General features: G+C 49.9%; 38 protein-coding genes (1 of these 38 running past the window's edge). 13 read left to right on the top strand and 25 right to left on the bottom strand.

Annotation, left to right across the window (positions count from 1 at the left end; genetic code table 11):
* Positions 1-83: 83 nt before the first annotated feature.
* The 6 genes from ACX9GU_RS04120 (at position 84) to ACX9GU_RS04095 (ending at position 4,835) form a co-directional block, all read left to right on the top strand.
* A complete protein-coding gene (locus ACX9GU_RS04120; RefSeq protein ID WP_473193931.1) occupies positions 84-1,007 on the top strand; it encodes a hypothetical protein in 924 nt (307 codons plus the stop codon).
* Positions 1,008-1,115: 108 nt separating this feature from the next.
* On the top strand, positions 1,116-1,625 hold the full coding sequence (locus ACX9GU_RS04115; protein ID WP_473193930.1) for a winged helix-turn-helix domain-containing protein: 510 nt from the start codon (positions 1,116-1,118) through the stop codon (positions 1,623-1,625).
* 101 nt (positions 1,626-1,726) lie between these two features.
* Positions 1,727-1,942, top strand: a complete 216-nt coding sequence (locus tag ACX9GU_RS04110) for an ANR family transcriptional regulator (protein ID WP_473193929.1) — start codon at positions 1,727-1,729, stop codon at positions 1,940-1,942.
* 315 nt (positions 1,943-2,257) lie between these two features.
* Positions 2,258-3,217: a winged helix-turn-helix domain-containing protein gene (locus tag ACX9GU_RS04105; protein ID WP_473193928.1), complete on the top strand. Its 960-nt coding sequence runs from the start codon at positions 2,258-2,260 to the stop codon at positions 3,215-3,217.
* 2 nt (positions 3,218-3,219) lie between these two features.
* Positions 3,220-3,693: a FidL-like protein gene (locus tag ACX9GU_RS04100; protein WP_473193927.1), complete on the top strand. Its 474-nt coding sequence runs from the start codon at positions 3,220-3,222 to the stop codon at positions 3,691-3,693.
* 218 nt (positions 3,694-3,911) lie between these two features.
* Entirely contained in the window at positions 3,912-4,835 is a 924-nt protein-coding gene (locus ACX9GU_RS04095; RefSeq protein ID WP_473193926.1) for a hypothetical protein, read from the top strand.
* A 54-nt stretch (positions 4,836-4,889) separates the two neighbouring features.
* Here ACX9GU_RS04095 and ACX9GU_RS04090 read toward each other — a convergent pair whose 3' ends face one another.
* The 3 genes from ACX9GU_RS04090 to ACX9GU_RS04080 all read right to left on the bottom strand — a co-directional run bounded on the left by ACX9GU_RS04090 (position 4,890) and on the right by ACX9GU_RS04080 (position 8,693).
* Positions 4,890-5,324, bottom strand: a complete 435-nt coding sequence (locus ACX9GU_RS04090) for a hypothetical protein (protein WP_218520303.1) — start codon at positions 5,322-5,324, stop codon at positions 4,890-4,892.
* A 156-nt stretch (positions 5,325-5,480) separates the two neighbouring features.
* Positions 5,481-7,904 (bottom strand): fimbria/pilus outer membrane usher protein, encoded by a 2,424-nt coding sequence (locus ACX9GU_RS04085; protein ID WP_473193925.1) that lies wholly within the window; start codon positions 7,902-7,904, stop codon positions 5,481-5,483.
* Between the two features lie 48 nt (positions 7,905-7,952).
* Entirely contained in the window at positions 7,953-8,693 is a 741-nt protein-coding gene (locus tag ACX9GU_RS04080) for a fimbria/pilus periplasmic chaperone (RefSeq protein ID WP_218520301.1), read from the bottom strand.
* Between the two features lie 495 nt (positions 8,694-9,188).
* Between ACX9GU_RS04080 and ACX9GU_RS04075 the strand changes: the two genes are divergently transcribed.
* The 4 genes from ACX9GU_RS04075 (at position 9,189) to ACX9GU_RS04060 (ending at position 13,995) form a co-directional block, all read left to right on the top strand.
* Complete coding sequence (locus ACX9GU_RS04075; RefSeq protein WP_473193924.1) at positions 9,189-9,704, top strand: fimbrial protein; 516 nt, start codon at positions 9,189-9,191, stop codon at positions 9,702-9,704.
* Positions 9,705-9,810: 106 nt separating this feature from the next.
* Positions 9,811-10,494, top strand: coding sequence for a fimbrial biogenesis chaperone (locus ACX9GU_RS04070; RefSeq protein ID WP_473193923.1), 684 nt, complete (start codon positions 9,811-9,813; stop codon positions 10,492-10,494).
* Between the two features lie 2 nt (positions 10,495-10,496).
* Positions 10,497-13,025, top strand: a complete 2,529-nt coding sequence (locus ACX9GU_RS04065; protein WP_473193922.1) for a fimbria/pilus outer membrane usher protein — start codon at positions 10,497-10,499, stop codon at positions 13,023-13,025.
* A 25-nt stretch (positions 13,026-13,050) separates the two neighbouring features.
* Complete coding sequence (locus tag ACX9GU_RS04060; protein WP_473193921.1) at positions 13,051-13,995, top strand: fimbrial protein; 945 nt, start codon at positions 13,051-13,053, stop codon at positions 13,993-13,995.
* 177 nt (positions 13,996-14,172) lie between these two features.
* Here ACX9GU_RS04060 and ACX9GU_RS04055 read toward each other — a convergent pair whose 3' ends face one another.
* From ACX9GU_RS04055 to ACX9GU_RS04025, 7 genes are all read right to left on the bottom strand, one after another.
* Positions 14,173-15,117, bottom strand: a complete 945-nt coding sequence (locus tag ACX9GU_RS04055) for a fimbrial protein (RefSeq protein WP_473193920.1) — start codon at positions 15,115-15,117, stop codon at positions 14,173-14,175.
* A 14-nt stretch (positions 15,118-15,131) separates the two neighbouring features.
* Positions 15,132-15,689 carry a fimbrial protein gene (locus ACX9GU_RS04050; RefSeq protein WP_438691425.1) on the bottom strand — a complete coding sequence of 186 codons (558 nt, stop codon included), beginning with the start codon at positions 15,687-15,689 and terminating at the stop codon, positions 15,132-15,134.
* 41 nt (positions 15,690-15,730) lie between these two features.
* On the bottom strand, positions 15,731-16,261 hold the full coding sequence (locus ACX9GU_RS04045) for a fimbrial protein (RefSeq protein WP_473193919.1): 531 nt from the start codon (positions 16,259-16,261) through the stop codon (positions 15,731-15,733).
* A 216-nt stretch (positions 16,262-16,477) separates the two neighbouring features.
* Complete coding sequence (locus tag ACX9GU_RS04040) at positions 16,478-17,188, bottom strand: fimbria/pilus periplasmic chaperone (protein ID WP_438691569.1); 711 nt, start codon at positions 17,186-17,188, stop codon at positions 16,478-16,480.
* A 130-nt stretch (positions 17,189-17,318) separates the two neighbouring features.
* Entirely contained in the window at positions 17,319-19,850 is a 2,532-nt protein-coding gene (locus ACX9GU_RS04035; RefSeq protein WP_473193918.1) for an outer membrane usher protein, read from the bottom strand.
* A gap of 49 nt (positions 19,851-19,899) precedes the next feature.
* Positions 19,900-20,481: a fimbrial protein gene (locus tag ACX9GU_RS04030; RefSeq protein WP_438691428.1), complete on the bottom strand. Its 582-nt coding sequence runs from the start codon at positions 20,479-20,481 to the stop codon at positions 19,900-19,902.
* Positions 20,482-20,526: 45 nt separating this feature from the next.
* Complete coding sequence (locus ACX9GU_RS04025; RefSeq protein WP_473193917.1) at positions 20,527-21,048, bottom strand: fimbrial protein; 522 nt, start codon at positions 21,046-21,048, stop codon at positions 20,527-20,529.
* 663 nt (positions 21,049-21,711) lie between these two features.
* Here ACX9GU_RS04025 and ACX9GU_RS04020 point away from each other — a divergent pair.
* Positions 21,712-23,103 carry a M24 family metallopeptidase gene (locus ACX9GU_RS04020; protein WP_473193916.1) on the top strand — a complete coding sequence of 464 codons (1,392 nt, stop codon included), beginning with the start codon at positions 21,712-21,714 and terminating at the stop codon, positions 23,101-23,103.
* 50 nt (positions 23,104-23,153) lie between these two features.
* Here the strand turns inward: ACX9GU_RS04020 and ACX9GU_RS04015 are convergent, their stop codons facing one another.
* From ACX9GU_RS04015 to ACX9GU_RS03960, 12 genes are all read right to left on the bottom strand, one after another.
* On the bottom strand, positions 23,154-23,813 hold the full coding sequence (locus ACX9GU_RS04015; RefSeq protein WP_473193915.1) for a 4'-phosphopantetheinyl transferase family protein: 660 nt from the start codon (positions 23,811-23,813) through the stop codon (positions 23,154-23,156).
* Positions 23,814-23,882: 69 nt separating this feature from the next.
* The gene (locus ACX9GU_RS04010; RefSeq protein ID WP_473193914.1) at positions 23,883-43,247 is read right to left on the bottom strand and encodes an amino acid adenylation domain-containing protein; all 19,365 of its coding nucleotides are present in this window, start codon (positions 43,245-43,247) and stop codon (positions 23,883-23,885) included.
* A 169-nt stretch (positions 43,248-43,416) separates the two neighbouring features.
* Positions 43,417-45,363, bottom strand: coding sequence for a macrolide ABC transporter ATP-binding protein/permease MacB (gene macB, locus ACX9GU_RS04005; RefSeq protein ID WP_473193913.1), 1,947 nt, complete (start codon positions 45,361-45,363; stop codon positions 43,417-43,419).
* Entirely contained in the window at positions 45,363-46,418 is a 1,056-nt protein-coding gene (macA, locus tag ACX9GU_RS04000) for a macrolide transporter subunit MacA (protein WP_473195105.1), read from the bottom strand. Before macA ends, macB begins: the two co-directional genes overlap by 1 nt.
* Positions 46,419-47,273: 855 nt before the next feature.
* Positions 47,274-48,101 carry an MrpH family fimbial adhesin gene (locus tag ACX9GU_RS03995; RefSeq protein ID WP_473193912.1) on the bottom strand — a complete coding sequence of 276 codons (828 nt, stop codon included), beginning with the start codon at positions 48,099-48,101 and terminating at the stop codon, positions 47,274-47,276.
* 79 nt (positions 48,102-48,180) lie between these two features.
* A complete protein-coding gene (locus tag ACX9GU_RS03990; protein ID WP_166733358.1) occupies positions 48,181-48,711 on the bottom strand; it encodes a fimbrial protein in 531 nt (176 codons plus the stop codon).
* 15 nt (positions 48,712-48,726) lie between these two features.
* On the bottom strand, positions 48,727-49,215 hold the full coding sequence (locus ACX9GU_RS03985) for a fimbrial protein (RefSeq protein WP_473193911.1): 489 nt from the start codon (positions 49,213-49,215) through the stop codon (positions 48,727-48,729).
* 13 nt (positions 49,216-49,228) lie between these two features.
* Entirely contained in the window at positions 49,229-49,765 is a 537-nt protein-coding gene (locus ACX9GU_RS03980; RefSeq protein ID WP_473193910.1) for a fimbrial protein, read from the bottom strand.
* A gap of 64 nt (positions 49,766-49,829) precedes the next feature.
* Positions 49,830-50,579 carry a fimbria/pilus periplasmic chaperone gene (locus ACX9GU_RS03975; protein ID WP_473193909.1) on the bottom strand — a complete coding sequence of 250 codons (750 nt, stop codon included), beginning with the start codon at positions 50,577-50,579 and terminating at the stop codon, positions 49,830-49,832.
* An 8-nt stretch (positions 50,580-50,587) separates the two neighbouring features.
* Positions 50,588-53,164: an outer membrane usher protein gene (locus tag ACX9GU_RS03970; protein ID WP_473193908.1), complete on the bottom strand. Its 2,577-nt coding sequence runs from the start codon at positions 53,162-53,164 to the stop codon at positions 50,588-50,590.
* Positions 53,165-53,286: 122 nt separating this feature from the next.
* Positions 53,287-53,820 (bottom strand): fimbrial protein, encoded by a 534-nt coding sequence (locus ACX9GU_RS03965; RefSeq protein WP_473193907.1) that lies wholly within the window; start codon positions 53,818-53,820, stop codon positions 53,287-53,289.
* Positions 53,821-53,889: 69 nt separating this feature from the next.
* Complete coding sequence (locus ACX9GU_RS03960; RefSeq protein WP_473193906.1) at positions 53,890-54,426, bottom strand: fimbrial protein; 537 nt, start codon at positions 54,424-54,426, stop codon at positions 53,890-53,892.
* 759 nt (positions 54,427-55,185) lie between these two features.
* Here ACX9GU_RS03960 and ACX9GU_RS03955 point away from each other — a divergent pair.
* Both ACX9GU_RS03955 and ACX9GU_RS03950 read left to right on the top strand, forming a co-directional pair.
* Positions 55,186-55,506 carry a FaeA/PapI family transcriptional regulator gene (locus tag ACX9GU_RS03955; protein WP_473193905.1) on the top strand — a complete coding sequence of 107 codons (321 nt, stop codon included), beginning with the start codon at positions 55,186-55,188 and terminating at the stop codon, positions 55,504-55,506.
* 116 nt (positions 55,507-55,622) lie between these two features.
* Positions 55,623-56,402: a LuxR C-terminal-related transcriptional regulator gene (locus ACX9GU_RS03950; RefSeq protein WP_473193904.1), complete on the top strand. Its 780-nt coding sequence runs from the start codon at positions 55,623-55,625 to the stop codon at positions 56,400-56,402.
* A 31-nt stretch (positions 56,403-56,433) separates the two neighbouring features.
* Here ACX9GU_RS03950 and ACX9GU_RS03945 read toward each other — a convergent pair whose 3' ends face one another.
* The 3 genes from ACX9GU_RS03945 to ACX9GU_RS03935 form a co-directional block, all read right to left on the bottom strand.
* On the bottom strand, positions 56,434-57,006 hold the full coding sequence (locus ACX9GU_RS03945) for a type 1 glutamine amidotransferase family protein (protein WP_473193903.1): 573 nt from the start codon (positions 57,004-57,006) through the stop codon (positions 56,434-56,436).
* A 130-nt stretch (positions 57,007-57,136) separates the two neighbouring features.
* Complete coding sequence (locus ACX9GU_RS03940; protein WP_473193902.1) at positions 57,137-57,562, bottom strand: RbsD/FucU domain-containing protein; 426 nt, start codon at positions 57,560-57,562, stop codon at positions 57,137-57,139.
* 88 nt (positions 57,563-57,650) lie between these two features.
* A protein-coding gene (locus ACX9GU_RS03935) for an SDR family NAD(P)-dependent oxidoreductase (RefSeq protein WP_473193901.1) crosses the window boundary here: on the bottom strand, positions 57,651-57,671 show its end. Its footprint extends 744 nt past the window's final position; only the last 21 of its 765 coding nucleotides appear in the window; the start codon falls outside the window, past its right edge; it ends in the stop codon at positions 57,651-57,653.

Below are 57,671 nucleotides of genomic sequence, written 5' to 3'. Positions count from 1 at the left end.
ATTACAAACCGATAATAAATATCACCTTTTATTGTTAAAGCTTATTTAACAACCTGCCGCCTTTATATGAAACGAGAATAATCATGGATATAAAAATCAACACAAGAAAATTATCAATTATAGGTATTAATTTATCTATAACTCTACTAATCATCATCATTATCTGCGGACTACCTTTTGCTATAAAATCAATCTATAACGAAGTAGTGAGTAATGCTTCAGACTCTGATAGATTTACATTGATTGAACCAAATAAATTCGATGATTTCACTCAACTGGAAATATTGACAAAAGAACTAGACCCGATAAACCAGACGATTAAAATTACAGTATCAGGGTATCATAACTGCCAAACACGATGTAACAAAAAGTCGCTGAGATTACATATATCAAGCTATTACCTGAAAAATGCCAATGAAAAACGCGTCCCGGAAAGTTTTGTTATAGACATCCCCAAAGGAGGTACTGAATTTGAAAAAGAGATCGTCTTACCGGTAAGTGGCGATATTCATGAATACCCTTATGATAGTTACTCCGTACAAACTGCAATAGCACTAGAAAGTATTGTGAATGGCATATCAACCTTTAGTAATAAAGAGAGCAATGCAATTGCTATTATACTCGACGAGCAAACATCGCGCCTACAAGATATCAAACATACTCAGGTATCTGATTTGAAGACAGTGATAACTGAGCACCCTCCCATAGTCGCATTTAGCAGCGATTATGAACGCCCATTTTATGTCAAGTATATAGTCACTCTTCTCGTTATCCTGTTATTGATTACCACGGCTGCAACCATTTTCTTATCTGATTTTTCCAAACTGATTACTGGTTCTGCTGGGATTATTATTGGTGTTTGGGGAACTCGATCTTTGCTGCTTGGCAGCCTCCCTGCAGATGTGACTATCATTGATATTATATTGACACTGATCGTCATTGGAACGCTTATCTGCGTAGCGATTAAATCTGCGTTACATACAAGGAAAAACATTAAGAGGGACTGATGGGGAAATATAATTTCGGCATAAGTTATCTTCCTCCATAAAATAAATGCATATTATCGCATTCTCAGGATGAGGGGCATAATGAAATTCCCAATAGTGAAATTGAACATGAAAGTCATTATAAATAACAACGTCTTATTTGAGCCGAAGTATAGCATCATCTATCGTACTGATGACCATACTTTACATTATCTTTTGCCAAGTTCAGCAACCCGGTTGCTAAGCGAATTCATAAACAAAAATGGCATATTGTTATCCAGAAGACATTTATTGGATCACGTATGGAGAAGGAAAGGGTACACAGCGTCAGAAGCAAATTTAAACAACGCCATCAGCACGCTTAGAAAGGGATTTTCTGAATTAAAAACTGACAGAACAATAATAATTACCATTCCAAAGAAAGGGTTCCAATTCAAAGCAAACATAACGATTCAGCAAGACAACGATAAGCCACCCTTGGTGAGTAACGCTCATGCGCTTTCACGAGTAAAGAAAAAAAACATCAGTACGAACAAAGAGGGGTTTAACAATAGAAAAGAGCACACATTTATTTTACTCGTTATTGCAGCAATATTATCCGCCTTAATCATTACCGCAGTCATTGAGAGCAAAATCTGACTTATAATAGATATAACATTAGTGACTACTTTCATTGAAAAATAATACCTTGAATTCAACTTGTTTAAAAAACATTAAAACTCTCTTGGAGAAATAAGAAAATGGCACTCACTTCATACTATTTTCACACTGCTACGATGGCAGCTCACGCTGAAAGAATGTGCTTTTGGCTTGATGCAATACAACTTTGGGAACAATCATCACTCAAAGCAATCAACCCAGAGAACTATTATTGGGCAAAAAGACGGGCTGAACATTGTCGGGCAAAAATGAATGCGAGTCATCTCCATACGGTCGAACAAAAAACAGCCATTTAGCTTCCCCAAGATAGCAGAAAACCAGTTTAAGCAATACTTGCTATCAATCGCTATACGAAGAACTTGATCTTATCTGCACGCTGCAGAAACATGGTTTGTGAGACTCTGGTTTCAAGCTGTTCTTAGCGCTTCGATAAAATGGCCTCTTAGGAGATTCAATAAATACTCCCCACCAAATGTCAACAAGACAGGTTGTTACACGAATTCCCGGTATTTCCGCCAGGTAAAAATTCACTACTTGATTTAAAAAATAGTCTATAATTATAAGGTTATAACGGGTTAAACTATGTTTAAGTCCACACAAAGTGAAAGACAATGAAATATATAATAAATAACTCTGTAGTATTTGATGTTAATAGTAGGACCCTGTCGATTCAAGGCGACTCTGAGAGGTCTATTGATTTGCCTGCTCCCTCAGGGCGATTACTCAGCGAATTTATCCGGGTTAAAGGACAACTTGTCACGCGAGATCACTTACTAAAGCATGTTTGGGAGGATTATGGTTTTGTGGTTTCATCTGCAAATTTAAATAACCATATCAGTGTGTTAAGACGCTCATTTATCTCTTTAGATCAAACTGGTGCTATCATTAACACCATCCCCAAATTGGGGTTTCAGTTCGACGCAGAGGTCCAAGCCATTTTATCAGAGAAATCTCTTGAAGACCAAACAATAGAGAACGATACCGACACCCGCATGCAAACAGTATTGGTAAACCATACCACGCTCCCTACTGAACATAGCGATAAAATTGAACCCGTTGCTTTACCAGACACAATGTCCGATACAGTTCTAGCCACTGAACATGAAGAAGATATTAAGCCAGATATTTTATCTGGCATTTCCTCCAGATCTAATAGCATCAATAAAAATCAGAGCACTCTATTGCTAAACAAAACAATTCCAAAAAGCATTGTTTTTCTATCATTAACTTTACTTATTGTTTCCTTATGCATAGTGGGTATTACCTATACCAATATGAATAACATTGCCATGGGAAGATTTAGTCCTGAATTACTTTACACTGAAGGCAAATGCAATATTTACTCGCTAGATTCACATATTAGTTCGAGTAATAAAGCCTTTATCAATGAAGCCAGGGATTTGTTAAAGCCCCAGGTTACAGACTGCTCTGGAGAGGCATTTGATCTATTTTTCCAAAACGACGAAGGAAATGATGTTCGTGGCCAAGTCTACCTTGTTTCGAAATGCAAGAGAGAAAGCAACTCATCATATAGCCACTGCGCAAACTTCAGATTTCTTGAGGGGGTATAAAAATGAAGGTGAAATACTTTCTAACATCCATAGTTATTATACTTCTTCTAGGATACGCTTGTATCATCACATTTTTCAACAAGAAAAGTATTTTGTGTGACTCAGAACAAATTATCACCGTCAGTAACAGCAAAGAAGAGGCAAAATTGGATGCCCTTTACTCGCTGATTTTCAACCACGATAACACCGGGCTACTCCGAGCCGTTGGAGCAGTCAGTATAAATGGTGAGTATTATGGTTTGAATAGAGTTCTCCATTTTAACTACGTCAAAGAACGTTCTGGGAAAATGTACAAATTCACAATTACTGAAGAGAAGATCAACCGCGCGGATACACTATCCACCGAGCTTTTTCACACCTACTTTTTACCAGAAAAGCCCGGGGATTCGTTTTTTGCTGGAATTAAAAACTTGAATGATAATGCTATTTTTGTACGTGGCCTGACTTATCCTTACTTTATCTGTAAGACCCACTAACTCTTCCCCCAGCCATACAGTTTACAACGATATAATGAGGCATTAACGCCTCATTATATCATCGCATATCAGTTATTTTTCTGATTAATGGCAACAAGCAATTATATTTCCATTTTTTGTAACAGGACAACACGACTAGCTTAGTCTCAATGCACGATTTGAAAACCCGCAAATACTTTCTAACCACCACACTTACCAACATTTAGATGAGTATCACCATGGAAATAAAAAAACTCAAGCATACCTTTCTGCTTTACAGCATCAATTTATTTATTGCATCTCTTATCGTTATTATCATTGCAGGGCTGCCCTTTGCAATAAGCTCGATTTACAGCGAAGTAGTGAGCAATTCATCCGATGCTGATAAATTCATCTTAATAGAGTCAGATCGAACGGACGACTTTACTCACGTAGAAATCCTTTCTAAAGAACTAGACCCCATTAATCAAACCATTAATTTAAAGGTTTTTGGTTATCGAAACTGCGATGCAAAATGTGATATTAAACAACTCAAGTTGCACATCTCCAATTTCTACTATAAAGACTCAAATGAAAACCGTATACCTGAAAGTTTTATTATTAACATTCCGGCAGATGGCTCTGAATTTGAGGAAAACATTATCTTACCAATCAATGGAGTAGTCTATGAATATCCTTATGACCGTTACTCTATGCTTACCGCCATAGCGCTTGAAAGTATCGTTAAGGGGGTGTCCACTTATGCCAAGACAGATGATAACAGGATCAGAATATTGCTCGATGAACAGACATCTAGGTTACAGGATACTGAACACCGCATCATACCGGATTTGAGAAAAATCATGACTGAACATCCACCTGTGATAGCCTTTGCCAGCAATTACGAACGTCCATTTTATGTAAAGTACATTGTCACTCTATTGGTCATTCTGCTAATCATCACGACTACAGCAACGATTTTCTTGTCTGATTTTTCGAAACTGATTACTGGCTCGGCGGGGATTATCATTGGTGTTTGGGGGACCCGTTCTCTACTGTTGGGTAATCTTCCCCCCGATGTGACTCTCATTGATATTGTGCTCACCATGATTGTTATAGGTACATTGATTTGCGTAGCAATTAAATCCGCACTCTATGCCAGAAAACATATTAAGCGGGATTGATTTTCTTTAGTCAACTTCTGCAAGGGCAATCGCCCTTGCAGAGAATGTGTGGCTTTAGTTAGTAACGACGTCTAACGTCCAAGTATCCTGCCAAACACCTCCTTTTGGCGTGGTTTCACCCGCTGTCGCTACCGCTAAATACTCCACTTGTGTTTGCAGCAATTCATCCGTATTCGCAAGTACTTTCCCAGTACTATCTAAAATGTCATATTGCCAAACATCAGAATCCTCCCCACCTCTCAGTAGCAGTTTCTGATTGTTAGTACTCACTAAACTGTAGGTCTGCCCTTTAATCGAATTCTTGCAGGAAACATAGCCCAATCTGACTGAACCACTGACGGTACCGCTTGTCGGGGTATCGGCAAAGCTACATTTTAGCGCTGGCGGGGTATCGTAATGCGTATGGTTCAGATGCAGCGTAGATTGCGCAGCCAACACCTGCGATGAAGCCAAAGTCACGAACGCCAGAGTTAAAAAACGTAATTTCATGTAATCATTCCTAATCGATAAATTAATCATTAAAAGCACTGATAAAATACAAGTGCTATACAAAACCCTCCATTCAGGAAGGAACGGTATACTGTCCTGCTTGCTTGCAGCCACAGTGGAATCAGCTCACTCAAAGCTGACTACGCTGAGGCCGTACTATCGGCACTCACCAGACCAACGGAAAATCCCGCTGACGGGGCGCTCAACCGGCAAGGTGTAATCAACCCGGCAACGCTGATCCTGGCTGTTTCCCCATTGCACCTGTAAAGCTCCACTGTCTGGCATACCTGATAGATAGACCTCCCCCGCCTCTCCGACCAATGCGCCTTGTGCGTTGGCGGACTCTAGTAAGCTGGCGCTGGCACCGAATGGCACTGGCTGACCATTGAGGCGCTGCAACGTCATCAACACCCGCCGCCCTTTGGTAGCGACAAATTTTGCTTTCACTACCGCGCCCCGAGTAGGGATAACCTCCTGTGCAAGCACTGGTAAGGTATAATCGCTGTCTGATGAACCAGGAGATATTTGCAATGCTTTCACGCTATAAGCGCTGAGGTGAGGGACTAACGCATAACCATTAGCGTCGGTAGACACCAACGGGTTATCCTGCAGGCTGGCGCCTGGTGCGCCGGACGCATCGATCAGTGCCAAGGTTTCGCCTAGATAGGGCGATAAGGTGAAACCGCCTGCATGAAGAACCATGCCGCCTTGCACGGCATAATCCAATCGTTCACTATGGCCGCTATAACCATACCCTGCCGAAGTGGCAACATAGCTACCGCGATAATCGCCCCGAACGCTGCTTTCCCGAGCTTGAGCACCACCACCATATTGCTGCTGCGCTATCCAGGACAATGCCTGCCCCTCAAAAGCGGAACCGCTGATATTCAACGTTTGAGTGACGTTATCTCGCCCTTGAGCCCATACGCCGTAGCCAACATAGTTATTTTGCCTATCGCCGCCAAAAGGCAGACTAACCGCAAGGTTAATCAAGCGTTCATGGCTTAACGAGGCATGATGTGCTCGCTGACTTTCGCTGATCCCCAAGCTAACGAAAGCACCGAGAAACTGTTGCCGATAAGAGCCGCTGAAAGTAGTTCGCTCGCCTGAAGCATGAAAATGTTCACGCAGCCAACGTAGGGATAGATATCCGTTGGTAAACGGCAAAGGCTGGGATAGGCTAAATTCGAAACTTTTCTGCCGCAGCTGGGAGGAACGGTTACCGATCGCGCTTTCCAAAGTGCGATAATCAACGCTAGCATGCTGATAAGCTGCCGCAATATTAGAACCTGTAGTGCCCATTACCTTGCTATAACGCAAGCGGTTCACATTGCCATGACGGCCTGCAGCCTGTGTTTGTGTCCTATCCCCAGAAAGTGCACCTAACTGCCCCAGCATAGCGCCCACACCCAGTGAAAGCGCCTGATAAACACCGGCAATCTGCACGCCACCATACAGCGTGACACCACCAGATAAGCCTGCAGCCTGAGTTAACTGGAAAAAGTTAGGGCTTTGCTGCCGAGCGTCGGTGGAACGGTAGCGCCCCGCCGTTAATCCGTAATTGGCAACACCTTCACGTAATAACACTGGCAACGTGGCAAACGGAAATGTCAGCAATTGCACTTGCCCGTCGCTCTCTTCTACACGCACAACGACATCGACACCATTATTAATCGGCGTAATATCATTGAGCTCGAAGGGCCCTGGAGTCACACTACCGCTATATAACAGTGACTCCCCCTGTGTCACGGTCACTCTTGCTGGAGTACGGGCAATTCCCCAGAGCAACGGTGAGAAGCTACGTTTGTTGTTAGGGGGCATCGCCAGATCGCTACTGAGTTGCACGCCGCTAAAAGGCATGCTGGCAAAAATATCCCCCAGCGTATTGCTGTCTCCTAGCGTTAAACGACTTTGCCAACGGCCAATATGTCTCTCCAGGTAATTAAAGTTCGAATGATAAGTCGTTGGCTGTTCAATGCTGCGCTGGAATTGACTGTAATTGCGATAACGCCAGGCCCCTAGGTTGATACCCGGTAACAGAATGACCTGCTGCGCGTCATAATCAGGGGCTTCTGGTTGCCGGGAAAACTGATGTGTGGAGCTCAACCGGTAATCCAGCAAAACGGCATTAACCCCGGTATCCCAGCGAACAGGATCGACGTCACCTGCTGAAACTTGCCGCAGCAACGTTGCAGGCAACAGCAACAGTAATTGCCGTTGATGAAAGAGGAAGGTCATGCTGGCGTAAGGTATGCGCGACAACATCACGCAGCCTTGATTATCTAATGCACTGCTCGGGATCGCGCCTTCACGTATGCCAAACACATAGAGCTGCTCAGAGGATAAACAGGGCTGCAACCCAGACAAGCCACTTTCGGCCTCAGGTAAAAAGAAGGTGAGCGGTTGCTGTGCGACAAACTGGCTATTTAGCGTGACTTCAACGTGATAAACCCCAGGCAATTGCCCCCCCTCGTAGGCAAAAGCAGATAAATCGGTTGCCTCAGGCAGACTGGTGCCTAAAACTTCTGGATCAAAGCCAAATTCAACCGCCGAAGTCGTTAGCGAGATCGCAAGCAACATCGCGCCTCCCAGAGATAAGGTGAAATAACCCGATTTTTTCATTTACTGCTAGAGCGTTAATTGGCTACTGTGCGAAGCGCCCGCTCCACCAAACTCATCAATCACGCGCCAAATCACCCTATTCCCCGGCGAATGGGTTTGAACGGTATAGTGGGTTGAGGAAAAGGGGGCTACATAACCAGCATTTTCAATAGGTACACCATCAAGCGTGATGCTGCTGAAATGTTGATAAAGCGGGGTAGTATTCTTGACCGTCAATTGATTACCCTGGCGTCCCCAAACCAGTTGATTTGCAACAACCTCTACCCTGGACTCCGCTAGGCTGGCAGGACGGTAAAGAATTTTGATGCAGGTATTAATGGCCACCATCAGCGCCGATGAAGCATTTTGCGGCACACCAGTTCGCTTTTCTTGTGAAGGGATCCCTTTAACACAAAGAAAATGCAGGCTTTCTCTGTCGCTCGCGAATACGGTGTCGCCCTTGATGATCTGAACCTGCCCTTTCTGCCCGCCTTCAATACGAAACAAAGGAGGGGTAACAATAAAGGCACTGGATTTCTGCATTGTTTCATTACGCACCACGGACTGAATCAAATAAGGTTTATTATCTGGGTTCTCCAACGGTAATGTCACCACAGCATTTTTAGTCGTCTCATTAAAAATCACCCGGGACATGCCTAATTGGATACCTGATGTTTCTACCTGCCCATAGGTAGCAAACGGAACACCGAGCAAAGTAGCCAGCAGTGCACCTAAGTGATGTTTATTAAAATATGCCACGATCAACATGTTACAACCTCTTATTACATCGGTATTCTTGTTGTTTTGAAAGTTGTTGAAGCTCTGAAGCTGAATTCAATGTAATCAAGATAAAAAACAAAAACAACATAACACTAGCAAAAGACAAAACATAGACGTTAATTTCAATCACCATAAAGAAATTAACCTTTAACTACAAAACAATCAACAACCAGGAATATAAAGACAAGTTAATTTCAGGAAATTCACCTGGCGCAAAGAAGCATTACCGACAGATTAAAAACTCATTCATCATCATGATGCGCATCAAAAAACATAATTACTAACCCCCTTATCAAAATAACCACCAGACATAACTGATTATCTTTTAATTAAGATAAAAAACAAATAGTTATCTTTATCATGCCAAATTTTACATACTTTCAATCATGCACTAACATCTCAAGGCTTCGATTTCCTCCTAAGTAAATCAAGCCAAGGACTCTACCTTTTCACACTACCTCAATTAAACAGGAAATAAGACATATGAGATTCCATCTCTCCCTCGCTGCATTGGCTTTTATCGCTTCTACGGCCAGCTATGCTGATAATGGGACAATTACCTTTAGCGGCAGCGTTATCGCAGCGGCTTGTGATATTCCCACACCGAACCTTGATATCCCAATGGGCACCGTGACACAAAGTGCCCTGTCAAACATTGGCGCCGTAGCGGCCACAAAGTCGTTCCAGATTGAGTTAACTGGTTGCCCTGACCTGTCAGCATCAGGCCTCACAACACTTAGCGTCGCTTTTAGTGGTGAACGAGATAATGACAACCACAATCTTTTAAGCCTGGATGAGAGTTCAACAGCGGAGGGAATTGCGATTGGGCTGTATGAAAACGATAATACGGCGATTAATATAAACAATGCGTCCAAACCACTGACTTTACAGCAAGGGGATATTCCATTGCAATTTATAGCCAAAATCGTCGCCACAAAAAACTCAATTACTGCAGGGAATTTTACTGCCACCACTGATTTCTCCATTACTTATAATTAACCACGACATCCTGTAATACTTTCATACCTTGTGGTTAAATTTTAATTTAGCCACATTTTTCAAGATATGTGTATCTCTCGTTACGTGGATAAAAAGGCGAACCAACTTGACTACTTGGCTAAAAAACACATGGGCATTTATCTTACTGGCAAATAGCTGCAATGCTTACGCTGGTGTGGTGGTGGGGGGCACCAGGGTTATTTACCCAGCTAACAACAAGGAAGTCTCGATCTCGGTGACCAATACGGAGCAAAAGATCCCTTTTGTTATCCAGGCCTGGATTGAGAATGAACGGCATACTGAGACAAGTAAGGTCCCCTTTATTATTACTCCACCTTTATTTCGCCTTGATCCGGAACAGGAAAACACCTTGCGTATCGTTTATGTGGATGGCGCATTACCTAACGATAGGGAAACGGTTTATTGGCTAAATGCCAAGGCGATCCCAGCCTCTAAAAAAACGACCGAAAACCGCCTGCATATCTCGATCAACACGCGTATTAAACTCTTTTATCGCCCCACTACGCTGATAGCCGACGCGGCCTCAGCATACAAAAAAATCACCTTTAAAACGCAGCAGGGTAAACTCATTGCCCACAATAGCACCCCCTACTATGTCTCTTTTGCCACATTAGCCGTCGGCGGAATAAATATCGAAAAACCAGGCATGATCGCCCCCATGAGCTCACTGGCCTGGGATCTACCGACAGGCAAGAAAAATAACGACGTGATCTGGAGCGCTATCAATGACTTTGGTGGCGTCTACCCGCAGGAAAAGGTTCAACTGTAATCATGACTGTGAAGCTCCCAGCGGCAACATGGCCACGCGATAAGCGAATAAAACTAAGCCACATCATCCCTTACCTGGCATCATCCTTTTCACTTGGCTATATCCCTGCCTCATGGGCAGAAGAGGATTACTTCAACCCCTATGCATTGAATACCCGTGGGCTTACCCACCCCGTTACCGACCTGTCACAGTTTATCACTAAAGGTAGCCAGCGCCCCGGTGCCTACCGGGTAGAGATTTATATCAATAAGGAGGAGGCCGGTACTCAAACCGTGAATTTTATCACTACCCCCACAGGACTGAAGGCGGAAATCAGCGTGGGTATGTTGCGGCAGTATGGCGTGAGAACCGCCGCTTTTCCAAAGCTGAATAACCTGGACGACCAGGAGATTATTACCGACCTCGCCGATGTGATCCCCGCAGCGGATAGCAGCTTTAACTTTAACCAGCAACGCCTTGACATCAGTATTCCTCAAACCGCCATGGAGGCGGAAGCCCGGGGTTATGTCAACCCGGCCTCGTGGGATCAGGGATTACCCGCCCTGATGTTGAACTATGCGTTCTCTGGAGAAAATAGCTGGCAGCAGAATAGCTCTGGCCCTAAAGACAGCTACTTCCTTAACCTGCGTTCAGGGGCCAATCTGGGAGCCTGGCGCGCACGCAACTACAGCACCTATAGCCGACAAAATGACCAAGGCTATCATTGGGACAGCATTAACTCTTATTTACAGCGCGATATTCATGCCATTCAAGGGCAGTTAACCCTGGGCGAAACCTTCACCCCTGGCGATCTGCTCAACAGCGTGCAATTTCGCGGTGTACAACTGAGTTCTGACGAAGCCATGCTGCCAGATAGCTTACGTGGTTATGCTCCGGTAGTGAGAGGTATTGCCAACAGCTTTGCCAGAGTGACCATTCGCCAAAATGGCCATACCCTGTACCAGGCCAATGTCCCTCCAGGGAGTTTTGCCATTACCGATCTCTATCCTACCGGCGGTAGCGGTAATCTCCACGTCACCATTACGGAAGAAAACGGCGAAGAACGCCATTTTGTTCAGCCTTATGCCATAATGCCAAATATGCAACGTGAAGGGCATTTGAACTACTCGACCAGCATCGGCAAGTATCGCGCATCTTCCCCTAATACCCGCACACCACTGTTTATCCAAAGTGGCCAGCGTTATGGCATGCCTTATGGTGTGACGTTATCTTCCAGCCAGCTTTTCTCCGGTTCCTATCAGGCCCTACTACTGGGCGCTGGTTTTGGATTGGATACGTTCGGCAGCCTCGCCTTTGATATTACTCAAGCCAATACTCAGTTGCCCGAGGAAACCGAATACCATCGTGGGCTCTCTTATCGCGTGCAATATGGCAAAGATATTACCCAACTGGGTACCTACTTGCAGTTTGCTGGCTATCAGTTCTCTTCAAATGGTTTTTATGATTTTAATGAAGCCAACAGGTTGAACTCTGCCAGTAGCCTATGGGGGAATAACCGCTACGCAAAACGTAATAAACTGCAGCTCAACCTCAATCAGGCTTTAGGCCAATGGGGGTCTATTTCGCTCTCCGGTTATCAACAGGATTTTTGGCACCAAAGTGGCATAGAACGGAATCTGAATACCCGTTATTACTTTGATTATAACGCCATCAGTTATTCATTAGGCATCAATTATACCCAGTCAGCCTGGCAGCAGAATAGCGATCGGCAACTGGCCTTTAGTATGCAAATGCCCCTGAGTCACTGGCTGCCCAACAGTTGGGGCAGCTATAGAGCCAGCTCAAGCCGTGGTGGCCCCGCCACTCAGAATGTCGGTATTGGTGGCACGGCTCTGGCAGATAACCGCTTAAGCTATAATCTGCAAACAGGTTACAGCAATAATGGTGAGGGAGCCAACAGCCTGGCAACCGCCACCTATAAGGGACGCTATGGCAATCTTGGTGCAGGCTATAGCCAGAGCCCACATGCCAAAAAGGCCAGTTATCAGTTACAAGGTGGCATTGTTGGCCATCCTTATGGGGTAACGCTTTCTCAACCATTGGGGGAAACCTCGGTATTGGTTCGAGCCCCTGGAGCCAGCGAGGTAAGCGTACAAAATAACCCAGGGGTCGCAACAGATTGGCGTGGCTACACCGTGGTACCTTATTTAAGTGCCTACCGTAAAAACCGCCTGACGCTGGATACAACCAGCATGGGGAACAACGTTGATATTGAAAAAAATACCCAGTCGGTTATCCCGACCCGCGGCGCGTTAGTGCTTGCTGATTTTAATGCTCAGGTTGGCCAGCGCATCATTGTGACGTTGACCCACCAAGGAGCCCCGCTCCCCTTTGGCGCACAGGCAGAATTGATCAGCGCGGCTCACAAAAAGAGCGAAGGTATCATGGATAATGATAGCCGGGTCTATTTCTCTGGCATGCCGAATGCCGGACGTATTCGCGTAAGTTGGGGAAATCAGCAATGTGAAGCCGACTATAAAATTACAGAGCAAAAAAGCTCGATTCACCTGATTAATACGCAATGTCTTTGAACGATTTCAATCATAAGGGTTCTATATGAACATCAAGTTAGCATTATCTATATTCCCAGCACTGTTATTTAGCAACCCCATTCTGGGAGCCTGTACTTACCCTGGGGGTAGCCAGGCAAGTTCAGCAAACTTCAAAGATAATTTACCCACTTCAATTTCAGTATCGAGTGGCTTACCCATTAATAGTGAAATTTATACTGGAAGCATGATATTGATCAGTAATACAACAGCAACATGCGGCAACAGCAACAACACGCTTTATTTCTCTATGCAATCTTCCCCCAGTCTCGGCAACGCCGTCTATCCAACGTCATTGCCTGGCGTGGGTGTCTCCATATCACACCTGGGTGTAAATTTAGCCAACCCTGCAGTATCCAGAGTCATTAACTTTAATCCGCTGTTAAACGCACCACTCTCTCCTCAGTTAAGGCTAATCAAAACGGGTGATATTACCGTAGGTGAACTCAAGCCACAAAATAGCGGGATCTGGGGGCAAACCAATATTAACGCCAGCGGCGTTCCGTTGTTTTATTATTTAAATCTCACCCCTGTAACAATACAAAAATCATCCTGTAATGTAATACAATCGGCTATTCAGGTCCCTATGGGCATCATCCATAAAAGCCATTTCTCCGGGGTGGGTAGCACAGCGGCTGAACGGACCTTCACCATTAATATAGAGTGCGATGGATTGACAGAAGTGCTGTTAAAAATGGACGGAATGGCCGATAGCAGCAATGCTCCTGGCGTCTTAGCCTTAAATACCGCTGTTACTCCCGTTGCCAGCGGGGTTGGCATTCAGATTTTATATGGTGATACACCGCTTACGCTAAATCAGCTTAATTCATTGGGCGAGTATAATATTGGCCAGGATGATATAGAACTCACTGCGCGCTATTATCAAACCCAGTCATTGATTACTGGCGGCTCGGCTAATAGCGCGGCGAATTTTACTTTGACGTATCAGTAATGGTGGCGGTTATGGTCACATACTGCTTAGAGCAAAGACAGTTCCAATCGGTCGAAAACCGATTGGAATGCCGCGAAACGGAAACCCGAAGGATGAGCCTAATGAATGAGACAAGTAACCTAAGCCAACAAAGGTGCCATTTGAAAAATAACGGATATATATGCATTCATTGCATCATTATGGATATGCAAATATTACCGTCATATTTACCTCTACATTGCCAGGTCGGAATGGTTGCCCGGTCGCTACATACTTAACTTTTAACCCCAAAGATTGGAAAGAGTTATTAACCTCCCCGATTAAGTAAGCTTTGTTAGGTTCTAAAATCTCATTAGCGCCAGTGAGGATCTGTATACCAACCCCATGAGAAGAATTGTTATTTGTTGTGTTATGGAATATTTTATTGGTATAATCAAAATTGCCTGCAGCTTGGACCGTATAGGTTACCTTCCTCGATGAGGCGCATTTAAGACTTAAACCAACATCTTTGGAGTAGCCTGAAAATTCAGAGGGAAATTTGGAATCCAGCACCACCAGATTATTATAATTATTTACATCACACCCACCGGTCGGAACAAAAATATCTTTTTCCGTGAAAAGATTAAATTTATAAGTTTCATCGCGAATCGAGATGGGATTTTGAGAAACCCTTATAACAACAACACCTAAAGACTCTCCAGCATTTATCTTAACGCCTCCCTGAGCCCCCACTGGGGATACATATAATTTTAATGGCAAATAATAATACTTACCTTTGGGATGCGGCATTTTCCATTTGGGCGTGTAGTCCTTAATTGGAAAAGGATAGTTACCACCATGCCATAAAATACCACCAGAAAATCCTTTATCTATAAGCAATTGTGGGAATACTGTTCCAGTTGATGCCCAAGCATAATCCTCAACACTAACATCATCATTTTTACAAGACACTTGCGTTGAAAGGTCAAAAATGATGTTGGCATTTGGCGTTATTTGAGGCTCGGATGATATCGTGACATTCATTACCCCTCCCGTTGACGGAATAGAACCTTGTGGCCCCATACAAGAAAAAGCATAAGCCTTGCACCCAGACAAGATAAAAAAAACTGAAATAAAAAACCTTAAGACATTTGTATTATTCACAACTCTCACCTTTATTACTGCCATTCAAGAACTAACGTTGTGGAAGCGCTGAAGTCTGCAGGTGTTAATGTTATATTATTATTGTATCGTTCTAAAACCATATTAAATCCAAGCGTACCTAAACAATTGTTTCCCGAACACTTCAGAGAACCGAAACGGCTAAAATCCGCATAAGCATTAAGATTAAAAGCATTTCTATTCATATCATAAAACGCGATAGCCAAACCACTTTTAGGTATTCCTATCGTTTCTAATTTATGACCACTCACCGAACCAGCGTTGTTGGAAAACTTAACTTTCAACCCATTTAATCCAAGGCATCTCACAGGAAGTACAACGGTTTTCTTTATTGAATCACTTGTTCCTGCCATTACATCACGTATATAAACCGTACCAAAATCAAGTTCAACACTATTGTTTTCATTAATAACGCAAGGAGGGAGCATAATACTTCCTCTTACCTTGATATCCACATCCGCAGCGTTAATACGCTGGAGTAGCAATCCTCCCATCGCCAAAAACAAAATCACACACTTAATAAATAGCCTCTCGCCTTTACTAAAAAAAGACATAAAACGCCTCTTGAGTTACCACATGAAACCACATTTCGAGCTTAGTAACTGTAATCCAGCAGCATGACAGCTTCACCAGTAAACTGTCCTAATGTAATTTTTTCATTAACGCCAGCGACTACGAACGCCTTAAAATCTATGCTATTTTCTTCAAGCGGCAGATCGTAAAACTTACTAGGCAGGTTAATAGGTAACTGCCCTCCCTTATCGTTTTCTATACTTATATATACTCCCTGAGCACCTTTCAACCTCAACATTCCTTTATTTTTTTGATTCAAACTTTCGTTCCCTTTGAATGTTATACTCACCTTATTTTTGGAACCATCACATTCGGACAGCACCAAGCGAAACACCTGAGGATGAGTGCGACTATTGAATGCAAGATATTTATTAACCACCATGCCAAAATCAACCACAATATCCTGATGCTGTGGTTTAATGATACAAGGAGTATTAGAAAGCGTTCCTTTTACACTCAAACCAATAGCATAAGAATGCTCATGAACCAATACCCCCGAGGCTAATAGCATAATTACTTTCCATGACAGACTATTTTTCATCATAATATGCATAGCACTTTCTCTTTATTACCAATAGGACAATGCAGGACTTTGCTATACGGGGGCTCTCTTGCACTTAGGGATGCCGTAGGTTGAATGTGTACGCGTAAAATGCAATGATCAGTGCCCAGAGACTCGTCAACATCCATTATTTTCAAGCGCAGCAACCACTCTGGTATATCAGGGTATAGCATTCAATCTCGTACTAGGCTGTGTCCCTTCAGGGCCTTACTTCTGCGCTATGATCCTGCAAGAGTTCCCCGTGCAATTAAAACTGAGCTGCGGGCGACCACCGTAGTCATTAACGTAGGTCAGTACCGGGTTATTACCCACGCTGGCGGCGCTCACCGTAAGCGGTAAATTACCCATCGGCGGAACCATCATCGGTTCAAATTCCTTAACCCCTTCGCCATCCATCTTACTGCTCACATCGACTAAAGTGACGAAATAAGGAGTCGGGTTGTTCACCACATACTTGTCCCCCTGGCGGCTCATCGTCAGCTGTTCCTGAGGAGGTTGAGCATTGGCATCAATAGCAATAGCCGCCGGCCGATAGAACAGCTTGATACGGGTCTGTAGCGCAATCTGCAACGTGTTGGGTTTATCGCTTTTCGGCGGTATTTCACGCAGGTTAAAGTAGAAAACCGATTCCCGATCTTGTCGCAACAGCTTAGCCGCAGGCAATGCTTGAACCTTTATCTGGCTGGACTTTCCTGGTTCAATACGTTGCACTGGCGGCAACACGGTGAGTGGACTCTGGATTTTATTGCCCTGCTCATCTTCGAGCCAGCCCTGTGCCAGATACGGCAGTTGTTTATTCTGGTTGCTGATATTCAAACTCAATGAATCCTGGCTACCATTAAAAACCACCCTGGTACGGTCCAGTGCAATCGCTGCCTGAACCTGCTGAGCAGCCAGCGCCCCTAAAAGAACCCCCATCCTTAGGGTGTTATTGCGCAGAATGCCTACCATACGGGGCCATACCTGCGGGGTTAACTTAGTGTTTATCATTACTTACTTCCCGACCATTTCGGTCTTTAAATCAGTTAGTTGGTTAAATGTTATTACTTCAAGATACTGGCTGAGCGTCCACCCGTTGGCACGGCAACAGCAGACTATCTATCATCATATTTTCTGGCAGTGACTCAGGCATGGTCACCGCGCACTGCGCTCCGCCATTCCAGTGTACCGTCATCACATCACCGGCCTTAATCCCGCTCAGGTAAACGCTGCCACCTTCATTAACAATGCCTGTTTCCTGTTGGCGGGCATTCATTACCGAGGCACCAAACGGCGGTTCACTACCGTCTGCCAGTTTAATCACCGCCATTGCTTTGCCCCCTGCGACGACCTCAAATTGCCGGTAACCGATCGCCCCTTCAGTCAGCGTTAACTGCACCACCGAGTTAAGCGCCTCCGCGTTATCACCTATCTTATTCAGATCGATGCTCGCCTGGCTGCGGTAATAGCTGTTCATATCACCAATCACCGCCTTGCCCCATCTATTAGTCTGGGTATTGCTGCCATAACCCCGTACCGGGATCCCGGCCACACCAGCGGTGTCAATCAACATACGTGTCCCCCCAGGCACACCCGCACGGTGCAGCGCTCCGCCTTGTTTGGTAAGAGTCATCCCGCCTTGAGCGGAAAAACCTAGCGCACTGTAACGGCTTTCCTGGTAGCTGGCATTGGCACTGATACGCGCAAAATCCCCCTCACGGCTGTAGTTGCCACTGAGGTTTACCCCGCTGCGTGCACTCCCCGCGCTTAACTGGTAGTTGCTGCGTTCGTCCAATCGGGTGCTGTACCCCACTCGGTGGGTCGTATCGCTGTTTGCCACCGAACCGCTGTAGCTGACATACGAACGTTCTCCCCAAGGCATCGACAGCGAGATGTATCCCCCGTTATCACTGCTCTGGTTGTAATTATTGCGGTACGCTGACAGAGACAGATTCACATTACGCCAGCGGCCGAAATCGAAATTACGGGACAGCGTCAGGGTGTAGCGGTCATTCGCTGGCCGGTTCCAGTAAGTCTCGTGGCTGTAGTTGAGATTCGAGCTCAGCTCCCAATCGCGAAAGTGTTTGTTCAGGCTGATGGTGTACATCTCTTTACCACCGCCGCTGCGGTTACCCGTTTCCCGAGCCTCCAGAAACTCCCCCATATTCATAAAGTTCTGCTCAGAGAAACGGTAACCGGCAAAGGCCACCTGGCTGTCATATTCCTCAAAGCTCTTTGAGTAACTCAAGCGATACGAACCGCCGCTGAGCGTACCTTGCTGGAATGGCAAGCTCGCACGGGACTGGGTGACATCCACAGACAAAGCGCCAAAAATCATCAGATCGCGGCCGATCCCCAGCGAAGCGGCGTTATACTCACCCGCAATTAGCGCACCACCATACAACGACCAACCGTTACTGACTCCCCAGGAAAACTCCCCTGTACCGAACAATGGGCCACGTATTCGATGCTGTAATCCCGAAGGTTTCCCCGTGGCAAATCTGAAGCGTACCAAGCCGGGACGCGTCAAATAGGGGATCGTGGCAGTATTGAGGTTGAACGCCTGCACGCTACCGTCTTGCTCTTCTACGCGCACATTCAATTCTCCCGTTACAGCATCGTGAATATCCTGAATACGGAATGGGCCAGATGCCACCTGCGTTTCATACAGTACCCGTCCTTGCTGACTAACGGTGACCCGAGCATTGGTCTTTGCCACACCTACCACTTCTGGTGCATAACCGCGCAGGTTCGGCGGCAACATGCTGTCGTCCGACACCAAACTGGCACCGGTAAAACTAAAGCTATCGAACATCCCTGAACCCAGCGAGTTCTCCCCCAGCGTTAACTTCGAACGCCACGGCGCAATCGCACGAAAAGCGTAGAAACGGCTCCAGTCAAACTGTCGCTGTGTGGAGCCTCCGGCACCACTTTGGGTATTAAAATTACCCTGCCAGTCGGCCCGCAAGCGCCAGGAAGACAAATTCGTGCCTACCACGCCATTGCCACTCAAGTTTTGGCTTCGTGCCTTCTGTTGCAACTGCTGTTGGCTCTGGGCATTCACACTGTAATCAAGCAGTATCCCGGGGATCCCTTCATCCCAACGCGAGGGCGGATCCCAATCTTCCGATGTGTGTTCCAGATAAGCTTGCGGAATACTCACATACAGAGATGAGGTAGACAGTTCCCCGCGAACCTCCATCCCCGCCAAGCTGCCCTCATCCAAGCATTCTCCCTGGTGCCACCAAGTTAAATCGTCGACCAATCCGGGCTTCAGCCCTAATTGCGCCACTAACGCCGAATTAATACAGGCCTTGCTAATGCTTGGGTCATTTTCCGACGCCAAGAATTGCACCTGCTGCTCCGGTAACTCATGCTTATTAATGCGTATCAGCATGCCGTAGGTTCCGGGCATAATATAGGTTCCGCGCGAGAACTGGCTAAGATCGAAGTTTTGCTTATCGTTAACATCCAAAACATCGGTGTTAAACTCAATGACCTGTGCGGAAAAGCTTGCTTTTGGTGAGGTCAGCAACGCCCATGAAATACACAGACCCAGCACCTGAAGCCGTGCTAATTTACCAACAGGTGACAACTTCATACCTCTAACCTTTATTGACTGTATTTACCGTGGTGTTTAATCTAAGTATTTAAAAATAATCCAGCTTAAATCTAACCGCAGAGAAATAGCTACCTGACCTGACAGTCTGATTATTTGCAATGAGCCGAAAATCATAATCAAGGCGCTTACTTTCAGAATGAACACTTCTCAATGGCAGCGGTTGGCCTGGCCGAGCAGTATTGCCAAATTTGTCGTTGAGTTGCAACGCAACCCCCGCCCCCTCACCCCACAGGCTAAAGTGTTCTCCATCGGGTTTACCATCAAATGTTATATGGAATCGTTTTTCACCTAATGGATTTATTTCATTATGCACCAACACGCAATTAACTAGAGCAATTGAAAATGTTTTACTGCTGCCCTGACCACTGTCAATAACGCCTGCTAACAATGTGGTATCTATAGTAATTGTTTGATCATGACTCCCCATACTAATTGTACAGGCGGAGTCCATAATCTCTCCTTGCATATTCACCTGCCCTACACTCTGAATAACGGGCGCCGCATGGATTGCTGTAGATGCCAATATTGTTGCCATTGTGAATGTTGCACCCATTTTATTTTTCTGCCAACGCATCACAGCAGCCCTTTCACAGGTAAATACACCAAGCATGCGAATAACCGCACGCCTGGTCTTTTTATACTCGTGAGTTTACTATTACGGATAAGCTAAAGCGAAGTTTGCCACGGCATAAAAATCACCTGGTGTGATCACAGCAGTGGCCGTTTCACCTTTCAGATAAGCAGCAAACTGCAACGTGTTAGTACCGTCATTCAAATTCTGCGCCGAGGTCGGGGTATTTAGTTTTACGGGCATACCACCTTGGGAGATCGCAACACCTGCTCCTTGAGCTGTACCCGCAATACCTAAAAGGTCAGCGTTATTAGCGGAAGCTGCGCCATTGAATGTGGTTTGCACACTTTGTTTAGTACTGATGTCACAGTTCTCCAATGTGATATCAAAGCTAACAGGCGTAGACTGACCACCGTTTGCCAGCGCCACTTTTGATATTTGGCCAAGTGAAACGGTTTGGTTCATAGTATCTGCCGAGATAGAGCAAGGTGCATCAATGATCGAACCCTCGAACTTTACAGTTCCCGAACCCTGGTTTGCCGCGTTCGCAGCGGAAGAGATACCAAAAGCAACAACAGTTGCCATCATGATTTTATTCAGTTTCATGAAAAATAAATCCTTAATAATTCTAGAGGTCTTCAATAAATGTATGGATATCTTTATATCCTGGTCTGGCCATCATCAGGCCGTCAGCACTGGGTTGTTACGTTAATGCAGTAACCCCCTATATCAGTTGTTCGATAACTCCCGGTGAGCCCTAGGGTAAACCGAAGCACGCATCAAATTTGCTGATGACATAAAGTTACCACAGGATTAAAAAATCAGAACAATAACCTTTGATTTTGAATAAAAATAGATTTTAACTCTACAAAATTAAACAAACAAAAGATAAAAGCCAGGTAACGTTCTCATTTTTCAAGGTGCGCTGAAATTTAATCTCAGAATTATTTATATGAAATAACAGGCGTAGCTGTCAGTAGAGGCTATCGACCCATTCAGCGAGAGATTAGTCTCCAAAATTCCCGAGGCGGTTAGGTATTCTATTCGATGGTTGACGTATTAGTGAGATAGTCTGAGATTAACTACTGCTCGAACAACTGAAAGCACTTCCTCACTTTTGATATTTTCTTTATCGCCTACACCGGTGTCGCAAAAGAGATGACCTATCGCTTGGCAAAAATAAAGGCATAATCCTACGGGATAGGCCAACGACTTAGCTAAAGTGATGGGATAGTCTGTAAGAACTCCCACCAGGCAAAAGAGGATCAGATGAAAAACCAGCAAGTAAGCTTAAAAACCATCCCAGAGCCGCAAAAAGACTGTTCTGGCGTGCCCGTGGCACTAACGGATGAAACCATCCAACAAAGAAAGAGCAACATCCTCAGCAGGATGAAGCAGCGTGGGCTTGATCAACTGGTGATTTACTGTGATGTGGAGCACGGTGGCAATTTTGAATATCTAGTCGGCTTTTTCACCCGTTTTGAAGAGGCCTTGTTGGTGATCAACGCCGATGGCGAAATGACGCTGGTGCTGGGAAACGAAAATCTCAATAAGGTCAGCAAAGCGCGAATTCAGGCCAAGGCGGTGCATCTTTCTCAATTTTCATTGCCAAATCAACCCGGTAGAAGCGATAAGTCAATTAAAGAGCTGCTGGTTGAAGCCGGCATTCGGGAAAATGCCCGCACCGGCCTGGTTGGCTGGAAGATGTTTACAGATGGGGCTGAGATCGACAAAAAAATCTATGACCTGCCGTCATTTATTGTCGATACCCTCCGCAACATTGTCGGTGATGAAGCCTGTTTATCCAATGAGACCGACTTGTTTATCGGCGAGCACGGGGTAAGAACGGTCAATAATGCCAACGAGGTGGCTCACTACGAATACGGTGCCGCATTAGCTTCCGATTGCATTCTGGATGCCATGAATAAGCTAGCCCCAGGCGTCACAGAGCAGCAGTTAGGGGATTGCCTGGTGCGCTTTGGCCAGCACCCGAGTATCGTCACCATTGCTGCCAGCGGCCCACGCTTTATCAAGGGTAACCTGTTCCCAACCGACAACACCGTGAAGTACGGCGATACGATCTCGTTAACCGTAGGCTATCGCGGCGGGGCCTCCAGCCGGGCGGGTTATGCGGTAAATGCTAATGGTGAGTTATCAACAGAGGCAAAAAACTATCTGGATGCGGTCGCCAAGCCCTACTTCTCTGCCTATGCCCACTGGCTTGAAGTGATTAGCGTTGGCATGCGTGGCGGCGAGCTGTTTGATCACGTGGAAGCGGTCTTACCACGCTCAAAGTACGGTTGGTCGCTGTGCCCAGGGCACCTGACCGCTGAAGAAGAGTGGATGTCTTCACCCATTTACCAAGGCTCGCAGCAAAAGCTGTTGAGCGGCATGATCCTGCAGATTGATATTATCCCTTCAGTGCCCAACTTTGGTGGCGTTTCTGCCGAAAGCACCGTGCTACTGGCGGATGAACAGCTGAAGTTGGAGATCCAACGGCAGTATCCTCAGCTATGGCAGCGGATGCAGCAGCGTAGAAAATACCTGGTCGAAACATTGGGGATAACGCTGTCAGCAGATATCTTGCCGATGTGCAGCACCGTTGCCTATTTGCGCCCTTATTTGCTGGACAAGGACAGCGCTTTTGTCTGCCAGAGTTGAGCGATCAGCTATATCGCGTATGGCTTTGGCAGAGAACGGCAACGAGTAAATCAGGCCAACAGGGTGTCAAAGGCTAACGAAAACAGTGCGGTTTCATAGGATGTTGAGGCGCTGGATAATACGTATTCCTCCCCAATGTCCTGTGAGTACAAGTACCAACGTTTTTCAGCCACGTCGACGCTTAAGCCATTGGCAAAAGGGTGAGGTAAGGTAAACGTGGTCGGGGATAAAGAAAAACCCCGGCCATCCGCTTTTATGATGGCTTCTTTCAACGACCACAGACGAAAGAAATCAACGTTTCCCCCCTGAGCGAGTTGTGTAAACTCCTCAGGAGTGAGCACATCCTGGTAGTCATGTATGTCAATGGGGACTCTCTTTTCCACATCAACGCCGATATCCCCTTGCGTGGTATAGGCACACACGGCCCAGGCCCCCGCATGGGAAAGATTAAATCCCCCTTTCATCCCCATCACAGCAGGTTTGCCATAGCGGTTATAGTGCAGTTTGGGAAAGTGACTTCCCTGATACCCAACATGTTTTTTTAATGCATAACGTAGCAGCATTCTCCCTAATAATGACCGACGTTTGTCGTCATCAAATCTAAACCGATCGAAGAGGATCCGTTGGTCTTTATCAAGATAATCCCGTTGCGAATAAAGCAGTTCGCTGCTTAGCTCGTCAATACGAGAGCAGTAGATATAATTGGTCATATTCTTTAGCCCTTCACCGACAGAATGCTGGGCAGGTAATAAAACACCTGCCCAGCGCCAAGAAATAAATTAGCGGATGTGGCTAATCAACTCACCCTCCTTTTCCAGCAAGGTAAAGTGACAGGCTGCTATTTCAAACAGCTGTAGCTGGGCGATATTTTCAACACCGGTATCAACGTTGTTAAACCGGTATTGTTGATACCCCTCATTAGCTATCTCTTCTGTCGCCTTAAACAACACGATCTGCGTATGTTTTAATACGGCAGATAGTGGCTGTATATTCAACAGCTTATCGCTTACGACAACCGATTCGACATTATGTCTTAAATAATGTGGGATTTGTAACCGCTCCATCATAGAGTCCAGGTTAAAGGATGACTCATTGCGCTGATAATGATCTTCGCTTAACAACCAGGTATCCAGCAGATAGACAGTGATCGCCTTAACCCCACGCGCTTCTAAATAGGCCGCGATCTCCAGTGCAATCTTCCCGCCCAACGACCAGCCTAATAAAGTGACCGGTTGGCTGACATCAAGAATGCGATCGATATGCTCCAGATAATAACGTGCCAATTCATCAAGCCGCTCGATTTTCTGCTCATGATAGAAGTTATATGAGTCAACCCCATAACAGCAGTAGCGCTCACTCAACCTATTAGCCAAGGATTGATAGACAGAACAGTTCCCCATCCCAGGGTGAACCATAAACATCTGCGGCTTTTGCGTTACCGTATTAAATGGCACGATCACCTCAAAGGACTTCCCTTGAGCCTGTGTAATTACTTGCGATAACTCGCCTAAGGTGCGTGCATTGATAATATCAAGCAGACGAATTTTCACCCTCAGCACCTGATTAATCCGGTTGTTCAGCCTCATCGCCAGGATGCTGTTGCCGCCCAGTGCAAAGAAGTTATCCTCCATGCTGATTGCCTCAAATGACACTTGCAACGTATCAGCAAGCAACTCGCACAATGTTTTTTCAACCTTGTTTTCCGGCGCCACGTAGGACACGGAATGGGTTATTTGCGGTTCAGGTAACAACCTTCTGTTCAATTTACCGTTTGAGGTCACCGGCAGCGCCGTCAAATGAACGAATACGCCAGGCACCATATAATCTGGCAGGGTTTCCCGCAGATGAGCGCATAGCTTTTCGGTGGAAATTTCCTGCGCGGCAACATAATAGGCCACCAGATATTTATCATTGCTACCACGCTCACTGGCGATCACCACCGCATGATTAACGTCCGGATAACTGGCCAGGCGCGTCTCGATTTCACCCAGCTCAATACGGTAACCGCGCACTTTAACCTGGAAATCATTGCGGCCCAGATATTGGATATTGCCATCGGCTAAATAGCGAACCACGTCGCCGGTTTTATACATCCGGCCATTGTAACCCCGTAGCTTCTCCTCACTGCTCTGGAATGGATTGCTCAGGAAAACCTTATCCGTCAATGGTTTATTATTCATGTAACCTCTAGCGACACCGACGCCACCAATGAATAACTCGCCAATAGCCCCCGGTGGAATGGGTTGCAGTTGTGCATTCAGCACATAGGCGGAGGTATTGTCTATCGGCTTACCGATTAACACATCCTTGATGGAGGGTGCGTTACAGTCGTAGAACAGCACATCCACCGTCGCTTCCGTTGGGCCATAGAGATTATGGATCTGGCAATGCGGCAGTAAACGCTGGCATTTTCTGACTTCACCCACGTTTAACGCCTCTCCGCTGCAAAACAGATAGTTAAGGCTGCCCAGTTTTGCCTGCAACGCGCTCTGCCCTTCCAAGGTTTCAAGGAATGCCGATAGCATTGAAGGGACGAAATGGAGCGTCGTCACCTGTTGCTGTTCAATCAGTTCTGCCAGATAAACATTATCTTTATAGGCCTCCTGCGAAGCAAAAACGGTACAGGCCCCGTACCAGTTAGCCCAGAACAGCTCCCACACTGAAACATCGAAGGTGTAGTTGGTCTTTTGCAAGATACGATCCTGCGCCGTGATCGGATATTGCTTGTGCATCCAGACAATACGGTTGATCACACTGTGATGCTCTAGCATCACGCCTTTAGGATTGCCCGTGGTGCCGCTGGTATAGATGAGGTAAGCCAAATCGCCAGACCGCACCGATGAAGGCTGGTTGTCGCCTGGGTAGCGGGCAATATCAGCTGACGTTTCCCGCTCGGCGACATCGATGACGGTTCTGCCGGTTGCCGCTAGCGCTGCGGCTTTCTCGTCGCCAGGGTTTGCCGTCAAGATGATATCGATACCGGCGTTTTCCAGCATGTAGCTCACCCGATCATCCGGTGCCAGCGGATCCAGTGGTACGTAAGCGCCCCCCGCCTTGAGAATGGCCAGTATCGCGACCTGCATATGCTCAGAGCGGTTTAGACACAGCGCCACCAGATCGCCAGTGCGGACAGCAAAGCGTTCTCTCAAGTAAACCGACAAGCGGTTAGCGCGTTCATTCAGTTGCCGATAGGTCAGGCTCACGCCCTCAAACACCAGTGCGATATTCTCTGGGGTCCTCGCTACCTGCGCCTCGAACATTTCGTGGATCGTCATCTCCCGTGGGTAGTCGCATTCGGTGCGGTTCCCCTGGCAGATGATTTGCTCGTATTGTGCCGTATCCAGGTACTGAAGCTCCGCAAGGGAACGCCCCTGACTGCACAGCGTACCCAGTTGGCGCAGGATATGCCGATAGGTCGCAATGTAGTTCTCCATCGTTTGCCCGTTGAACAGGGCCGTCGCATAGTTGAAGACGCCACCTATCGCCTCTTCACTGTCGTCCATCATCACGGTCAAATCGAACTTCGCCGCCCGATAGGCTCCTTCTTGCACGTCATACTGCTCGAACAGGCTTTCTCCTTCGGTACGTCCCGCTGCACCAAACGATTGGAGACTGAACATCACCTGGAATATCGGGTGCCTTGAACTGTCCTTTTCCGTTTTCAGCACTTCAACCAGTTTTTCAAAAGGCAGGTCCTGGTGGGTATGCGCCTCACTGACCTGCTGCCCCGTTTCGCCAATAAATTCTCTGACCGTTTGGCTAACGTCTATCTGCCGTCTCAGGACCAGCGTATTGACGAACAGCCCCATGGTATCTTCCACCCCCGGGTAATGCCTGCCCGCTATCGGCGTCCCCAACACGATATCCTGCTGGTTACTGTAAACCCCCAGCAGCAGGTAATAGCCGCTCAGCAAGACCGTGTACAGGCTGACGTTCAACGAGGCAGCCAACGCCCGCAGTTCGGCACTGGTCGCCGCATCCAGCTGGAAAGTGATATCGTCGCCGCGGTAATCCAACTGCAACGGGCGTACATGGTCCGTCGGCAGGTTGAGCGGTTCATGGTCCGCCAGTTGCTCATGCCAGTAGGCCAATTGCTTGTCCAGCGTGGCTCCTTGCAGGTGTTGGCGCTGCCACAACGCAAATTCCCGGTACTGCACCGGCGGTGCCGGGAGTTCATTGCTGGCCTCTCCGGTGAACACGCGGTAATAGTGCAGTAACTCTTTTAACAGCAGATCCACCGACCAACCGTCAAACGCGATGTGGTGAATAACGATGCTGAAGTAGTCTGCTCCCGCCAGCGTATAGCACTGGGCCACAATCGGGCACTCCTGCGCCAGGTCAAACACCCGGTGCTGATGCTCGTGCAGCCGCGCATGCAACGCTTGCACGCTGTCGCATGTTTCGTGCGATATGCTCAGTGAGAATGTCTCGGCTGGCAGGATCTGTTGATAGCCCTGCCCGTCGTCATCGCACAGGATCAGGGTGCGCAGCACTTCGTGACGGTCAACCACCTTAATCAGCGCCTGTGCCACTTTCTGCGGATCGGTACCTGCCTGCAGCTTGAGCGTAAGCGGGATGTTGTAGGCGTTGCTGCCTTCTTCATAACGGTCGATAAACCACAGGCGCTCCTGGGCAAACGACAGCCGCTGTTCCTCAGGCCGGGCGATCGACGGCGCCTGGATGATCTGGCTACCCTGCGCGGTATGATCAATAAATGCCGCCAGTGCCCGGATGGATCTCAGGCGGAACAGGTCAGAGACATGCACGCTTTTTTCTAACGCGCGGGTCAAACGGCCCACCAGCTTGATCGCCAGAATGCTGTTGCCCCCCAGGCGATAGAAGTCGTCCAGCACGCTGAGGCTGTCCTGTGGGATGGCGAGCAGCTCGGCGAAGACCTCGGCCAGTTGCTGCTCGGTCGCCGTCTCTGGTGCCACCCGGTCTGCCTGCGCCTCAAACGTGGGGACCGGCAAGGCCGCGCGATCGACCTTGCCGTTGACGGTCATCGGTAGCGATAGCAGGTGAACCAGGGCCGACGGTACCATGTAGTCCGGCAGAACCTGTTGCAGATGGTCGCGCAGCATCTCCTGTTCCAAGGGGGCCTGCGCGACGTAGTATGCCGTCAGATGGGTATGCCCCGCCAGGTTAGTGCTCGCCAGGACCAGTGCCTGCTGGATGGCAGGATGGTCGATCAGCCGGGCTTCGATCTCCCCCGGCTCAATACGGAAGCCACGGATTTTAACCTGGAAGTCATTACGGCCCAGATATTCGATGTTACCGTCCGGCAGGTAACGGCCCCGGTCCCCGGTTTTATAAAGGCGGGCGTTTTCACCACGGCTGCGCTCGGCGTCACTGCGGAACGGATTGGCAATAAACGCGTCCGCTGTCGCCTGCGGATTGTTCAGATAGCCGCGTCCAACACCAGCACCACCAATATACAGCTCACCAATCGCACCTTGTGGGACAGGGCGCAGGTGGCGATCCAGCAGATAAACGCAAACGTTGTTGATCGCCATGCCGATATTAGTATTGGCATCGCCAGGTTGATAGAGCCGCGCCGTCGCCCAAACGGTGGTTTCGCTAGGCCCGTAACCGTTGATCAAACGTACTCCGGCCTCACAGTAGCGGTCAATCATCGCCCCGTCGATACACTCCCCGCCAACGACCAGCGTGGACAGTTCCAGCAGTTCATTTTGCGCCAGTAACGCCGGAGGAATAAAGGCGAAATCGATGGCGTGATCCCTGATATAGGCAGAGAGCGCGATAAAGTCGAGACGTTGCTGTTCTGCCAGAATATGCAGGCAATGGCCATTCAACAAGGCACAGAAGACATCCAGCGCATGGGCATCGAAAACATATTCCGAGTACCACAACGTGTTTAGCCTGGCAGCCTGCTCATAGCCCGTAGGCATACCTAGCAGGTCCGACTGCCCTTGCGCCAGGTTGATTAACGAGTGATGTTCAATCATCACCCCTTTTGGCCGGCCAGTGGTTCCGCTGGTATAGATGATATAAGCCAAATCGTCTGGCTGCGTGCGTGACTGCACGTTGCTGTCGTCGAGCTGCGCCAGCCTGTTGGCCAGTTGCGGGTTATCAATATCCAGCACAGGGAAACCACAGCCAGCGATGCGTGCGCCATAATGCTGCTGCGTCAGGATCAGCACCGGTTTAACGTCGTCGACCAGCAGACTCAAGCGCTCCAACGGTGCCTGAGGGCTAATCGGGACATAGGCCGCCCCGGCCTTGAGCACCGCCAGCATGGCAATGACCATATGGGCCGACTTATCAAAATAGAGGGCAACCGCGCTGTCAGGCTGTATCGCAAAGTTCGCCTGCAGGTAAGCCGCCAACTGGTTCACCCGCTGATTTAACTCGCGATACGTCAACCGCGTATCCTGATACACCAACGCCAAAGCATCCGGCGTTCTGGCGGCCTGCTCTTCAAACATCTGACCGGCCAGTTTATTTCGCTCCACGGCAACCTGAACCCGCGGCTGGTTTGCTACCCGCTGCGTATAGTCGTCCTTCGTCAGCAGCGATAACGCCTGGGGAACCATGGCCGGGTCCGCGATCAACTGCTGTACGGTGAGCCGTATTCCTTGCAGCACGCCTTCAATGGCCGAACGGCTGAACAGCTCGCCCGCATAGTTGATCTTGAACTCAATGCGCCCATCCTGTTCATACACCATGATGCCCAGCGGGTAATCCAGTTTTTCATCACTGTCCTCAAACTCGAGTTTGAACAGGCTCTCGCCGTTATCGGCAGGTACCGGGTAGTTTTCAAACACGAAGAGCGAGTTGAACAGACGTACCCCCGCCTTTTGCAGTGTGATCAGGCTGATATTGCTGTAGCTATTGATGTCATTAATATGGGCCTGCAGGCGTTTGACATTCTCGATGATCGCCTCATCGGTGTGTGCCAGAACGACAGGCAACGTATTGATATATAGACCAACAGAGCGTTCAATCTCCTCCACCGGCAGGTTACGGCCAGACACCGTCATGCCCACAATCGTCACGTCCGCATGGCTATAAAGACTGAGCTGTTGGTGCCAGCAATACTGCATCAGCGCATTCAACGTCACGCCATGCTGCCGTGAGAGCGCCTTCAGCCCGTGGTAAAGCTCACCAGCCAATGCGGTCGATACCGTCTGGGGATCTTGCAGGTGTTTATATTCACTTAAATTGACGTGTTTCATTTCCGGCTTTAGCAGGCCGGTGAGATTCTCTTGCACCTCCAGGCCAGCCAGATAGTTTTGCCAGAACTGCTCGGTTTCCTGGCTAACCGTCTGCAGCAATGCCTGCGCCTCCAGATAGCTTTGATCTGCGGCTTGCTCCGGCGCGCTTCCCTGTTGCAGGGCCAGATAATTTTGGTGCACGTCATTGAGCAAGATCGGCAGGCTCCAGCCGTCCAGAATAGCGTGGTGGTTATTAAACAGACAAATATAGTGATCGTCCGCGCACTTAACGATATACAGCCGGAATAACCCGCTAGCGGACAAATCGAAATAGGTCTGCTGATCCTGCTTGATGAGTTCAGCCACGGTGCTTGCCTGTGCACGTTCGTCTTGCTCACTGATATCGATAAACTGCCAACCAAAGGTGCCTTGCTTATCGACAATCTGCACAAACTCTTCCTGCCAGGAGAATCTTAGCCGCAGCGCCGGATATTTCGCCTGGCTACATTGCCATGCACGTTTTAACAGCTCGACATCCAACGCATTGCGATAGTGCCAGACCATTTGCGTACGATAGGCGTTGTCGATATCGCCCTGCAGGACGTAATGATAAATAAATCCTTGTTGCAGGCTGTTAGCCGGATAAATCGCCGCCACCTCTTCATCCTGCTGGAGGCGCGCTAACAATTCACCGGAGACCACACCCTTAACATCAGACTCGGTGAGATAAGAGCGAGATGACCGCTTAAGCTCGTCGATCAACTGGATTAACCGTTGTTGATAAGTCGTGGCAAACAGTTCGAGCTGCTCCGGGCTGAGATCCCCTTCGACCAGGAACTGTAATTGGCCATTTAACACACCGCCGTTCAGCGCTAAAAAGTCCGTTGTGCGGTTATTCGCTGATAATGCCGTTCCCGTAGATTCCTGAACAAATGCCCACTCGCCATCCCGTTCATCACCATCGAACTGGCCAAGGTAGTTGAAGGTCACTGCGGGCAATGCCTGCGCATCATAGCCAACCAGCACTCCATAGCCTAAGCCATGGTGAGGAGGGGTTCGCAGCCTGTCTTTAATCAGCGGTAAATTGCGTACCAGGTCACGATGCTCAACGCGCAGATTGACCGGATACATGCAGGTAAACCAACCGACGGTATTGTTAATATCCACATCGTCAAACATCGCCTCTCTGCCATGTCCTTCCAGCAGGACATACTGGCTGTCACCGCCAACCACTTGCGACAACGCATCCGCCAGTACGGTCAGCAGAATATCGTTCACCTCGGTGTGATAAACATGATGAAGGTCTCGCAACAGACAACCGGTTTGCTCTTGCGACAGGCTTATCATCGTACGATTAAGCGTCCCCACGCGATGGACGTCCAAACGCTGGTGCCAGCCGTCCAAATCCGTGGTCAGGCTATCCCAGTAATGCCTCTCATCCCTATGGTTGTTCATGGCAACGGCTGGGTAGTTTTGCAGTGAGTTGACCCATTGGCGGTAACTCGTGCCTTTCTGGCCCAGGATAGTTTGCGCATCAACCGTCGCATCCAGGTTATCGCCTTGTGCAGCAAAGAACTGGTAAAGCGTGCGTAAGTCTTGGTTAATAATCCGCCAGCTGACCGCATCAATATTGAGATGGTGTACCGCCACATGGATACGCGCAGTCTCATCAGCGTAGCCTGCAATATAACCGATATGGAACAGTGGCCCTTCTGCCAGGCAAAAACGGTTCTGCCAGGCCGTCAACTGCGCATCGAGCTGAACGGCTGTGAAATCCTGTTGATTGATCGCATCAAATGGCAACGTCGCTATCGTTTGACGATAGTGGCCAACAGCGGCATCTTTCGGGTAAACGGCTCGAAAAATATCATGGTATTCAACCAGTTTAGCCACGCTCAAACGCAGTAACTCAACGTTTAACGTTGGCACTTTAACCATAAATGCCTGGTTCCAATGCCCAGCATCAGGCAATTTCCCCGACTCTACGGCCTGGAAGAACCAGCGCTGGATCGGCGCCAAGGGGAGCTCATCCGCCAGCATGCCCGCTTCTGACTGGATAACCGGCATATTGTCATCCTGACGTTGCAGCAGGTAAGTACTCAATGCTTTGGCCGTTCTGTGGGCAAAGATGTCTTTCACCGTGAGATGGTGGCCAGATAACTTTTTGAGTTTGTTCGCCAGTTGGATACTGCTGATACTGTCCCCGCCCAAGCGGAAGAAATCATCGGTGACCCCCACAGCATAATCCTTCAGCTGTAATACCTCCGCAAATACGCGGCAGATCAGCATTTCACTCTCGTTGGCTGGGGCCACGTAGTTCACCTCATCCGTTAATATCGGCAGAGGTAAGGCTTTGCGATCCAACTTATTGTTCATGTTCATCGGCAATGCCGTTAAATGAACAAACGCTGTGGGGATCATGTAGGCAGGTAAACGCTGTTGCAGATGCTCAGACAGCATATCTGCTGGCAATGCGTCTGGCGCAACATAATAGGCCACCAGGTACTTTTGCCCCGAGTCATGCTCCAGCGCCAGTACCACAACCTGTTCAATCTGTGGATATTGGGTCAGACAGCTTTCGATTTCGGCCAATTCAATCCTGAAGCCACGGATCTTCACCTGTGCATCATTACGCCCAATATAGTCAATCTTACCGTCGTTCAGGTAACGGACTAAATCGCCGGTTTTATACAGCCGATCGTGACGTCCTCGCGCTTTATCTTCATCGCTTTGCAATGGATTGACGATAAACGCCTGATGAGTCGCCTCAGGGTTATTTAAATAGCCACGGCCTACACAGTCACCACTGATATAGAGTTCACCCACGGCACCCGCAGGGAGCGGCCGTAGACAACTGTCCAGAATATAAGCGTAAGCATTGCCTATCGGCCGGCCAATGGTGGTATTGCTATCGCCCGTTTGGTAAACGTTCCTGGTGACAAAGACCGTGGTTTCCGTTGGGCCATAGCAGTTAACTATTTTTACCCCCTGAGCGCTATAGCGCTCCATCACGCTGCTACTGGCTACCTCCCCACCCAGGATTAGTGTGGAAAGCCCCAGTGTTTCATTGTTATTTAGCAGCGCTGGAGGCACAAAGCCGATATCAATGGCATGTTGTTTGATGTATGCAGCCAGCGCAGCGAAATTCAAACGTATCTCTTTAGACAAGACATGTAAGCAATGGCCGGTCAGCAACGGGCTGAACACATCCAGGACATGCGCGTCAAAGGTATAATTTGAATAGAAAAGGTAACTTTTTGTCGGCTCTCCAACCTGACAGATCTCAGTGCCAAAGATACTCCGCTGCGCCTCAACAAGATTGGCGACAGAATGATGCTCAATCATCACCCCTTTAGGGGTTCCCGTCGTCCCGCTGGTATAGATGACATAAATCAGATTGTCAGGTCTGGTTTGGGTTGCCACATTAGCCACCTGGTGGCTGCCGGCCCGCGCTATCAACTCAGGATCGTCCACGCACAGCAGCGCCGTCTTCTGTGGATCAATCAGTTTGGCCAGCGCCTCTTGCGTGCCCAACTCCGTCAGAATAACGCGGGAATGAATATTTTCTATCGTCCAGAGCATTCTCTCCGCGGGCATATCGGGGCTAAGCGGTACATAGGCAGCCCCGGCCTTCAACACCGCCAGGATACTCACGATCATGCGCTCCGATCTTTCCAGGCAAAGCCCGATCAGATCGTCCGGTTGTAAAACAAACTGCGCTCTCAAGTAAGCCGCCAACCGGTTGGCACGTTCATTCAACTGCCGATAGGTCAGGCTCACGTCCTCAAATACCAGTGCGATATTCTCTGGGGTCCTTGCTGCCTGCGCCTCGAACATTTCGTGGATCGTCATCTCCCGTGGGTAATCGCATTCGGTGCGGTTCCCCTGGAAGATGATTTGCTCATATTGCGTCGTCTCCAGGTACTGAAGCTCCGCAAGGGAACGCCCCTGACTGCACAGCGTACCCAGTTGGCGCAGGATATGCTGGTAGGTCGCAATGTAGTTCTGCATCGTTTGCCCGTTGAACAGGGCCGTCGCATAGTTGAAGACGCCACCTATCGCCTCTTCACTGTCGTCCATCATCACGGTCAAATCGAACTTCGCCGCCCGATACGCCCCTTCTTGCGCGTCATACTGCTCAAACAGGCTTTCTCCTTCGGTACGTCCTGTGGCGCCAAACGATTGGAGACTGAACATCACCTGGAATATCGGGTGCCTTGAGCTGTCTTTCTCCGTTTTCAGCACTTCCACCAGTTTTTCGAAAGGCAGATCCTGATGGGTATGCGCTTCACTGACCTGCTGCCCCGTTTCGCCAATAAATTCTCTGACCGTTTGGCTGACGTCTATCTGCCGCCTCAGGACCAGCGTATTGACGAACAGGCCCATGGTGTCTTCCACCCCCGGGTAATGCCTGCCCGCTATCGGCGTCCCCAACACGATATCCTGCTGGTTACTGTAAACCCCCAGCAGCAGGTAATAGCCGCTCAGCAGTACCGTATACAGGCTGACGTTCAACGAGGCAGCCAACGCCCGCAGTTCGGCACTGGTCGTCGCATCCAGCTGGAAGGTGATATCGTCGCCGCGATAATCCAATTGCAGTGGACGCACATGGTCCGTCGGCAGGTTGAGCGGTTCATGATCCGCCAGTTGCCCATGCCAGTAGGCCAGTTGCTTGTCCAGCGTAGCCCCTTGCAGGTGTTGACGCTGCCACAACGCAAATTCCCGGTACTGCACCGGCGGTGCCGGGAGTTCATTGCTGGCCTCTCCGGTGAACACGCGGTAATAGTGCAGTAACTCTTTTAACAATAGATCCACCGACCAACCGTCAAACGCGATGTGGTGAATGACGATGCTGAAGTAGTCTGCTCCCGCCAGCGTATAACTGCTGGCCGCAATCGGGCATTCCTGCGCAAGGTCAAACACCCGGTGCAGATGCTCGTGCAGCCGCGCATGCAGCGCATGCACGCTGTCGCATGTTTCGTGCGGTATGCTCAGTGAGAATGTCTCGGCGGGCAGGATCTGTTGATACCCCTGCCCGTCGTCATCGCACAGGATCAAGGTGCGCAGTGCTTCATGCCGGGCGATCACCTTCATCAGGGCCTGTGCCACTTTCTGCGGATCGGTTCCGGCCTGCAGTTTGAGCGTAAGCGGGACGTTGTAGGCGTTGCTGCCTTCTTCATAACGGTCGATAAACCACAGGCGCTCCTGGGCAAACGACAGCCGCTGCTCCTCAGGCCGGGCGATCGACGGTGCCTGGATGACCTGGCAGCCTTGTGCTTCGCCGTCAATAAATGTCGCCAGTGCCCGGATGGTTCTCAGGCGGAACAGGTCAGAGACATGCACGCTTTTTTCTAACGCGCGGGTCAAACGGCCCACCAGCTTGATCGCCAGAATGCTGTTGCCCCCCAGGCGATAGAAGTCATCCAGCACGCTGAGGCTGTCCTGCGGGATGGTGAGCAGTTCGGCGAAGACCTCGGCCAGTTGCTGCTCGGTCGCCGTCTCTGGTGCCACCCGGTCTGCCTGCGCCTCAAACGTCGGGACCGGCAAGGCCGCGCGATCGACCTTGCCGTTGACGGTCATCGGTAGCGACAGCAGGTGAACCAGGGCAGACGGTACCATGTAGTCCGGCAGAACCTGTTGCAGATGGGCGCGCAACACATCTTGCTCCAAGGGCTCCTGCGCGACGTAGTACGCCGTCAGATAGGTATGCCCCGCCGGGTTAGTGCTCGCCAGGACCAGTGCCTGCTGGATAGCAGGATGGTCGATCAGCCGGGCTTCGATCTCCCCCAGCTCAATACGGAAGCCACGGATCTTAACCTGGAAGTCATTGCGGCCCAGGTATTCGATATTACCGTCCGGCAGGTAACGGCCTTGATCCCCGGTTTTATAAAGGCGGGCGTTTTCACCACGGCTGCGTTCGGCGTCACTGCGGAACGGATTGGCAATAAACGCGTCCGCTGTCGCCTGCGGGTTATTCAGATAGCCGCGCCCAACGCCAGCGCCACCGATATACAGCTCGCCAATCGCACCTTGGGGGACGGGGCGCAGCTGTTCGTCGAGTATATACAGCTGGGTATTACTGATTGGCCGACCGATGGGAACAGTGGAATCAAACGCCTGCGAGGCCGTGTTGGTCAAATAGGCCGTGGCGTAGGTTGTCGTTTCCGTCGGCCCGTAAACATGCACCAACTTGACCTGAGGATAAAGCGTTCTAAAACGATTAACATGGTTAACGGACACCTGTTCACCGCCGAACAGCAGATAGTTCAACTGCTGCAAACCAGGCAGTTCAGCATCCACCAGCGTATTAAAGAAGGCGGTCGTGGCAAAGAAATTGCTGATCTGACGATCGACAATAAGCTGAGAGAGACGGTCCAAGTCCAGGATATTTGGCTTGTCGGCAATCACCAACGCGGCGCCATTTAACAACGCCCCAAAGATGTCATAAATGGAGGCATCAAACTGATAGCCTGAAATACCAAGAATGCGATCCTGTTCACCGATCTCAACATAGTTGGCATTAATCACCAGCCGGTTCACACAGCGTTGCTCTATCAGAGTCCCTTTAGGATATCCCGTCGTGCCACTGGTATAAATGACATACGCCAGATCGTGGGGGCCGGTATTGCTGCATGGGTTATCTGCTGCACAGCGCGCCAAACGCGCGGTGGTTTCTGGTGCGTCAAGAGGGATAAGCATGGCGCCGGGTGCCATCAGGTCTACCCTTTGCAAAGCCTGCCGTTGGCAAAGCACTGCTTTTACCTTGGCATCCGCGATAATATAGCCATTGCGCTCATCAGGGGAATCCGGATCCATTGGCACATAGGCCGCACCCGCTTTCAGTATGGCCAGAATGCCAATGACCAACTGCTCACTGCGCTCAAGATAGAGACCCACGAGATCGTTGGCGCGCAGCTGGCAACATTGCTGCAAATAATGCGCTAGCTGGTTCGCCTGTTGGTTTAACTGTGCGTACGTTAACACCACGTCGTTAAATTCTACGGCGACGCTGTCTGGTGAGGCGGCCACGCGTGCTTCAAACAGCGCGGCGAGGGTTTTATCCTGTTCGTAGGGCCTGCGGGTATCATTCCACTGGTGGATCATCGTTTGATACTGCGCCGCCTGCAGGTAAGGCAACTCGGCTTGAGACTGAGAGGCACCCTGAACAATATTTTCTACCAGCGTCCTCATCGTGTTCAGCAGTTGCTCGATCAGCACGTCGTCAAACAGTTCACCGGCATAATGCAGGCTCAACGCCAGGTGCTGCTGTTCCAGCACGGTCACCACCAACGGATAATCTTGTTTCTCGTTAGCGCTGGCGAAACGTAGCCGTAAATCGCTATCGATATCCCCACTGGGCATCGGATAGTTTTCAAAGACAAACAAAGAGTTAAACAGGCGTTTTCCTGCCGGTTGCAGCTGAGCCAGATTGACATGGCTGCGGGTATTCGCCTCATTGATCGCGTCCTGCAGGTTTTGAATAGCAGTGAGGACCGACACTGAAGCCTGATGATCGACGATCAGCGGCAGTGTGTTGATCAATAATCCTACCGTTTGATCCACGCCATCCACGGGCAGGTTACGGCCTGAAACCACCGTGCCAACGATGCTGGCCGCATTGCCAGAATAAATACTGAGCACTTTGTGCCAGCAATATTGCAATAGCGCATTAAGGGTTATCGCATTCCCGGCGGTGAATGATTTCAGCTGTTGATAACCAGATTCATCAAACATCAGCTGCTGTGTTTTCGACGTTTTAATATGCTTATATTCATTTAACTGAACGTGCTTCGCCTGCCCGCACAGCAAGATATTTAAATCTTCGGGTTCATCCTGTGCTGCCAGATAGTCCCGCCAGAACGGTAAATGCTCGCTTTTGTGCGACTGTATATAGCGCTGAACCTGATGGAAACCGTGGTCACATGCCTGCGGCAATGTTTCACCACGCAACAACGCCAGATAGAATTTATGCACCGCTTCAATCAGTAGCGGGTTACTCCAGCCATCCATGATGGCGTGGTGGCAGCTGAAAATGCAGCGGTAACATGCATCCGCATTTTTGACCACATAGACCCGGAAGATCCCGCTGATCGATAAATCGTAAGGCCGTGCTCGATCCTGGGCAGATAAATCAGAGAAGAAGGCTTGCTGTTGGTGCTCGCTTTTTCCACTGAGATCAAAGAAATGCCAGTTCAGTGCAGCATGGGCATCAACAATCTGCACCAACTCTTCATCCCAATTAAACCGCAGGCGGAGCGTTGGATAATGCTGCTGCGCCTGCAACCATGCCTGCTTCAGACAGGCGATATCCAGCGCATTGTCATAGTCCCAGAACATCTGGGTATGGTAGGCATCGTCGACTTCCCCCTGCGATAGCGCGTGGTAAATAAAGCCTTCCTGCAAACTATTGGCCAGATAAACCGATTCCAGCTCGGTATTACGCTGTAGAGCATCAAGTGTTGCTTGAGGTATTACCCCGTCAATATCTCGTGCAGTCAGATAAGTGCGGCTTTCCGCCAGCAAGCGCTCAATAACGCCTGCAATTGCCCCCAGGTAACGGCTCGCCAGGTGTTGCAATACTTCGTCTGCCAGGTAACCGGAGAGGCGTATTCTCAGTTCCCCGCCAACTACACCACAGTTGACGCTGAGCAGATGCGCTTCGCCATTCTCATGCGCAACGGTTTGTCCGCTGTTTGTCGGGCTGAAGCACCATCCCTCCTGCTGCACCTCATCAAAGCGCCCTAAATAGTTAAAGCTAACCGGTGGCAACTGGTCAGCGTCATACCCCATCAGCGGCGCAAATCCAACGCCCCGGCGTGGGATCCCGCCAACGGTCTCTTTGACGGTCACGATCCGTTGACGCCAGTCTCCCTCGCTGGTCAAGCGGACCGGGTACATAGTGGTCAGCCAGCCTACCGTACGGTTGATATCGACGCTGGTATCGAGCGCTTCTCGGCCATGGCCTTCCAACGTCAGGTACTGGGTAGGCAGCCCGGTAAACTCATTAAGGATCTCAACGAAGCTGGCTAACAGAAGATCGTTAACCTGGGTATTGAACACATGATGTACCCCACCCAGCAGATGCTGCGTTAAGGTTTTATTTAACGATAACTCGCGTTGGCTCAACGATGGCGAGGTGAACAGCGGCGCTATCCGTTGGCGATAGTCACCCAGGCCGCCAATAACAGTACGCCAATAAAGCGTTTCCTCATTGGCTCCCTGATGGTTGGCATAATCCTGTACCTGGGCAGCCCACTGACGATAACTGGTGGGTTTATCACCTAAAATCTCAACGGGATCGCTAATACCCGCCGAGTTTCCTTCCAGCGCGCGATAAATCCTTTCCAGATCCTGTTTGATGATATGCCAACTTACCGCATCCATAATCAGGTGATGAAAAGCAAAGTGCAGCTTCGCCCGTGGCGCATTTTCGCTTGTTATATAGCCAATATGGCACAGCTTGCCGCCAAAGATATCAAACTCACTTTGCCACCGATCAAATAGCGCGATTTGTTGTTCGGCCCCCACGGGTTCATCAATAACCGACAGCGGTATTTCGCCGACTTCTGATTGGTAGTGCTGGCTGTACCCCCCGTTACCGTCACGCGTAAAGACCAGTCTCAGGGCATCATGATAGGCAAATAACAGCGCCAGGCTCTTATTGAGTATGCCAATATCCAACGGGGGAACATCCAGCACAAAAGATTGGTTCCAGTGCTGATAAGCAGAAAAAGTGCCCAGTTTGACCTGGTCAAAGAACCATTGTTGGATCGGGAGCAACTGCGCAGGGCCGCTCAGCATCCCCGATTCGGAGAGATGTTTGATATGACAGTCATCGCCTTCCAGCACAATAGTCCGGGCAAGTAAACGAACGGTTTTGCAGTCGAAAATATCTTTTACGCTGGCCGTCCCCTTTAGCCTTTGACGGATCATTCTCACCATCTGAATGGCGCTGATACTGTCGCCGCCCAGCTTAAAGAAATCGTCATTAACACCGACATGACCCGGCTCCTGACCTAATATCTCACCATAGATCTGGCATAGCGCCCTTTCCATCTCATCGGCAGGAGCGACATAGTCATCCTGCCCGCTCAGATCGGGCAGCGGTAATGCCTTACGGTTTAATTTACCGTTAACCGTCATCGGGAACGCCGTTAAGTGAACATAGGCCAGCGGGATCATATAGTCAGGCAAAGCATCCGCCAGGTGCCTAATGATCTGCTCTTTGTCCACGGCAACATCCGCAACATAGTAGGCAACTAACGACAGCGCTCCCGTCGGGAGCTTATGTGCAATGACCGCCGATTGGATAATCTGCGGAATTTGCACCAGCTGCATTTCAATTTCGCTTAATTCAATTCTGAAACCGCGGATCTTCAGCTGGGAGTCTCGCCTGCCGACATACTCAATGCTACCGTCGACCAAGCGGCGGACAAGATCGCCGGTTTTATACAGCCGTGCCGCTTCATTGCGCTGCTTTTGCTCGTCGCTCTGGAAGGGATTGGCGATAAAGGCGCGCTCGGTCTGCTGCGTATCATTCAGATAACCCCGGGCCAGGCCAATACCACTGATATAAAGCTCGCCGATCACACCGACGGGGACAGGTGCCAGGTGTTCATCTAAAACATGCACATCAAGATTCAGTAGCGGCAGGCCGATATTGAGGTTGCTATCGCCATTTTCATAATAGTGCAACGTCGCACAGACGCTGCTTTCCGTCGGGCCATAGGCATTGATGACCGTTGTTCCCTGCGCACGATAACGTTGCATAATCTCACGATTACAAGGTTCACCAGCAACAACCAGAGTAGAGAGCGCTAAAAGAGAGTTTTTATCCAATAATGCCGGGGGAATGGTGGCAATATCAATGCGAGCATCGGCAATATATTCCGCTAACGCGTCAAAATCCTTGCGCTTACTTTCCGGCAAAATATGTATCACATGGCCATTGGCAATCGCCGTAAAGAGTTCAGAGACATGGGCATCAAAAACATAGGCGGCATACCAAAGACATTGCTTTACCGACTCCTCGCCAGGTGCCAAGCCAAACGCTTCGCCCTGAACCAGCGCCAGATTGATTAATCCCGCGTGTTCAATCATGACGCCTTTTGGCTTACCTGTCGTGCCGCTGGTATAAATAATATAGGCTAACTGGTGCAAATCTATAGCGATATCAAGGTTCTCTGACTGCTGCTGAGCAGCCAGATCGCGCTGAAACTGCGGGTTATCAACGGCAATAATCGGCACCTGCGGCAGCTCTGCAATCTCATTCAAATAGCTCACGCTGGCGCTATCGCCCAAGATGGCTTTAGCTTGTGTGTCCTGCAGAATAAAACTTAATCTGTTCCCGGCCTCGCCAGGGTTAAGCGGAACATAGGCGGCCCCAGTTTTGAGTATGGCAAGAATACATACGGGCATTGCTGCCGACTTTTCCAGGCACAGGGCGACGAAATCGCCGCTCTTGATCCGCAGTTCACACCTTAGGTAATCCGCCAGACGGTTGGCCTGTTGATTAAGCTGTTGATAGGACAGTGTTTGATTGCCATAGATAACGGCGTTGCGGGCTGGGTAAGCCGCGGCCATAAGCTCAAATTGTTCGACAATCGAATGTTGAGGGACTTTGGCGCCAGCGCATACGTGCTGGTTGTGGTGTGGCGGCTGCGCAATCAGCGTGATGGAATTTATTGGCGTGTCTACTTCACCAGCAAGCAGCCTATCGAGCGTATTAATAAACAGATCTTTATAGAGCTCAATAAAATTCTCAACCAATGCGGCATCAAGGACGTTGCGATCAAACCTGACGCGATAGTTGATACCACTCGCTAACGTCTCCTGTTCAAACAGCAGCTGATTCACCAGGTCAATATGAAAGTCATGATTGGCCGATTCATCGACGATGCCGCTAAAATGGGTCTGGTGATCACGCAGGAAAGTTTGGGCAAAAGCAACATCCAGTACGCCGGTGGCCTCACCACAAGCCAGGATCTCATGAACAGGTAAATATTTGGCTTTTGTCTGTTTTAATGATTTGTAATAACGATGAACACTGGCAATAACGCTACGGATCGTCGCATCAGCCGCAAAGCGATAATCGATAGCCAAGGTATTGATATGCGCACCATACAACAGCTCCTTACCTTCAGAGATCGCTACCGGGAAAGCGAGCGCAACGGCTTTTTGCCCTGACATTTTGTGTAACAGCAGGGCCATGACCATTTGCCCGAACAGGTAGGTGGTCAACTTATACTTGCGCAGTAACAGCTTTACGCGTCGGCTGATATCTTCATCAAAACCAAACAGTAACTCGTCGATCTGACGCCGGGTTGCCGCGGTTGCAAGCTGGCGGCCCGTTTGTAAAAAGCGTAAATCAACGCCTTCAAGATCGCCCAGACGCTCGCGCCAGAACTCACGCATTTGTTCGCCTTTTTCTTGCAGAAGCGTGGCGAAATTATGGCAAAGCTGCTGGTGCATAGCCCCTTGATCCTGCAGCGATGGCACCTGATAGTCGATGCCATTATAGCGTTTACGCCACTTGTCCCAGACCTCTTCGGTACTGATGCCATCGACAACAATATGGTGAAAAATAAACAATGTACGGTATCGTTCTGCCCCAAGAGAAATCAAATGTATCCGTACCAGTGGGCCATTTCTTAAGTCAAAGGGGGCAGAGACTAACGCATAAATTTCTTCATCGGTTAACGGGGTGTCGTGATAGGTGACTAAATTGAAAACGGGTTCTCTCGGTACCCAAAAGGCTCCCTCAGGCCCGTCTTCAACGTTATGACGGGTAATAAAATGCTCGTTAAGCAGTTGTTCAAAACTATCGTTATACTTTTTTTTGTCGATTGCGCCGACAATGGTATTGTCGATCACAATATTGTAATCACTGCGATCGGGATCTTGTAGCCACTCATAATAAAAAATTGTCTGGTAGGGGGTGAGCGTTATTTTTTCCATATTATTCGCCATGATTATTTTACTCCTTGAGATATTTTATTTATAAATATTTTGGCTGGTTTGAGTCATAGCACGGCCAACACCGTGAGCATCGACTCACAGCAATAGGTATCACCTGAACGTTATTGTGCCGAGGGTTCAGCAGTACTCGCGGATCAGGGTGAAATTAGGGTTTGGCTGATTATTCCCGTGCCAATGCGTCAATGGGATCCAGCCGCGCAGCGCTGCGCGCAGGGAGATAACCGAACACGACACCAATACCGGTGGAACATAAGAACGCACTCAGCAGAGCCACCGGTGGGAAGTTGATCTGCCAGCCCGGCATGGCCAACTGCACCAGCAATCCGATGGTGAACGACAGCGCGATCCCTAAAATCCCCCCCACCAGGCAGACCAGCACCGCCTCAATCAGGAACTGTTGCAGGACGTCGCCGGAACGAGCACCTACGGCCATGCGGATGCCGATTTCTCGCGTTCTTTCGGTGACCGAGACCAGCATGATATTCATCACGCCAATCCCCCCCACCACCAACGAAATCACCGCCACCAGGATCAGGAACAGTTGCAGCGTACGGGTGGTTTTCTCCGCCGTTTGCACCAGGCTATCCATGTTGTAGGTAAAGAAGTCTTTCTTGCCGTGGCGCAACGTCAACAGCCGCGTCAGTTGCTGCTCTGCCTCCTGGCTGTTATAGCCATCGCGGATACGCACGGTGATCGAATCGAAGTAGTCGTTGCCCATCAGGCGATTGGCCATCGTGGTATAAGGCACCCAGACGCTGAGCATCTTGCTGCTGCCAAACATGGTTTGCTTTTCCTTCGCCACCCCCACCACGGTCGCAGGCATATTGCCAATCAGGATCACCTCACCCAGCACGTTTTTTTGTTGCGGGAACAGACGGCGCTGGGTGTTGGTATCGATCACCACCGTCTGCGTCTGGGACTCTACCTGTCTGACATCAATAGCCGTTCCTTGAGAAAACTCCATGCCGTACACCCGGAAAAACTGCTCGCTGACGCCCGCCACATTAGCCGCCACATCAATATTGCCAAAGCGCAGACGCATGCTGCTGCGAGTCATGGGAGAAAGCGCGCTGATATAAGGTTGTGCATTCAATGCGCTCAGATCGTCATATTTCAACGCCTGGCGGAGGGTTGGGTCATCGTCACCAAAATCCTTACCAGGATAGACATCTATGGTGTTGGTGCCGATGGATTTGATCTCGGCCAACACCTGCTGTTGGACTGCATCGCCTATCACCAGGATCGAGATCACCGAGGCAATGCCGATGACGATCCCCAGCATGGTTAACAAGGTACGCATCTTGTTGGCCGCCATCGCCCACCAGGCCATCGACAACGCCTCCCGGAAACGGTCGGCCATCTGCTGCCAGGAAGGGGCTGGCGTGGCCAGTTCCAACGACTTGGCCTGAGGCTTGCCCTGCGACTGTGGCCGAGAATCACCAATGATTTCGCCATCGTGGATTTCGATAATCCGCTCGGCCTGCTGCGCTACCGCCGGATCGTGGGTAACGATAATCACCGTGTGCCCCTGTTCGCACAGTTGCTTGAGGATCGTCATCACCTCTTTACCCGAGTGACTATCGAGCGCACCGGTTGGCTCATCCGCCAGGATCACCTGGCCACCGTTCATCAATGCCCGCGCAATGCTGACACGCTGCTGCTGCCCACCGGACAGCTGGCTTGGCCGATAGGCGATACGTTCACCCAACCCCAGGCGTTGCAGCAAGGCTGCCGCCCTGGCATGCCGTGCCGAGTTATTCATCCCAGCGTAAACGGCAGGCACCTCCACGTTATGCGCCGCACTCAGATGTGGCAGCAAATGATAACGCTGGAAGATAAAGCCGAAATGCTCGCGCCGCAGCCGGGCCAATGCATCGCCATTGAGCGTGGCCACGTCCTGCCCGGCCACGCGGTAAATGCCGCTGTTGGGTTTGTCCAGACAGCCGAGAATGTTCATCAGCGTCGATTTACCGGAGCCGGAGGCCCCGATGATCGCCACCATCTCACCGGCATTTATCTTCAGGCTGACGCTTTTCAATACCTCCAGGGTTTGATCGCCGGATTGATAACTACGCCGGATATCACTCAGCTCCAACAGTGCGGCCATCAGCTGTCCTCCACGCCGCCGCGGCTGACAATCACTTCTTCACCGGCTGTCAGTCCACTGACAATTTGCACATCCAGGTTGTTACGCATGCCGATCGTCACCTCCCGCTGCTGTTGCTGGCCCTGTTGCAGCACCGCAACGTGGTAACGGTTATCGGCGATCTGCTCCCCTAACGCTACCAACGGAATAACCAGCGCATCGCTGGCGCTAACCAGCTGAATATGCACCTGCGCGGTCATTTGCAGGCGCAGCAACCCCTGCGGATTTGGCACTTCGAAACGCGCGTAATAAAAGATGGCGTTATTGACCTTCTCTGGGGTGGGTTGGATGTCTTTCAGCACGCCCTCAAAGCGTTTGTTCGGATCGCCCAGTACGGTAAACCAGGCTTTCAACCCCGGCTTGAGGTGGATGACGTCCGCTTCGGAAACCTGCGCCTTCACCAGCATGGTGCTCATATCTGCCAGCGTCAGAATGTTGGGTGCCTGCTGCGCGGCAATCACCGTTTGGCCCTGAAAGGTGGTGATCTGCACCACATCACCGTCCATCGGCGCTTCAATGCGGGTATAGGCCAGATTGATCTTGGCGGTGTCCAGGCTGGCCTGATTTTTGGCGATCTGCGCCCGGGTGTTTGCCACCTGCGCCTTTTTCACCGCCAGCTCGGTGGTCAATTTATCCAGATCCTGGCGCGATACCGCCTGCACCTTGGCCAATTCGCGGTTACGCTGCAAGGTGACCTCAGCCAGTTGCTGCTCCGCCTGCGCCTGTTGCAGCTGGGCTTGCAGTTGCTGTAGCGTGGCCTCGCCTTCGCGAATGCTGTTTTGTGCCTGTTGGGGATCGATAATGCCGAGCAGTTGGCCTTTTTGCACCTTATCGCCAATCTCGACCTTCAGGCTCTCCAACTGTCCGCTGACCTGAGCCCCCACATCAACCTTGCGTACCGCATCCAGTTGGCCAGTCGCCAAAACGTTCTGTTGAAAATCACGCTGGGTAACCTTAACCGTTTTAAACTCCGTAGGGAGCGGTTGGCTGAAATGCCAAAAAGCCAGCATAGCCATCGCCACTAAAGCGCCGCCCCCTAGCAGCCTTCGTTTTGTTCGTCCTTTTAACATATGGATATTTTTCCCTAGCTATTTCGTCTATTTCTGCCAATTTCTAGCCGCCAAGCCGCCATCGAAATAAACCATCACGTGAATACATACCCCTCCACCAAGGCCAATATGTGCAGCGAGCCTATTATTGATATTACTTATAACTTACCTCTATTTCATAATGCTTAAGCTATAAATAAAGCCACTTACCCATCCTTCTGGAATGGTTTTTATCAAGGCACAATGGCGCAGGCCCAATAGCAAAGCCGCTTATCTCTCTATCGTGTGCAGAACCTGTAGAGGGCCGATACGTTTAAATTGACATGAGTGATAATAGAACTGATTGAAATTTTGAATGGCAGCTATTATTGATTAATTTTTCTGATAGTTCAAATGGAATTTCCCCTTAAATAGACAAATAACCCGGTATTTATTGGTGTATATTCTTATTATCTAAGTTATTACTTATATGAAAACAAGAAGCCTCCTAGATAAATATAAGGTGGAATGATTAACTGTCAATTGGGTTATTCAGATGAGTTATTAATAGCGCCATCGTGTTGGCACCATTGATGCCAACCCTCAACCAAGTATTTGAGTTTAGGCGAAAGCCCCTTTAGAGGGCGAATAAGAGTGTATGCCTCGATTGGCACTTTGCAACGAATTGACCTGCGGAAGATCCAGGCCACAGAAGCACAGTCGGTAAAAACATGACGCCAATTGGCGTGGTGCGGGGGTTTACGGTGAGAAAAACCTGACGGTTGGATTAAACAGGCGCGGCATGCGGTTGAAGCAGCCGCATGCCGCGCCCGATATCAGTCACTAAGGCATAGTCAGTATTGCGGTGGCCGAACCGAAGAAATCACCGGCCTCCACGGTCCCTGCTTTAGTCAACGTAGATACAAACTCCACTGGCATCTTGGTCGCTGCCAAAGCACGTATCCTGAGCCCGGTAGCGCCGTTCACTCCACCAATGGTCAAGCGGCTTTTCAGACTACCGTCGCTTCTGAGGTTGACCATCCCATTTCCGCCCGCTCCCGCAGCGTAGACCATAACGTCCATGGTTTGCGTGCAACGGATATAACCGGTTTGCCGCGCCTGATGCCCTTCAATATCCCTCAGTTGGACTTGGCCGTGGGTCAGTTCAACGCTGGTTTCGGTAAATTCACATTTACCCACCGGCGGCGGTACAATCCCGCAGAGGCTGCTGGGCATCATGGTGCTGCCACCGGCACTGGTAGTTCCCGTTGCCATTTTATAGTACATCCCTACACATTCCTGCGTCACCGCTGGGCCAACGTGATTCTGAGTTCCGCTGCGCGGTAGCGAATACTTACGCTGAAAAGCCGCCCCTACGTCGCCTACCGTGCGCAAATTCTGGATACCGTCAAGGTATTCGACACCATCTGAAACACCAGGACCTGCCTCTCCAGCATCACTGTGCCGGTGGCCAATAAATACCGTACATTGCCCCCAGCCATAACACGGATTGGGTGTAGCATCGACGGTATCCCAGTATTCAATAGTCCACCAATATTTGGCGTTCTCGGGTGTCCCCTCACTACGGGTAATATAAGAATAAATCGCGCTATTGGCGCTATACGTTGTCAGTAACGTGACAGCAAAAAGTATCGCTTTAATGGCTTGCATAACTACCCCTGTGATCATCCCTTATCTACCGCGTATTCATTCACCACGCCGTCGATTTCAGGGTAAGCCGTATTACGGGCTACTCGTATTCCAATAAAAACGTCGCGCTGGCGGTAAATTCGCCAGGGTTAATGGTTTTTTGGCTAATCGCATCGGGTTCACCTTGAACATAGGTCCGCAGGCTAATGGTATTATTGCCCGCGATCAGCCCTTGGTTATAGCGGCCGGTATTGATCGCGACCTTATTTCCCTGCTGCGTTTCAATACCTATGCCAATACCGCTGGTCTGACTCGCCCCGGATATCGCCAGCAGACCACTCAGCCTACTGTTTTCCGTGCCGGAAAAGGTCAGCTTCACCATATTTCCCAGGCTAAGATCGCAATCATCGAGATGTAATACCAACGGCACCCCTAGCGTACGGGTGTTGATATAAAGGTATTTCTCAACGATCGAACCAAAATCGATAGTGATATCTTCATCCGTGACTCGCAACGTGCAAGGGTCAGCCACCAAAGCGCCTCTAAAGCGTACGTTATCAACCGCCTCGGATACGCTGGATAAACCGCCAAGCCCTACAGTCAGGGATAGTAACAGTGCCGAAAATCGCATGGTATTACCTCCCTGTTATTGATAATCGGCCTGCAGCGTTGCCATTGCTTCAAACGCGCCTTCCGTTAATACTATGCCCGTCTGCTGCACCGGCACGGCTTTAAGCTGGGGTTTGCTGGTCGGCGTGATGGTTATTTCACTGCCAATAACAAAGGGTTGACCGTCACGCAGGATTTTAATCCCCAGCCCGTTAATATTGGTTCGCACCGCGGCGTTATCAAAAGAAATGGGGTTCCCCGTAAGCTTCAATTTTAACGCCCAACCATGGGTATTTGGCTCACAAACCAGATCATAATTAATGTTCTGCATATAGTTAACGCCATCCACTTTTTTGACACCCACCTTAAGACCAAAATCAACGATGATATTATTACCGCTGTTAATGCTACAAGGTGGTGGTTCGAGCAGCGTGCCTCGAAACCTCATATCGCCCCCTGCGGCAAATGCGGTAGATAACAAGCCACTTATACCCGCAGTCAGAAGGGATAACAGTAGAATTCGCATGTCTTGTGCTCCCTTACTGGTAATCAATTAATAACGTGGCGGAGGCGTTAAACTCGCCCCCCGCCAAGGTGGCTCCGCTACGCTTGACCGGCACCGCATACAGCACCGGCTGAGTGGGGTAGGTGTAGTTAAACCAGGTATTGATATTTAACCGTTGCGTCCCATAATACAAAGCAATACCCAAATCACCGTTATTGGTGCCCAATAATCCGGTTCCAAAGCCCGCCGGCCCCCCCTGAATCCTCATTTTCAGATCGTTGGATTTCTGGATGTCACAACTCAGGCTATAGCTAATGGTCTGCTTATAGTTGACGCCATCAATCCGGGTAGTCATCACCTCATCGCCAAAGTCCACCCAAATGGTTTGATTATTATTAATCGTACAGGGCGGTGGCAGTATAACGGTTCCCCTGATATTCACCGGCATCGCGCTGACCGGAACGCTGGTCAGCAAGACACTGAATAGCACCCCGGCAAGACAATAGCCTGAGGCCCTCGATCTCATGCTCCCCCGGCGATGCTTACCAGGAACAGGATAATATTGTTGCATACGTTCTCTCCTTGCAGACCTGACCCCGCGCCCTCTCCCTGTAACCTGGCACGACCGGTTTCAATTAACTCTTCTTCGCCGGTTCCACCTGGCAGTCCGATCCGCCGCAACGGAACGTCAGCACTGGGCGGCCGCCATAATCGTTGACGTAGGTCAGCACTGGCGATCCTCCTAATACCGACGCGCTGATACCTAAAGGAGCACTGCTTTTCGGCTCCAGCATCAGCGGCTCAAAACCCGTTGCGCTGACGCCCTTTCTGCTGCCCGCATCTACCAGCGTCACGTAGTACGGCGTCGGGTTGTTCACCACATACTTGTCGCCCTGCTTGGTCAACGTCAGTTGGTCCTGCCACGGCGTCGCCATCTCGGTGACCGTTTTCACCAGCGCTTTTGGCCGATAGAACAGTTTGATGCGCGTCTGCAACGCCAGTTGCAAGGTGTTAGTCTTGTCACTCTTCGGCGGGATTTCACGCAGGTTGAAGTAGAACAACGTTTCCCGATCCTGTGGCAGTTGGCTCAACACCGGTAACGCCTGTACCTTCACCTGGCTCTTGGCACCGGGTTCGATGCGCTGTACCGGCGGCAGTACCGTTAACGGACTGGTCACCTTGTTGCCCTTGGTATCTTCTATCCAGCCCTGGGCCAGATAGGGCAATTGCGGGTTGTCATTGTTGACGCTCAGGCTGACCGACTTATCGCCGCCAGGAAAGATGATCCGGGTACGATCCAACGCGATCGCCGCCTGGGCCTGCGTGGTCAGCGCACACAGTAAGGTTGCGGCGGCCAGCGCCATCCCCGTATTGGTTTTCGTCATTTCGTATCTCATTGTATTGTCTCAGCCTTTTTCTGTATTGCGGCCAGGTCTGTGGTGTCTTTTTTCGCGGTTATCGCCCGGCAAGGCAGCAAGAGTTCAGCCATGCCGTTCGCTGGTAATACCGCCGGTAATGTCAGTTCACACTGCGCCTGTTCATCCCAGTGAACCGTCATCGTTTCACCGCGCTCAATACCACTCAGGTATACGCTGCCGGCGTCGCTGACGATCCCCACATCGCGTTTTTTCAGGTTCTGCACCGTCGCCCCGAACGGCGGCATCGTGCCGTCTGCCAGACGGATCACCGCCATGGCCTTCTCACCCGCTATCACGTCAAACCGGCGATAGCCTATCGCGCCTTCCGTCAGCGTAGCCTGCACCACCGACTTCATCGCTTCGGCGTTATCCGGCAGCTTATCCAGATCGATATTCACTCGATTGCGGTAATAGCTGTTCATGTCAGCCACCACGGCTTTGCCATAACGGTTGGTGCGCACTGGGGCTCCGTAGTTACGGATCGGGATATTGCCTACGCCATCGGTGTCGACCAGCAAACGGGTACCGCCTGGGATAGAGACCCGGTGCATCGCTGCACCTTCCGCAGTCGCCGTTACCCCGCCCTGCAATGCCAACCCCACAGTGCTGTAGCTCCCGGATTGAGCACTGGCGGTGGCGTTAATCTGCGCCCAATCCGCCTCGTGGCTATAGAAACCACTGGCCAATGGCCCATTACGAGTAAAGCCGGTGCTCAACTGATAACTGCCCCGATCCCCGACCCGATCGGAATAGCTGACCCGGTGGGTGTTGTCATTGCGATTCAGAGTGCCGCTATAGCTCATCGAACCGCTGTTACCCCATGGCAGCGACAGTGACAGGAACACCCCGTCGTCATTCTGCCCGTTGTACTGATTGCGGTAGCCGGTCATCGACAGGCTGAGGTTTTTGAAGCGGCCAATATCCATGTAGCGCATCAACGACAGGCTGTAGCGATCGTTGGCGTCCCGATCCCAATAGGTCTGGTGGTCATAGTTCAGGTTGGCCGTCAGCCCTATCTCGCGGAATTGCTGGCTGTAGGACACCGTGTACATCTCTTTGCTGCTCTGGCTGCGGGTTCCGAGGTTACGTATCTCCAGGAATTCCCCCATCGACATAAAGTTACGTTCAGAGAAGCGATAGCCGGCAAAGGTCACCTGGCCACCAATCTGGTCAAAGTTCTTCGAATAGCGCAGACGATAGGATCCCCCGCTTAGCGTGTCCCCCTGCGGCAAACTCGCCCGCGACTGGGTCACGTCAAACGATAGTGCGCCAAACGCCATCAGGTCGCGGCCAATCCCCACCGCCAACGCGTTGTACTCGTCACCGGCCACCACGCCACCGCCGAACAGTGACCAACCATTGCTGACGCCCCAGGAGAATTCACCGCTACCGAATAGCGGACCTTGTGTACGGTGCCGCCAGTCTGTTGGCCGCCCGCTCGCCAGCTTGTAGCGCACCATTCCCGGCCGGGTCAGGTAAGGGATGCTCGCCGTGCTGATAGTGAACGCCTGTACGCTGCCGTCCTGCTCTTCGATCCGCACGTCCATCTGCCCCGATACCGCGTTGCTCAGATCCTGAATACGGAACGGGCCAGCTGGCACCAGGGATTCATACAACACCCGCCCCTGCTGGCTGACTACCACACGGGCGTTGGTACGTGCCACGCCGCTCACCTCTGGCGCATAGCCGCGCAGGTTCGGCGGCAGCATCGCGTCGTCGCTCACCAGGCTTAACCCGGTGTAACGGAAGCTGTCGAAAATATCGGAGTTGAGGAAGTCTTCACCCACCGTCAATTTGGCACGCAGCCGCGCGATCGCCCGGTAAGCGGTATATTGTGTCCACTCAAAGTTGCGCTGGCTGGACTGCCCAGAGCCGGTTTGATGGTCAATCTGCGTCTGCCAACTGGCACGCAGCCGCCAGCTTCCCGCATTGGCGCCCACCACCCCGTTGCCGCTCAGGTTGTAGCCTTTCTCGACGTTGTCGTTTTGATCCTGACGTTGGCTCTGAGCATTGAGGTTGTAATCCAGCAGCAGCCCAGGAATACCGTTATCCCAGCGTGCCGGAGGATCCCAATCGGGAGAGCTGTATTCCAGGTAAGCCTGCGGAACGCTGAGATAGAGTGTGTTGCTGCCCAGCTCGGGGCGCGCCGTCATCCCCTCGAGGCTACCGATCATCAGGCATTGCCCGTTGTGCCACCAGGCCAGATCGCGGGTAAATTCCTCTTTCAGCCCCATTTGTTCCACCAGAGCGGCAGACAGACAGGCTTCGGTCACGTTGGGATCTTTGTCCGTGGGATAAAACGGGATCGTCTGTTCCGGTAGTTCTTGCTGGTTGACGTTAATCAGCAGGCTGTATTCACCCGGCATCACGTAACCACTGCGGGAAAAACGCCCCAAATCGATATTGCCGCGCTCCTGAACATCGAGCACGTCGGTATTGAATTCGATGGGTTTGGCGGCAGAAACCTGGCCATTCACCAGTGCCAGCGCAATCAACAGCGGCAACAAGCGGGTGCGCGGAACCTGTACTCCTACAAGTGGGGTGCTCATCATCCATTGACCTTTATGCGTTAAAACTTTCCCGGGTGTTATGGTTGTTATTAAAGGGAATACCCTGCCGGGGAAGTAAATCTGTCTAGGCGTGCTGACTATCCGTTATCATGTCAGCCTGCAGCTCAGTGATATTCCAGCTGGTAGCGCACCTGGGCGCTATAGGTGCCCGTCTGCAACGGCTGGTTGTTGGCGACCATACGTGCGGTGTAATGCAGCAGCATTTCTTTGCCCTGCAACACCGGCGTCTGCGGCGGCAGCTCCTTACCTGGAACGGCCTCATTCCCCAATGCATCGTTCAGCACCAGCGCTACGCCACGCGCCTCACCCTCAACGCCGAAGTGCCCATTTTCATTGCGGCCGTCAAACGTGACGCGAAAGTGCTGCTTGCCCAGAATGTTATCGTTGCTATGTTTGAGCGTGCAGTTCACCAGCCGGATACTGAATGGCCGCGACAATGCCTGACTGTCATTAACAATCCGATCGAAGGGCTGCGTGCCCATATCAACGGTCTGGTCTCGGCTGGTAGTATCAATATCGCAAGCGGTGGCTACTATCGCCCCGTTCATGCTGAGCTGACTACCCCCCCAAACCGGCAGTGCAGTCATCGCACCCACCAATAAAAACAACGAGGTAGCCGTAAAAGTATTCACCGACATCCCTGGCTCCCGTAATCAACAAGGACAGCAAAAACTGCATGCGGAAACCGCATGCAGTCACACCGACTATTAGTTGTATGCCAGGGTAAAGTTAGTGGTCGAGGTGAAGTCGCCTTCCTCGATATCCGCCAACGTAGTACCGGCATGCCCCTGCAGGAAGGCGGAGAAGCTCAGAGTGTTGTTACCAGCGATCAGGTTCTGAACGGTAGTCGCAGTACCCAGAGTGATAGGTTGGTTAGAACCATCAAACATCGCGATGCTGGCACCTTTTGCCTGACCAGTGATAGCCAGCAGGGTGTTGGTGGTGCCAGTTGCGCCGCCATTTGGACCAGCGAAAGTGACCTGTACCTTGTTCTTGCTAGAGATATCGCAACCTTGCAGTTTGATATCAAAGTTCAGAACGCTGGATTTACCGCCGTTCACCAGAGCCACATTCGCCACCTGGCCAAAGCTCTTGGTCTGATCCAGGCTTTCTGGAGCGATGGAGCAAGGCGCATCAATGATTTTACCTTCGAAATTTACCTTGCCCGAACCCGCATCAGCATTTGCCAGAGAGACCATACCCAGAGACAGAACCGTAGCCAGCGCAATGTTAGTCAGTTTCATGTTTTCTTTATCCTTAAAACGTTAATTTAACGAGAAATCCAGACATACCTATCCCGACACAATTAAAACGGTGCCTATCAGAACAACGCTGTTTTATTTGGCGGTAATTGATATACCAGGCAGCATCCTTTCATTTGGTATAAAAGAAGGCGTCCCTTTCCTTCCCCTTTATTTGCTAAGGGGACAGCTCACCAGAAAAGACAAGTCTCTCCCGGCGCTTCATCCGATGAATAAAGCGAATTACAAAAATACAACTTTATACGACAGCCTTGAATAGATAGAATCTCGACCACAAAGAAGCCATGCACCAATTTTTTCATTGATTTTGGTATTTATGATAAGAAAATTCTCAGACCATTCCATCGGACAACCTCATCTCCTGTCGCCAAAAAATTATTGCAAATACCTATAAATTTTGAAAGTGTTGTTTTCCAAACAGAGCAATTTCGCCATAAAAACCTTATTTACATACAAGAATATTCTTATTGCGACGACTACGGTCGCAAAAACGAATTACTTAGTATTTTATGCTGCGAAATTCGATATTTGCGAACTCATTGATCGTAAATTTGGTTTTCACGAAACAATAGTCCATGATAGCTTAGAATGGTAAACTGACGCCTCATAAGGAAGAAATGGGGGTTATGATTCTGACAGTATTCCCCTGTGATCACCTAGTAAAGTTAGCAAAAAAAACCAGCAGCATAGGATTATTCCATTTCCAATAGCACCCAAGACGCATTAAAAGGAGGTAGTGACATGTCTTATCGCACCAATAAAGAAAGGGAAAAACAGCTTAATAATGTTTTTATTGCTCTACAAACCCTTTGCAAGCGCGACATTCATCACACAGGCGTTCCCCCGCAGGTTCAATGGCCCAAAACACGGGAAATCGCAGAATACTCCGAAACGACAATATACCTTGCTCGTTACTATCTGCTGCGATTAGTGGAAAACAAAAAAGCATATGTTACCTCTGGCGCCCTTAATAACAGTTTACGCTGGTATATTGCTGAACCATCGCCATCAACTAAGCATCATGAAAAAAGGGAAACACAGCCCGTTGCGGCGGAAGGCTAAATAGGCTGCCCCCCCTCTGACTTGTGTTTGATTTTTTTCTACTGACATTTATCTATCCCGTGTCTGCCAATCCGATTCACCTAAGGCAGGCACGCCGGTTGAAAGGAACTCATGCCATGAAACACCCTCTGTCTATCATGATAATCGACGCTGACCGTTATTTTACCTATGGCCTGGGCTTGGGGCTGCAAGCCTATTTTCAGGCCCGTCAGCAAAACATCCGTCTGCTTGAAGAAACACAGGTTGGCAACGATATCGACATCATTTTCCTGGGCGATCTGGTCACTAGCTACCCATGGCATTACCGCTTACATCAGCGGAAAAATCATCCGCTGGTGTTCTTTATCACCGAGCAGGGGCGCAACAAAAACCAGCTCAAGCCAAGGGTGCATTGTGAACAGTGCCATACCAGGGCGCTGTACCGCCACCAGCCGCTATCTTCACTACACGAGCGGTTGGATAGCGTGCTGTTTTCGCCGTTCGGGTCGCCAGCAGCGTCCAGCCACGATTGCACATGTATGTCTCCGTTGACGTCGCGGGAAGAGGAGGTTTTGCGGTGCATTCACATGGGAATGAATGGACAGGACACCGGCAACTATTTGCAAATCAGCAATAAAACCGCCAATGCCCATAAGCAGAACGCCATGCGCAAACTCAATTTCAGATGTAATCAGGAGCTGTATCAATGGCTGCTGCAGGGGGGAGGACACTATCTGAACGAACGGTCGTCAATCAATTTACCGCGCTTACCGCTGGCACCAACGTTGCCAACAGAAACCATCCTCATCTCTCCAGCACAATTAGTGGGACGGCAGAGAAAAGACCGCCCTTATGCGGCCTTGTCTGCGCACAAACAGCCAGAAACCCTCGGCCAGAGGGAGCCTGTCGCCACATGAGGCGGCTCTCGGAGGTGAATTCTAAAATGGATTAGCCTACCTTGCGGTGCTCCGCAGCATGCATCGCAAGGTAGGCATTGAGGTTTTCATCCCCCAGCCCCAAGGTACGCAAGATTGCGGCCATAAAGCTGACCGGCGCGGTACCCGGTGCCGTGATAATGCGCTGATCGGCGATGGCATAAGGCACATCCTGATAGTATTGTGCACCGCCATAGCTCAGGCTCAACAGGTTTTCTGCCGAATTGGAAGTATGGCGGACCGCATCAAGCACGCCCGCCTGCGCTAAAACGCGAGTGCCATCGCAAATCCCCGCGACGATAGCGTTACTTTGATAAGCCGCAGCAACCAAGGCGGTGATATCCGGCGCCTGTGCGGTTTGCCAGATAGTGCCCCCGCAGACAATCAGCAGATCGACTTCATCAGGCTGAATGGCTTCTATTGCAAGATGAGGGGAAACCAGCATGCCACCTGAAGAAGTGACCTGTGCTGCGCCAGGAGTGGCAAACCGGCAGTCAAAACCGTAGTACCCGCGCCCCGTCGAATTGATCAAAGCGGTTTCCCAATCGGAAAAGTTTTCAGTCAGGAGGGTAATAGCACGTATCATCGCAGTGTCCTTGTCAGTAATAGGGGCAATTTTCAGGATTTTCCTACCCGCAAAAACCAAGGGTAACCTGCACTGTTGACAGTTTATGTCAGTAGCCAACAAAGGCCCCTCCCGCAAAGATAACCCGCATTCAATCAGCCAGAGAAACCGGTGCCACGGTCAGCAGCAGGTTGGCAAAACGCCGCATCTCACCGCTGGCGATAACCAGTAATGTCTCCTGTGATTTTGCCGCATGATAGAAAGCCTCGCGGTTGAGATAATCGATGGGGCAACCGTCAGGCAGCAGTTGCTGATATTCGGCAGCGATGGTGTTGGTGAAGTCTTGCGGCCAGGCCATCATTGAGGCGTGTTCCACGTTAATGTGTTTAAGCACCTTCGCTAATATCACGCTGCTGGCAATCATTCCAGGAGCAAGGTTCAGATAGATAATAGTGGCCTCTTTCGACGAGTTGGTGACGAAAGAATAGTTACCATCGGCGATGAGGATCTGGGTTTTATGACCGCACTGCGCCAGGGCGCCCAACAGTTGCGGATGAATAATGTCGGCTTTGATCATAGTGTTTTCCAGTAGGGAGACAGGTGGGCGCAGCATGCAGCGCCCCTGCGTAGTGAATCGGTTGCGGTTTATCAGCGGCTGGGTAGGCTCACATACGGTAAATACCGCC

The sequence above is a fragment of the Serratia sp. K1WW1 genome, from assembly GCF_055790865.1.
Note: the sequence above shows the minus strand (reverse complement) of the source record. Positions and strands in the feature narration are given on the sequence as shown.

Coding starts and splice junctions, on each gene's coding strand:
- ACX9GU_RS04120 (WP_473193931.1), top strand. CDS start 84: ATGGATATAAAAATCAACACAAGAAAATTATCAATTATAGGTATTAAT.
- ACX9GU_RS04115 (WP_473193930.1), top strand. CDS start 1,116: ATGAAAGTCATTATAAATAACAACGTCTTATTTGAGCCGAAGTATAGC.
- ACX9GU_RS04110 (WP_473193929.1), top strand. CDS start 1,727: ATGGCACTCACTTCATACTATTTTCACACTGCTACGATGGCAGCTCAC.
- ACX9GU_RS04105 (WP_473193928.1), top strand. CDS start 2,258: ATGAAATATATAATAAATAACTCTGTAGTATTTGATGTTAATAGTAGG.
- ACX9GU_RS04100 (WP_473193927.1), top strand. CDS start 3,220: ATGAAGGTGAAATACTTTCTAACATCCATAGTTATTATACTTCTTCTA.
- ACX9GU_RS04095 (WP_473193926.1), top strand. CDS start 3,912: ATGGAAATAAAAAAACTCAAGCATACCTTTCTGCTTTACAGCATCAAT.
- ACX9GU_RS04090 (WP_218520303.1), bottom strand. CDS start 5,324: ATGAAATTACGTTTTTTAACTCTGGCGTTCGTGACTTTGGCTTCATCG.
- ACX9GU_RS04085 (WP_473193925.1), bottom strand. CDS start 7,904: ATGTTGCTTGCGATCTCGCTAACGACTTCGGCGGTTGAATTTGGCTTT.
- ACX9GU_RS04080 (WP_218520301.1), bottom strand. CDS start 8,693: ATGTTGATCGTGGCATATTTTAATAAACATCACTTAGGTGCACTGCTG.
- ACX9GU_RS04075 (WP_473193924.1), top strand. CDS start 9,189: ATGAGATTCCATCTCTCCCTCGCTGCATTGGCTTTTATCGCTTCTACG.
- ACX9GU_RS04065 (WP_473193922.1), top strand. CDS start 10,497: ATGACTGTGAAGCTCCCAGCGGCAACATGGCCACGCGATAAGCGAATA.
- ACX9GU_RS04060 (WP_473193921.1), top strand. CDS start 13,051: ATGAACATCAAGTTAGCATTATCTATATTCCCAGCACTGTTATTTAGC.
- ACX9GU_RS04050 (WP_438691425.1), bottom strand. CDS start 15,689: ATGTCTTTTTTTAGTAAAGGCGAGAGGCTATTTATTAAGTGTGTGATT.
- ACX9GU_RS04045 (WP_473193919.1), bottom strand. CDS start 16,261: ATGCATATTATGATGAAAAATAGTCTGTCATGGAAAGTAATTATGCTA.
- ACX9GU_RS04040 (WP_438691569.1), bottom strand. CDS start 17,188: ATGGGGGTTCTTTTAGGGGCGCTGGCTGCTCAGCAGGTTCAGGCAGCG.
- ACX9GU_RS04035 (WP_473193918.1), bottom strand. CDS start 19,850: ATGAAGTTGTCACCTGTTGGTAAATTAGCACGGCTTCAGGTGCTGGGT.
- ACX9GU_RS04030 (WP_438691428.1), bottom strand. CDS start 20,481: ATGCTTGGTGTATTTACCTGTGAAAGGGCTGCTGTGATGCGTTGGCAG.
- ACX9GU_RS04025 (WP_473193917.1), bottom strand. CDS start 21,048: ATGAAACTGAATAAAATCATGATGGCAACTGTTGTTGCTTTTGGTATC.
- ACX9GU_RS04020 (WP_473193916.1), top strand. CDS start 21,712: ATGAAAAACCAGCAAGTAAGCTTAAAAACCATCCCAGAGCCGCAAAAA.
- ACX9GU_RS04015 (WP_473193915.1), bottom strand. CDS start 23,813: ATGACCAATTATATCTACTGCTCTCGTATTGACGAGCTAAGCAGCGAA.
- ACX9GU_RS04010 (WP_473193914.1), bottom strand. CDS start 43,247: ATGGCGAATAATATGGAAAAAATAACGCTCACCCCCTACCAGACAATT.
- macB (WP_473193913.1), bottom strand. CDS start 45,363: ATGGCCGCACTGTTGGAGCTGAGTGATATCCGGCGTAGTTATCAATCC.
- macA (WP_473195105.1), bottom strand. CDS start 46,418: ATGGCTATGCTGGCTTTTTGGCATTTCAGCCAACCGCTCCCTACGGAG.
- ACX9GU_RS03995 (WP_473193912.1), bottom strand. CDS start 48,101: ATGCAAGCCATTAAAGCGATACTTTTTGCTGTCACGTTACTGACAACG.
- ACX9GU_RS03990 (WP_166733358.1), bottom strand. CDS start 48,711: ATGCGATTTTCGGCACTGTTACTATCCCTGACTGTAGGGCTTGGCGGT.
- ACX9GU_RS03985 (WP_473193911.1), bottom strand. CDS start 49,215: ATGCGAATTCTACTGTTATCCCTTCTGACTGCGGGTATAAGTGGCTTG.
- ACX9GU_RS03980 (WP_473193910.1), bottom strand. CDS start 49,765: ATGCAACAATATTATCCTGTTCCTGGTAAGCATCGCCGGGGGAGCATG.
- ACX9GU_RS03975 (WP_473193909.1), bottom strand. CDS start 50,579: ATGACGAAAACCAATACGGGGATGGCGCTGGCCGCCGCAACCTTACTG.
- ACX9GU_RS03970 (WP_473193908.1), bottom strand. CDS start 53,164: ATGATGAGCACCCCACTTGTAGGAGTACAGGTTCCGCGCACCCGCTTG.
- ACX9GU_RS03965 (WP_473193907.1), bottom strand. CDS start 53,820: ATGTCGGTGAATACTTTTACGGCTACCTCGTTGTTTTTATTGGTGGGT.
- ACX9GU_RS03960 (WP_473193906.1), bottom strand. CDS start 54,426: ATGAAACTGACTAACATTGCGCTGGCTACGGTTCTGTCTCTGGGTATG.
- ACX9GU_RS03955 (WP_473193905.1), top strand. CDS start 55,186: ATGTCTTATCGCACCAATAAAGAAAGGGAAAAACAGCTTAATAATGTT.
- ACX9GU_RS03950 (WP_473193904.1), top strand. CDS start 55,623: ATGAAACACCCTCTGTCTATCATGATAATCGACGCTGACCGTTATTTT.
- ACX9GU_RS03945 (WP_473193903.1), bottom strand. CDS start 57,006: ATGATACGTGCTATTACCCTCCTGACTGAAAACTTTTCCGATTGGGAA.
- ACX9GU_RS03940 (WP_473193902.1), bottom strand. CDS start 57,562: ATGATCAAAGCCGACATTATTCATCCGCAACTGTTGGGCGCCCTGGCG.